The organism is Streptomyces albireticuli, assembly GCF_021228125.1.
Lineage (GTDB): Bacteria > Actinomycetota > Actinomycetes > Streptomycetales > Streptomycetaceae > Streptomyces > Streptomyces albireticuli.
In genome coordinates this window covers 285,198-341,431 of record NZ_JAJQQS010000005.1, presented here as the reverse complement: position 1 = coordinate 341,431, position 56,234 = coordinate 285,198, and the positions used below count along the sequence as shown (strand labels likewise).

At 72.6% G+C, this 56,234-nt stretch carries 49 protein-coding genes (2 of these 49 cut by a window edge); 20 read left to right on the top strand and 29 right to left on the bottom strand.

Annotation, left to right across the window (positions count from 1 at the left end):
* A protein-coding gene (locus LUZ64_RS12235) for a vWA domain-containing protein (RefSeq protein ID WP_232389891.1) crosses the window boundary here: on the top strand, window positions 1-1,178 show its 3' portion. The gene continues 187 nt to the left of window position 1, outside the view; 1,178 of the gene's 1,365 nt are visible here — the last part of the coding sequence; the start codon falls outside the window, past its left edge; the stop codon is at window positions 1,176-1,178.
* A gap of 147 nt (window positions 1,179-1,325) precedes the next feature.
* Here the strand turns inward: LUZ64_RS12235 and LUZ64_RS12230 are convergent, their stop codons facing one another.
* The 4 genes from LUZ64_RS12230 to LUZ64_RS12215 all read right to left on the bottom strand — a co-directional run bounded on the left by LUZ64_RS12230 (window position 1,326) and on the right by LUZ64_RS12215 (window position 5,435).
* Entirely contained in the window at window positions 1,326-2,360 is a 1,035-nt protein-coding gene (locus tag LUZ64_RS12230) for a sensor histidine kinase (protein ID WP_232389892.1), read from the bottom strand.
* Window positions 2,357-3,010, bottom strand: a complete 654-nt coding sequence (locus tag LUZ64_RS12225; RefSeq protein ID WP_095581964.1) for a response regulator transcription factor — start codon at window positions 3,008-3,010, stop codon at window positions 2,357-2,359. Before LUZ64_RS12225 ends, LUZ64_RS12230 begins: the two co-directional genes overlap by 4 nt.
* Window positions 3,011-3,456: 446 nt before the next feature.
* Window positions 3,457-4,683: an RICIN domain-containing protein gene (locus LUZ64_RS12220; protein ID WP_095585033.1), complete on the bottom strand. Its 1,227-nt coding sequence runs from the start codon at window positions 4,681-4,683 to the stop codon at window positions 3,457-3,459.
* A gap of 155 nt (window positions 4,684-4,838) precedes the next feature.
* The gene (locus LUZ64_RS12215) at window positions 4,839-5,435 is read right to left on the bottom strand and encodes a TetR/AcrR family transcriptional regulator (protein WP_095585032.1); all 597 of its coding nucleotides are present in this window, start codon (window positions 5,433-5,435) and stop codon (window positions 4,839-4,841) included.
* A gap of 49 nt (window positions 5,436-5,484) precedes the next feature.
* On the opposite strand from LUZ64_RS12215, the gene LUZ64_RS12210 reads away from it, so the two are divergent.
* The 5 genes from LUZ64_RS12210 to LUZ64_RS12190 all read left to right on the top strand — a co-directional run bounded on the left by LUZ64_RS12210 (window position 5,485) and on the right by LUZ64_RS12190 (window position 9,456).
* Window positions 5,485-6,498 (top strand): AF_0692 family protein, encoded by a 1,014-nt coding sequence (locus tag LUZ64_RS12210; protein ID WP_232389893.1) that lies wholly within the window; start codon window positions 5,485-5,487, stop codon window positions 6,496-6,498.
* A gap of 66 nt (window positions 6,499-6,564) precedes the next feature.
* Window positions 6,565-6,828: a hypothetical protein gene (locus LUZ64_RS12205; protein ID WP_232389935.1), complete on the top strand. Its 264-nt coding sequence runs from the start codon at window positions 6,565-6,567 to the stop codon at window positions 6,826-6,828.
* Window positions 6,816-7,085, top strand: coding sequence for a DUF7848 domain-containing protein (locus tag LUZ64_RS12200; protein WP_095578558.1), 270 nt, complete (start codon window positions 6,816-6,818; stop codon window positions 7,083-7,085). The genes LUZ64_RS12205 and LUZ64_RS12200 overlap by 13 nt, the downstream gene beginning before the upstream one ends.
* A gap of 132 nt (window positions 7,086-7,217) precedes the next feature.
* Window positions 7,218-8,936: a methionine--tRNA ligase gene (metG, locus tag LUZ64_RS12195; protein WP_095578557.1), complete on the top strand. Its 1,719-nt coding sequence runs from the start codon at window positions 7,218-7,220 to the stop codon at window positions 8,934-8,936.
* A gap of 151 nt (window positions 8,937-9,087) precedes the next feature.
* Complete coding sequence (locus tag LUZ64_RS12190) at window positions 9,088-9,456, top strand: response regulator (RefSeq protein WP_095578556.1); 369 nt, start codon at window positions 9,088-9,090, stop codon at window positions 9,454-9,456.
* A gap of 127 nt (window positions 9,457-9,583) precedes the next feature.
* On the opposite strand, the gene aspS is transcribed toward LUZ64_RS12190, so the two are convergent.
* Window positions 9,584-11,359 (bottom strand): aspartate--tRNA ligase, encoded by a 1,776-nt coding sequence (gene aspS / locus LUZ64_RS12185; protein ID WP_095578555.1) that lies wholly within the window; start codon window positions 11,357-11,359, stop codon window positions 9,584-9,586.
* A 176-nt stretch (window positions 11,360-11,535) separates the two neighbouring features.
* Here aspS and LUZ64_RS12180 point away from each other — a divergent pair, with 176 nt between their 5' ends.
* Window positions 11,536-13,740: an ATP-binding SpoIIE family protein phosphatase gene (locus LUZ64_RS12180; protein ID WP_095578554.1), complete on the top strand. Its 2,205-nt coding sequence runs from the start codon at window positions 11,536-11,538 to the stop codon at window positions 13,738-13,740.
* 58 nt (window positions 13,741-13,798) lie between these two features.
* Here LUZ64_RS12180 and LUZ64_RS12175 read toward each other — a convergent pair whose 3' ends face one another.
* Window positions 13,799-14,752, bottom strand: coding sequence for a pirin family protein (locus tag LUZ64_RS12175; protein ID WP_095578553.1), 954 nt, complete (start codon window positions 14,750-14,752; stop codon window positions 13,799-13,801).
* 148 nt (window positions 14,753-14,900) lie between these two features.
* Between LUZ64_RS12175 and LUZ64_RS12170 the strand changes: the two genes are divergently transcribed.
* On the top strand, window positions 14,901-15,854 hold the full coding sequence (locus LUZ64_RS12170) for a trypsin-like serine peptidase (protein WP_232389894.1): 954 nt from the start codon (window positions 14,901-14,903) through the stop codon (window positions 15,852-15,854).
* A gap of 23 nt (window positions 15,855-15,877) precedes the next feature.
* Here LUZ64_RS12170 and LUZ64_RS12165 read toward each other — a convergent pair whose 3' ends face one another.
* Complete coding sequence (locus tag LUZ64_RS12165) at window positions 15,878-16,330, bottom strand: SseB family protein (RefSeq protein ID WP_095578551.1); 453 nt, start codon at window positions 16,328-16,330, stop codon at window positions 15,878-15,880.
* A 129-nt stretch (window positions 16,331-16,459) separates the two neighbouring features.
* On the opposite strand from LUZ64_RS12165, the gene LUZ64_RS12160 reads away from it, so the two are divergent.
* The 4 genes from LUZ64_RS12160 (at window position 16,460) to LUZ64_RS12145 (ending at window position 20,909) form a co-directional block, all read left to right on the top strand.
* Entirely contained in the window at window positions 16,460-18,289 is a 1,830-nt protein-coding gene (locus LUZ64_RS12160; protein ID WP_095578550.1) for an acyl-CoA dehydrogenase, read from the top strand.
* A 108-nt stretch (window positions 18,290-18,397) separates the two neighbouring features.
* Window positions 18,398-19,684, top strand: a complete 1,287-nt coding sequence (locus LUZ64_RS12155; protein ID WP_095578549.1) for a M18 family aminopeptidase — start codon at window positions 18,398-18,400, stop codon at window positions 19,682-19,684.
* Window positions 19,685-19,923: 239 nt separating this feature from the next.
* Window positions 19,924-20,574: a DUF4232 domain-containing protein gene (locus tag LUZ64_RS12150; RefSeq protein WP_095578548.1), complete on the top strand. Its 651-nt coding sequence runs from the start codon at window positions 19,924-19,926 to the stop codon at window positions 20,572-20,574.
* 110 nt (window positions 20,575-20,684) lie between these two features.
* Entirely contained in the window at window positions 20,685-20,909 is a 225-nt protein-coding gene (locus tag LUZ64_RS12145) for a hypothetical protein (RefSeq protein WP_095578547.1), read from the top strand.
* Between the two features lie 66 nt (window positions 20,910-20,975).
* Here the strand turns inward: LUZ64_RS12145 and LUZ64_RS12140 are convergent, their stop codons facing one another.
* Together LUZ64_RS12140 and LUZ64_RS12135 are read right to left on the bottom strand one after the other, a co-directional pair.
* On the bottom strand, window positions 20,976-22,775 hold the full coding sequence (locus LUZ64_RS12140) for an NHL domain-containing thioredoxin family protein (protein ID WP_095578561.1): 1,800 nt from the start codon (window positions 22,773-22,775) through the stop codon (window positions 20,976-20,978).
* Between the two features lie 54 nt (window positions 22,776-22,829).
* Complete coding sequence (locus tag LUZ64_RS12135; protein WP_095578546.1) at window positions 22,830-23,612, bottom strand: carbon-nitrogen family hydrolase; 783 nt, start codon at window positions 23,610-23,612, stop codon at window positions 22,830-22,832.
* Between the two features lie 166 nt (window positions 23,613-23,778).
* Between LUZ64_RS12135 and LUZ64_RS12130 the strand changes: the two genes are divergently transcribed.
* Window positions 23,779-24,609, top strand: coding sequence for a maleylpyruvate isomerase family mycothiol-dependent enzyme (locus tag LUZ64_RS12130; protein ID WP_095578545.1), 831 nt, complete (start codon window positions 23,779-23,781; stop codon window positions 24,607-24,609).
* A 136-nt stretch (window positions 24,610-24,745) separates the two neighbouring features.
* Here LUZ64_RS12130 and LUZ64_RS12125 read toward each other — a convergent pair whose 3' ends face one another.
* The 6 genes from LUZ64_RS12125 to pdhA (LUZ64_RS12100) all read right to left on the bottom strand — a co-directional run bounded on the left by LUZ64_RS12125 (window position 24,746) and on the right by pdhA (LUZ64_RS12100) (window position 31,684).
* Window positions 24,746-26,050, bottom strand: coding sequence for an MFS transporter (locus tag LUZ64_RS12125; RefSeq protein ID WP_095578544.1), 1,305 nt, complete (start codon window positions 26,048-26,050; stop codon window positions 24,746-24,748).
* Window positions 26,047-26,721, bottom strand: coding sequence for a GntR family transcriptional regulator (locus LUZ64_RS12120; RefSeq protein ID WP_095578543.1), 675 nt, complete (start codon window positions 26,719-26,721; stop codon window positions 26,047-26,049). The genes LUZ64_RS12125 and LUZ64_RS12120 overlap by 4 nt, the downstream gene beginning before the upstream one ends.
* A gap of 155 nt (window positions 26,722-26,876) precedes the next feature.
* On the bottom strand, window positions 26,877-27,722 hold the full coding sequence (locus LUZ64_RS12115; RefSeq protein WP_095578542.1) for a helix-turn-helix transcriptional regulator: 846 nt from the start codon (window positions 27,720-27,722) through the stop codon (window positions 26,877-26,879).
* Window positions 27,723-27,995: 273 nt separating this feature from the next.
* Window positions 27,996-29,525: a dihydrolipoamide acetyltransferase family protein gene (locus LUZ64_RS12110; protein ID WP_095578541.1), complete on the bottom strand. Its 1,530-nt coding sequence runs from the start codon at window positions 29,523-29,525 to the stop codon at window positions 27,996-27,998.
* A gap of 22 nt (window positions 29,526-29,547) precedes the next feature.
* Window positions 29,548-30,528: an alpha-ketoacid dehydrogenase subunit beta gene (locus tag LUZ64_RS12105; protein ID WP_087927307.1), complete on the bottom strand. Its 981-nt coding sequence runs from the start codon at window positions 30,526-30,528 to the stop codon at window positions 29,548-29,550.
* 1 nt (window position 30,529) lies between these two features.
* Window positions 30,530-31,684 (bottom strand): pyruvate dehydrogenase (acetyl-transferring) E1 component subunit alpha, encoded by a 1,155-nt coding sequence (gene pdhA / locus LUZ64_RS12100; RefSeq protein WP_095578540.1) that lies wholly within the window; start codon window positions 31,682-31,684, stop codon window positions 30,530-30,532.
* A gap of 364 nt (window positions 31,685-32,048) precedes the next feature.
* On the opposite strand from pdhA (LUZ64_RS12100), the gene LUZ64_RS12095 reads away from it, so the two are divergent.
* From LUZ64_RS12095 to LUZ64_RS12085, 3 genes are all read left to right on the top strand, one after another.
* On the top strand, window positions 32,049-32,708 hold the full coding sequence (locus LUZ64_RS12095) for a response regulator (protein WP_095578539.1): 660 nt from the start codon (window positions 32,049-32,051) through the stop codon (window positions 32,706-32,708).
* A 256-nt stretch (window positions 32,709-32,964) separates the two neighbouring features.
* A complete protein-coding gene (locus LUZ64_RS12090) occupies window positions 32,965-33,426 on the top strand; it encodes a pyridoxamine 5'-phosphate oxidase family protein (protein ID WP_095578560.1) in 462 nt (153 codons plus the stop codon).
* Between the two features lie 156 nt (window positions 33,427-33,582).
* Window positions 33,583-34,680 carry a phosphotransferase gene (locus LUZ64_RS12085; protein WP_095578538.1) on the top strand — a complete coding sequence of 366 codons (1,098 nt, stop codon included), beginning with the start codon at window positions 33,583-33,585 and terminating at the stop codon, window positions 34,678-34,680.
* A gap of 112 nt (window positions 34,681-34,792) precedes the next feature.
* Here the strand turns inward: LUZ64_RS12085 and LUZ64_RS12080 are convergent, their stop codons facing one another.
* Entirely contained in the window at window positions 34,793-36,445 is a 1,653-nt protein-coding gene (locus tag LUZ64_RS12080; protein WP_095578537.1) for a protein kinase domain-containing protein, read from the bottom strand.
* A 301-nt stretch (window positions 36,446-36,746) separates the two neighbouring features.
* Here LUZ64_RS12080 and LUZ64_RS12075 point away from each other — a divergent pair, with 301 nt between their 5' ends.
* Entirely contained in the window at window positions 36,747-38,468 is a 1,722-nt protein-coding gene (locus tag LUZ64_RS12075) for a protein kinase domain-containing protein (protein WP_095578536.1), read from the top strand.
* A 121-nt stretch (window positions 38,469-38,589) separates the two neighbouring features.
* Here LUZ64_RS12075 and LUZ64_RS12070 read toward each other — a convergent pair whose 3' ends face one another.
* From LUZ64_RS12070 to LUZ64_RS12060, 3 genes are all read right to left on the bottom strand, one after another.
* Complete coding sequence (locus LUZ64_RS12070) at window positions 38,590-39,150, bottom strand: bacterial proteasome activator family protein (RefSeq protein WP_095578535.1); 561 nt, start codon at window positions 39,148-39,150, stop codon at window positions 38,590-38,592.
* 93 nt (window positions 39,151-39,243) lie between these two features.
* Window positions 39,244-39,840 carry a hypothetical protein gene (locus LUZ64_RS12065; protein WP_232389895.1) on the bottom strand — a complete coding sequence of 199 codons (597 nt, stop codon included), beginning with the start codon at window positions 39,838-39,840 and terminating at the stop codon, window positions 39,244-39,246.
* A gap of 153 nt (window positions 39,841-39,993) precedes the next feature.
* Window positions 39,994-40,971: an NAD(P)H-quinone oxidoreductase gene (locus tag LUZ64_RS12060; RefSeq protein ID WP_095585059.1), complete on the bottom strand. Its 978-nt coding sequence runs from the start codon at window positions 40,969-40,971 to the stop codon at window positions 39,994-39,996.
* A gap of 51 nt (window positions 40,972-41,022) precedes the next feature.
* Here LUZ64_RS12060 and LUZ64_RS12055 point away from each other — a divergent pair, with 51 nt between their 5' ends.
* Complete coding sequence (locus LUZ64_RS12055; RefSeq protein ID WP_232389896.1) at window positions 41,023-42,123, top strand: potassium channel family protein; 1,101 nt, start codon at window positions 41,023-41,025, stop codon at window positions 42,121-42,123.
* A 115-nt stretch (window positions 42,124-42,238) separates the two neighbouring features.
* On the opposite strand, the gene LUZ64_RS12050 is transcribed toward LUZ64_RS12055, so the two are convergent.
* The 5 genes from LUZ64_RS12050 to pdhA (LUZ64_RS12030) all read right to left on the bottom strand — a co-directional run bounded on the left by LUZ64_RS12050 (window position 42,239) and on the right by pdhA (LUZ64_RS12030) (window position 49,239).
* Window positions 42,239-43,576 carry a molybdopterin molybdotransferase MoeA gene (locus tag LUZ64_RS12050; RefSeq protein ID WP_372471961.1) on the bottom strand — a complete coding sequence of 446 codons (1,338 nt, stop codon included), beginning with the start codon at window positions 43,574-43,576 and terminating at the stop codon, window positions 42,239-42,241.
* 620 nt (window positions 43,577-44,196) lie between these two features.
* Window positions 44,197-45,087 carry an NTP transferase domain-containing protein gene (locus LUZ64_RS12045; RefSeq protein WP_095584676.1) on the bottom strand — a complete coding sequence of 297 codons (891 nt, stop codon included), beginning with the start codon at window positions 45,085-45,087 and terminating at the stop codon, window positions 44,197-44,199.
* A 383-nt stretch (window positions 45,088-45,470) separates the two neighbouring features.
* On the bottom strand, window positions 45,471-46,967 hold the full coding sequence (locus LUZ64_RS12040; RefSeq protein ID WP_095584677.1) for a dihydrolipoamide acetyltransferase family protein: 1,497 nt from the start codon (window positions 46,965-46,967) through the stop codon (window positions 45,471-45,473).
* Window positions 46,967-48,085: an alpha-ketoacid dehydrogenase subunit beta gene (locus LUZ64_RS12035; RefSeq protein WP_232389897.1), complete on the bottom strand. Its 1,119-nt coding sequence runs from the start codon at window positions 48,083-48,085 to the stop codon at window positions 46,967-46,969. The genes LUZ64_RS12040 and LUZ64_RS12035 overlap by 1 nt, the downstream gene beginning before the upstream one ends.
* Complete coding sequence (pdhA, locus tag LUZ64_RS12030; RefSeq protein WP_095584678.1) at window positions 48,082-49,239, bottom strand: pyruvate dehydrogenase (acetyl-transferring) E1 component subunit alpha; 1,158 nt, start codon at window positions 49,237-49,239, stop codon at window positions 48,082-48,084. Before pdhA (LUZ64_RS12030) ends, LUZ64_RS12035 begins: the two co-directional genes overlap by 4 nt.
* Window positions 49,240-49,421: 182 nt before the next feature.
* On the opposite strand from pdhA (LUZ64_RS12030), the gene LUZ64_RS12025 reads away from it, so the two are divergent.
* A complete protein-coding gene (locus LUZ64_RS12025; RefSeq protein ID WP_095584679.1) occupies window positions 49,422-49,952 on the top strand; it encodes an Lrp/AsnC family transcriptional regulator in 531 nt (176 codons plus the stop codon).
* A gap of 59 nt (window positions 49,953-50,011) precedes the next feature.
* Here the strand turns inward: LUZ64_RS12025 and LUZ64_RS12020 are convergent, their stop codons facing one another.
* Window positions 50,012-50,602, bottom strand: coding sequence for a TetR/AcrR family transcriptional regulator (locus tag LUZ64_RS12020; RefSeq protein WP_095584680.1), 591 nt, complete (start codon window positions 50,600-50,602; stop codon window positions 50,012-50,014).
* A gap of 2 nt (window positions 50,603-50,604) precedes the next feature.
* Entirely contained in the window at window positions 50,605-52,125 is a 1,521-nt protein-coding gene (locus LUZ64_RS12015) for a 3-hydroxyacyl-CoA dehydrogenase (RefSeq protein WP_095584681.1), read from the bottom strand.
* Window positions 52,126-52,302: 177 nt separating this feature from the next.
* On the opposite strand from LUZ64_RS12015, the gene paaN reads away from it, so the two are divergent.
* The gene (paaN, locus tag LUZ64_RS12010) at window positions 52,303-54,006 is read left to right on the top strand and encodes a phenylacetic acid degradation protein PaaN (protein WP_095584682.1); all 1,704 of its coding nucleotides are present in this window, start codon (window positions 52,303-52,305) and stop codon (window positions 54,004-54,006) included.
* Between the two features lie 12 nt (window positions 54,007-54,018).
* Here paaN and LUZ64_RS12005 read toward each other — a convergent pair whose 3' ends face one another.
* The 3 genes in view from LUZ64_RS12005 to LUZ64_RS11995 are tightly spaced (at most 4 nt apart) and all read right to left on the bottom strand, a layout consistent with a single transcriptional unit that may run on beyond the window.
* The gene (locus tag LUZ64_RS12005) at window positions 54,019-54,777 is read right to left on the bottom strand and encodes a TrmH family RNA methyltransferase (RefSeq protein WP_095584683.1); all 759 of its coding nucleotides are present in this window, start codon (window positions 54,775-54,777) and stop codon (window positions 54,019-54,021) included.
* 4 nt (window positions 54,778-54,781) lie between these two features.
* A complete protein-coding gene (locus LUZ64_RS12000; protein ID WP_095584684.1) occupies window positions 54,782-56,008 on the bottom strand; it encodes an HTTM domain-containing protein in 1,227 nt (408 codons plus the stop codon).
* Window positions 56,005-56,234: the final stretch of a DUF5819 family protein gene (locus tag LUZ64_RS11995; protein WP_095584685.1), read on the bottom strand. Its footprint extends 442 nt past the window's final position; 230 of the gene's 672 nt are visible here — the last part of the coding sequence; the start codon falls outside the window, past its right edge — the gene reads right to left on this strand; it ends in the stop codon at window positions 56,005-56,007. Before LUZ64_RS11995 ends, LUZ64_RS12000 begins: the two co-directional genes overlap by 4 nt.

Sequence of the window (56,234 nt, the reverse complement as noted above, 5' to 3'; positions counted from 1 at the left end):
CCGTACCGGCACCGGCCGCGGAGCCGGCGCCCACGGGCGGGCGGGACGAGCACGAGGCGACCGGGGAGGCCGCCACGGAGGCCCCCGGGGCGCCGGCCATCGCCCGGCCGCGCGCCTCCGCCGAGGGTTCCGTGCCGGAGCCCGCCGCCGAGCCGGCCGGGGCCTTCCGGGCGCCGGTGCCCGCGCAGCCCCGGCCGGCCGCCGAGGACACGATCCCCGACCCCGGCCCGCTCGGCCCCACCCCGGGCCCGGTGCCGCAGCCCGACCCGCTCCCCCAGCCGGAGCCCTCGCCGACCCCGATGCCGGCCCCCAAGCCCATCCCGGAGCCGGACCCGGTGCCCGCGCCGAACCCCGAGCCGCTGCCGGAGCCCGAGCCCACCCCACGCCCCGCACGACCCCGCCCCGAGCCCGGCCCCACCCCGGAGCCGTCGCCCGCGATGCCGCCGCGCGAGCAGGCACCGGCGGTGAGCCTGGAGAAGCTGGAGAAGACCGCCCCCGGGCTCGTCAGCCTCTACAAGGAGGCCAAGGTCTCCCTGGAGAAGCAGGGCCTCGTCGGGCAGCGGGCGGCCGTCTACCTCGTCCTCGACCGGTCGGGCTCGATGCGCGAGTACTACAAGAACGGCACCGTGCAGCACCTCGCCGAGCAGGTCCTGGGGCTGTCCGCGAACCTCGACGACGACGGCACCGTGCCCGTCGTCTTCTTCTCCACCGACGTCGACGGTGTCGCCGAGCTGAACCTCGACGACTACGCGGGCCGCATCGAGGAACTGCACTCCGGCATGGGTCACATGGGCCGGACCAACTACCACTGGGCGATGGAGGCGGTGATCGAGCACTACCGGAACTCGGGTGCCACCGACCCCGCGTTCGTCGTCTTCCAGACCGACGGCGGGCCTTACAGCAAGCCCGCGGCCGAACGCGCGCTGTGCCAGGCGGCGGAGCTGCCGATCTTCTGGCAGTTCGTCGGCTTCGGCGACCCGGAGGGCAAGGGCTTCGACTTCCTGCGGAAGCTGGACGACCTGCCGGTGCCGGAGAAGAGGGTCGTGGACAACGCGGGCTTCTTCCACGCGGGGCGGGACCCGCGGGCGCTCGGGGACGCGCGTCTGTACAAGGAGCTGATGGTGGAGTTCCCGGACTGGCTGGCGGAGGCCCGGGCGGCGGGGATCGTGCGCGACTGACCCGCCGGGTCGCGGGGCTCGGCCCCGGACCCCGGTCCTCAATCGCCGGACGGGCTGATTTCAGCCCGTCCGGCGATTGAGGACATCCGGGAAGGGGCGGGTAGGGGAAAAGGCCCCGCGCAGCGGCACCTCCCCGGCAACGCCCCGTCACGGCCCCGGCAACTCCACCGTCACCCGCAACCCACCCCCCACCGCCGGAACCGCCCGCACCACACCCCCGTGCGCCCGCGCGATCGACCGCACGATCGACAGACCCAGCCCCGCCCCCGCCCCACCCGTCCGCTCCCGGCCGCGCCCCCGGCGGAACGGTTCGAAGAGACCGTCCACGTCCGCCGCCGCGACGACCGGCCCGGTGTTGCGCACGGAGAGCCGGCCCGGTCCGACCCTGACCTCGACGGTGCCGCCCCGGTGGTTGTACTCGACGGCGTTGCGCAGCAGGTTGCCGGTCAGCTGGGCGAGCAGTACGCGGTCGCCGCGCAGCGGCGCCGGGGACGCCTCGACGCCGATCCGGACCTCCCCACGCTCCGCCCGGCCCGCGACGGCCGCGACCTCCTCCGCGACCACCTCGGCCAGGTCGAGCGGCTCGCGCCGCTCCAGCCCGCGCTCGCTGCGGGCCAGTGCCAGCAGTCCGTCGATGAGCCGCTCGGAACGGCGGTTCGCGGCGAGCAGGACCTCCTTCGTCCGGGCCAGCTCGGCCGGTGAGGGGTCGCCGTCCAGGCCCACCTGGACGGCCGCCCGCTGGGTGGCCAGCGGGGTCCGCAACTCGTGCGAGGCGTTGGAGACGAAACGGCGCTGGCTGTCGAACGCCGCGTGCACCGGCCGCAGCGCCCGGCCGGCGATCCACCAGCCGACGCCCACCGCGAGCAGCGCGGTGACCAGCAGCGCCACCCCGGACCAGAGGACCAGCTCACGGGAGGCGGCCGCGCTGACGTCACCTGAGACGCGGTGGACAGTGGAGACGGTGAGCTCCCGGGTCTCCGACGGCAGCGCCGGCCCCGTGGACTCCGCGCGCCGCACGGGCACCGCCAGCCGTGCGATGGTCCCCGCCCGCTCGCGCGTCCCCGCCCGCGAGAGGAGGTTGACGGTGAGCAGCAGCAGCCCGCCCAGAACGACGAAGACCGCGCCGAAGGCGACGGCGATCCGCGTCCGGGCCGTGGGGGCGAGCAGCCGGAGCGGGCTCACAGGACGTACCCGACACCCTGCACGGTACGGATCAGCGGCGGGTCGCCGAGCTTGCCGCGCAGCTTGCTCATGGCGACGCGCACCGCGCCCGTGAACGGGTCGGCGTGCGCGTCCCAGGCCCGCTCCAGGAGCTCCTCGGCGCTGACGACCCCGCCCTCGGCCTCCAGCAGGATCTGGAGCAGCGAGAACTCCTTGGGCGAGAGCTCCAGCGCCCGGCCGTCCCGCTCGGCCGTCCGCCGCACGGTGTCCAGCCGTACGCCGTCCCGCTCCAGGAGCGGCGGCGCGGGCCGCGCGCTGCGCCGCCGGAGCGCCCGTACGCGCGAGACCAGCTCGGGGAACTCGAAGGGCTTGGGCAGATAGTCGTCCGCCCCCAGGTCGAGGCCCATGACGCGGTCCTCCATGCTCCCGGCGGCGGTGAGCATCAGGATCCGGGTGCGGGATCCGGTGCCGACGAGGTGCCGGGCGACGTCGTCGCCGTGCACCCGGGGCAGGTCGCGGTCGAGGACGACGACGTCGTAGTCGTGCAGGGAGAGATAGGCGATCGCCGCGTCCCCGCTGTAGACGGTGTCCACGGCGAAGCCGGCCCGGCGCAGGCCGGTGGCCACGATCTCGGCCAGCGTCTCCTCGTCCTCGGCGACCAGTATCCGCATGACGTCGTCCCTCTCCTTCTCCTTCGGCGCACCCCCTTCCCAGGATGAGGGTGTACAGGAGGAGATGTTTCGCAAATGTCTCCTTATACGCGGGTTATGCGCGGGGCGTGCGAAGACCGCGCGAAAGCCGTGCGGCCGCCGTCGCGACGGCGGCGCTCACGGAGGGCGACGGTGACACTCACGGAGGACGGGGCGCCCGTGCCCGCCCCCCACGCCGCCCGCGCCCGGGAACGCCCCAGCGCGCCCCTTCCCGGCCGTGACGGAAGGCCGACCGACTGACTACGCTAGGTAGCCGTAGGATCACGCTTCGGATTCTGGAGTGACTTCCGGGCGCCGGGGCGCGAGACCACGGAGGGGGAGGGGAACCCGGGTGGCGGGAGTGGCGGGAGGGCACCTCCCGCCACCCGGGTACACACAGCGGCGCCACCGCCGCCAAGACACCGCCGCTACGACCAGAGACCCAGCAGGAAGGGATACGCGCCGAGGATCTTCGCCGGGCCCTGGACCACCTCACGGAAGGTGAAGACGAGGTACTGATCGCCCTTCGTGGCGAAGAAGTGCGTCTCGTCGCCGACGGCGGCCGAGGCGATCGTGTCCGGCGTCCGGAAGCCGGCGGGCACGTGCTCCAGGACGAGCTCGCGCACCTCACGCCCGTACCGCCCGCGCGGCAGGTCCACGGTCGCCGTGCCTTTCTCGCCGAACACCAGATAGCGCGAGCCGTCCGGCGCCGCGGCCACCGCCTTCAGCGGGCGGCCGGTGCCACCGAGCTCCTCCTCGGGGAAGTAGTGCCCGAGCGGCACGTCCCTGGAGCCCTTCTCGGAGAACTCGACCGCGAGATCGCCCTTCACCCCCAGATAGGGGTGGGCCGATCCCCTCGGCGTGGTGGTGACGAAGTCGAAGCCGTCGTGGAACTCCTTCGGCAGGTGCGGGAACCGCTCCACGATCTTCCGCGGCCCGCCCTCGATCCGGTTGCGCTGCGAGAACCGGACGACCTCGTCGCCCCGGAAGCCGTCGAAGCGCACGTACGGCGTCCGGTCGGCACCCGGCACCCACTTCGACACGGTGCCGAACACCCCGCCCCCGGCCTCCAAGGTCGTCTTGAAGATGCTGGTCACGGTGGAGAGCAGGCCGCCCGGGCCGGGCTCCACGAGCAGCCCGGCCAGCGCGTCGAAGGTCCTCTTCGCCCCGCGCGGCCCGACCGGCTCGAAGTGCCACTGCTGGGCCGCCCTGTCCGCGCCCGTGCGCTCGTGGCACTGGTCGATCACGACACCCTCGGCCGGTACGTCGCTCCGGGCGTTCAGCCACAGCCCGCTGTGGAGGTTCGAGAAGCGGTGCAGGTCCATGTTGGTGAGCAGCCAGGTCTGGCTCCGGTACGCCGGGCTGTTCTCCGCCAGGTGGCCCTGGACGACGGGCGCCCCGGGCTCCCTGCCGTAGCGGCGGGCCTGTAAGTACCGTCCGCTGTGCTGGTTCCGGATCCGGTAGGTGTCCTTGCCGCCCTGGCCGGGCTCCAGCCGCCACGCCTGGCCCGCCCGGAGCGGCCAGTCGTGGAGCTTCTCCTGGACGATCTCCGCCGGAGCGTCCCCGCCTGCGCCCCCGCCTGTGCCCTTCACGGTCAGATACAGCCCGGTCTTCTCGTTCCGGAGCAGATACGCGGCCTGGGTGTCGACGCTCATGGACCCTCCTGGAGCGGGGCTGCGGCGGAACACCGACTGTTCCGGCGGCTGCTCACCCTAGGAGCCGCCCCGGCACGGGTCGACCACGCCGACTCGGCCACGGCAGGACCGGATCCAGCCGTTCCGAATCGCCCCGGGCCAGGGCACGGGCCGGTTCAGCCCGCCGGACGGCCCACCAGCCCGGCGACGATCCGGCGCAGCTCGGCGGTCTGCGCCACGGGGTCGAAACCCTCCTCGCCGGCGGCCAGGTAGCAGGCGTCGGAGAGCCGCAGGATCCACCCGGCGAGGCGCTCGGGCGGGAACGCCGGCCGGCACCCGTCCGCCGCCGCCCGCTCCAGCAGCGTGGTGAGCGCGTCCCGGGTCAGAGCCTCGTCCGTCGCGACCATCACGGCGAACTCCTCGTCCCGGTTGGCCTGGAAGAGGGCCGCCGCCAGCAGCCCCGGGACGAGCGGGTCGGCGAGGTCGGTGAGCAGATGGTCCACCAGCAGGTCGAGGCCGTCCCCGGGCCGCGCGGCGGCCAGCGCCCGCTCGCGCGCCGCGGCGTTGCGCGGCAGGTCGTCGCTGAACAGCGCGTGGAACAGGGCGCGCTTGGTGGGGAAGTAGTGGAAGAGGGTGCCCGAGCCGATCCCCGCGCGACGGCAGACGCTCGCGGTGGAGGTGCCGTCCACGCCGTGGACGGCGAACTCCCGCGCCGCGGCCTGGAGGATCAGGGCCCGCTTACGGGCGTGCTGTTCGGGATCGACGGTACGCATGGGAAAAATATTAGAGCACGCACTCTAGAGTGCGTGCTCTAATAATGCGATGCAGACGCCTCCGACGCCCGCACGGGCCCGCCGCCGCTGGATACCGGTCCTCGGCCTGACGCTCCTGTCCCCGGTCGCCGCCGAGTACCTGATCGGCTACGGCGACACCATCGGCCGCCCGAAGGAGCTCCTGGCCGGACTGCTCGTCCTCGGCCCGCTCTACGGCACGGTCGCCGTGCTGATCCGGGAGGCCGTCCGGCGCACCGGGCGCGGCTGGCCCTCGATGCTGCTGCTCGGTCTCGCGTTCGGGCTGATCCAGGCCGGGATCATCGACCAGTCGCTGTTCAACGACGACTACCGCGACGTACCGGACTGGCAGGAGACGCTGCGCCCCACCTTCGTCCCGGGCCTCGGCATCAGCGCGGCCATGGCCCTCAACTTCCTCGTGGGCCACATGGTCTGGAGCTTCTGCGCGCCCGTCGCCGTCGTCGAGGCCTGCGTGCCCCGGCTGGCCGACCGCCCCTGGCTCGGCCGCACCGGCCTGATCGTCCTGCCGCTGCTCTACCTGGCGGCCGCCGCCCTCATCTACCAGGACCACCTGCGCACCGAGCACTTCACCGCCGCGCCCGCGCAGACCGCCGGCACCGCCGCCGTCGCGCTCGCCCTCGGCGCGGCCGCCTTCGCCCTCCCCCGCCGCCGCCCGGCCGAACGCCCCGCCGGCACCCGCGCCCCGGCCCCCTGGGTGGTGGCGTGCTGCGCCGCCGTCGCCCTGGCCGTCCACCAGAACGTGCCGCCGACATGGCCGGGCGCCGCCGCGGACGCCGCGCTGCTCACCGTGCTCGGCGCGCTGCTCCTGCGCTGGTCCGGACGCACGGGCTGGGGGCGAAAGCACGTACTGGCCGCGAGCGGTGCCGCACTGATGGTCAACGCCCTGCTGTCCTTCGTGGTCGAGCCGCTCGGCCACCCCTCCGTGGCGGCCAAATTCGCCACCAACGCCGCGATCACCCTGGGTGTCATGGCACTCCTGGGGTGGGCACACCGGTCCCTGCGGCGCCACGTGGCCACACCCTGAACAACGTCACCCTGCGTACCCGCACGGTCACCGATCAGGCCCCGTCTCAGTGGGCATCGTAAGAGTGTGAGCAAAGAAAACCCCCCCGCGCTCCCTACCCCCTCTCCCCCGCCGCCCGGCCCCCCGGGCCCGGTCAGCTACGCCGTCGACACCCGCACCGACCGGCTCGGGCAGGTCATGGACCGGCACGCCGGACGGCTCCAGCTCCGCCCTCCCCAAGGCGGCGTCGAGTGGGACTGCCCTCCCGAGTACGCCCGCCCCGCCTCCGAGGCGGAGACGCTACGCGCCCGCGTGGCCCGGCTGAACGCCGAGAGCAGGTGGGGGCTTTGACCGCGCGCACGGTGTTCCTGTTCGGCACCTGGACCCTCCAGCCCGACCAGGAGCCCGACGCGGAGCCGATCACATACGCCATGCAGTGCGCGGTCTGCGAGGAGAGTTCGGCCGTCGTCGAGGACCTGACGCACGCACAGGGCTGGACCTTCCGGCACGCGGGCCGGAACCCCTCGCACCACACCTACCGGGAGGTGATCACCAGGCCCTGGCGCGCGTGGATGGCCGAACCTCCCCCCACCGCGAGCCGCACCTGACCGCCGGATCCCCACCCGGCCGCGGACCACCGGGCGCCGGCGCCCTCTGCTGCCCAGCCGACAGCGCAGCACAGGGCCGGCGCTCGGATACGCTAAAGACCTCTGTACACCGCGACCAGGGAGCAGCCGGAAATGGCTCGACACCTCATCACCAGCGCCCTTCCGTACATCAACGGGATCAAGCACCTGGGCAACATGGTGGGGTCCATGCTCCCGGCGGACGTGTACGCCAGGTACCTCCGCCAGACCGGCCGCGAGACGCTGTACATCTGTGCCACCGACGAGCACGGCACCCCGGCCGAGCTGGGCGCCAAGGAGCTCGGCCTGCCCGTGGCCGAGTTCTGCGCCAAGCAGCACGACGCCCAGAAGGCGGTCTACGACGGCTTCGCGCTGTCCTTCGACTACTTCGGCCGCAGCTCCTCGCCGGAGAACCACGAGATCACCCAGCACTTCGCACGGCAGCTGCAGAAGAACGGGTTCATCGAGGAGCGCTCGATCCGCCAGGTCTACTCCCTGGCCGACGGCCGCTTCCTGCCCGACCGCTACATCGTCGGCACCTGCCCGCACTGCGGCTACGACAAGGCCCGCGGCGACCAGTGCGAGAACTGCACCCGCGTCCTCGACCCCACGGACCTGATCGACGCCCGCTCGGCCATCAGCGGCAGCAGCGAGCTGGAGGTCCGCGAGACCAAGCACCTCTTCCTCCTCCAGTCGAAGCTCCAGGGCGAGGTCGAGGCGTGGATCGACGAGCACGGCAAGGACTGGCCGGTGCTGGCCTCCTCGATCGCCCGCAAGTGGCTGACCGAGGGCCTGAACGACCGCGCCATCACCCGTGACCTGGACTGGGGCGTCCCCGTCCCGGCCGACACCTGGCCCGAGCTGGCGGCCGAGGGCAAGGTCTTCTACGTCTGGTTCGACGCCCCGATCGAGTACATCGGCGCGACGAAGGAGTGGGCGGCCCAGGACCCGGAGAACCGCGACTGGAAGTCCTGGTGGTACGAGGCGACGGACGTCCGCTACACCCAGTTCATGGGCAAGGACAACGTCCCGTTCCACACGGTGATGTTCCCCGCCACCCAGCTCGGCACCCGCGAGCCGTGGAAGAAGGTCGACTACGTCAAGGCCTTCAACTGGCTGAACTACTACGGCGGCAAGTTCTCCACGTCCCAGAAGCGCGGCGTCTTCACGCACGACGCCCTGGAGCTGCTGCCCGCCGACTACTGGCGCTACTTCATGATGGCCAACGCCCCCGAGTCGGACGACACCTCGTTCACCTGGGAGCTGTTCTCGGCCACCGTGAACAAGGACCTCGCCGACGTCCTGGGCAACTTCGTCAACCGCGTCCTGTCCTTCTCCAAGAAGCGCTTCGGCGAGGAGGTCCCGGCCGGCGCCGAGGCCGGTGAGGCCGAGGCCGCCCTGGGCCGGGAGATCGCCCAGCTGCTCCAGGAGTACGAGGAGCACATGGAGGCCATGCAGTTCCGCAAGGCGGCGCAGGCCCTGCGCGCCCTGTGGAGCGCGGGCAACTCCTACCTGGAGTCCAAGGCCCCCTGGCTGGAGATCAAGACCGACCCCGACGCCGCGGCCCTGACGCTGCGCACGGCGATGAACCTGATCCACCTGTACGCGGTGATCTCGGAGCCCTTCATCCCGCAGTCGGCGTCGGCCCTGCGCCTCGCGTTCGACCTCGCCGACGACACCCGCACATGGGTCACGGCGGACGAGGCGCGCTCCCTGACCTTCGTCCCGGCCGGTACGCCCTTCTCGGTCCCGCCGGTGCTCTTCGCGAAGATCACCGAGGAGGACCTGGAGTCCTACCGTGAGCGCTTCGGGGGCGGCGACGCCGCCGCGTAACGGCACGCCACAGCTCGACGAGGGCCCGGGACCTTTCGGTTCCGGGCCCTCGTTTATGCGCGTTGATCGATCGGCAATCGTTCGTTGAAGCCCGCCCGGCAGGCTGGAGCACGTTCGAGTCACGGGGGAAGACGGGGAACGAGGAAGAGCAGTGTTCGTAAAGCGCATCACCGTGAGCGTCCACGCCACCGACGAGCTCAGCCGGGCCCGCTTCGTACGCAGACTCCGGGAGCTGCCCGAGCTGCGCGTGGTGCGCGGGCCGGGGGACGTCGAGGTCCTGCTGATGGGGGCGGACGACGCCGCCGCGGCGGCCGAGCTGCGCCGGCGGGCCCGGGACGGCGGGGCGCCGGTGGTGCTGGTCGCGGACGAGCTCGGTGAGACGGAGCTGATGGCGGTGGCGGAGTACGGCGTGCGATCCGTGCTGTGGAACCGCCGGCTCACCCAGGGGCGGCTGGCGCGCGCCGTGCACGCCGCGGCGGGCTGCTGCCCCCGGCTGCCGCTGGTGACGGCGCTGATGTGACGGTCACGGGGCCGCCACGGGAGGCGCCCGGGCCGGCCGGGGACAGGCGCGACGACGGCCGCGCATACGCGAGGGCCCGGAACCACATCGGCGGTTCCGGGCCCTCGGGCGTACGCGCGTGCCGGCCTTACTGGGCGGGCTTGGCCTGCGGCGCCTTGCGGAGCGACAGGTGGAGCTCCTTCAGACGGGCCTCGTCGACCTCGCTCGGGGCGCCCATCAGCAGGTCCTGGGCGTTGCCGTTGAGCGGGAAGGCGATGGTCTCGCGGATGTTCGGCTCGTCGGCCAGCAGCATCACGATGCGGTCGACGCCCGGGGCGATGCCGCCGTGCGGCGGGGCGCCGAACTTGAAGGCGCGCAGCATGCCGCCGAACTCCTTCTCGACCTCCTCGTTGCTGTAACCGGCGATCTCGAAGGCGCGGTACATCACCTCGGGCTCGTGGTTGCGGATGGCGCCGGAGGAGAGCTCGGTGCCGTTGCAGACGATGTCGTACTGCCAGGCGAGGATGTCCAGCGGGTCCATCGTGTTCAGCGCCTCCAGGCCGCCCTGCGGCATGGAGAACGGGTTGTGCGAGAACTCGATCTGGCCGGTGTCCTCGTTCTTCTCGAACATCGGGAAGTCGACGATCCAGCAGAAGCGGAAGACGTTCTCCTCGAACTGGCCGGCGCGCTTGGCGGCCTCGACGCGCACGGCGCCCATGATCTTGGAGACCTCGTCGAACTCGCCCGCGCCGAAGAAGATCGCGTGGCCGGGCTCCAGGCCGAGGCGGTCGGCGAGGGCCTTGACGTTCTCCTCGGTGAGGAACTTGGCGATCGGGCCGGTCAGCGCCAGCTCCTCGCCCACGCGGACCCAGGCCAGGCCCTTCGCGCCCTGCTCGACCGCGTAGTCGCCGAGGCCGTCGAAGAACTTGCGCGGCTGGTCACCGGTGGCCGGGACGGCCAGGGCGCGGACGTGCTTGCCCGCGAACGCCTTGAACTCCGAGCCGGCGAAGACGTCGGAGACGTCGACGAGCTCCAGCTTGGCGCGCAGGTCCGGCTTGTCGGAGCCGTACTTCAGCATGGCCTCGCGGAACGGGATCCGCGGGAACGGCGAGGTGACGTGGCGGCCGTTGCCGAACTCCTCGAAGAGGTCGGTCATGACCTTCTCGATGACCTGGAAGACGTCCTCCTGCTCGACGAAGGACATCTCGACGTCGAGCTGGTAGAACTCGCCCGGCGAGCGGTCCGCGCGGGCGTCCTCGTCGCGGAAGCAGGGGGCGATCTGGAAGTAGCGGTCGAAGCCGGCGATCATCAGCAGCTGCTTGAACTGCTGCGGGGCCTGCGGCAGGGCGTAGAACTTGCCGGCGTGCAGACGGGACGGCACCAGGAAGTCGCGCGCGCCCTCGGGGGAGGTCGCGGACAGGATCGGGGTGGCCATCTCGTTGAAGCCGAGCGCCGTCATCTTCTGCCGCATCGACGCGATGACGGCGGAGCGCAGCATGATGTTGCGGTGCATGCGCTCGCGGCGCAGGTCGAGGAAGCGGTACTCCAGGCGCCGCTCCTCGTTGACGCCGTCGTCGGCGTTGATGGTGAAGGGGATCTGCTCGGCGGTGCCCAGCACCTCCACCTCGGTGACCTCGACCTCGATCTCGCCGGTGGAGAGGTCGGGGTTGACGTTGTCGGCGCCGCGGCCGGTGACCTTGCCGTCCACGCGGACGACGGTCTCCTTGGTGAGGTGGCTCAGGGCCTCGTTGGCGGGCGTGCCGGGGCGGGCGACCAGCTGGACCAGGCCGTGGTGGTCGCGGAGATCGATGAAGAGGATGCCGCCCAGGTCGCGCCGATTGTGCAGCCAGCCACTCAGTCGCACGTCGGTGTCGACGTCAGCCGCACGGAGCTCGCCGCAGGTGTGGGACCGGTACCGATGCATCGTTCATCCAAGTCGTGGTCGAGGGGTGTTCGAGATCGTGGGCCGAACTCGCTGATCGAGGCGTCTCGCGCTGGAGGAGCGCCGGGTTAGCGTCGCAGCAGCGCGTGTGCAAGCCTACCTACTGCCGCGGACGGCATCGGTGGTATCTACCCGGCATACCCGCATAAAGTGGGGCAATGCGCACCGAGGACGTACTTGCCGCCGTAGCGACGGGACTGTGGCACTGGGACAACGCCTCGCGCATCGCCACCTTCGACGCCGAGGCCGCACGGCTCCTGGGCCTCCCGGCGGAGCGCGTGGAGCTGACCGAGTCGGCCGCCCGCGCCCGGTTCCACGCCGTGGACTGGGTCGAGATCATGGGCATCATCAATCTGGCCGTCGCCGAGAACACCCTCGCCGAGGCCCGGCTGCGGGTCGTCGACGACGAGGGCCGGGTGCTGCGGACCGTGCGCAGCCGCTCCAGGCCGGTCCGGGGCGGGGCGGACTACCTGCTCGTCGGGACCGTAGAGGAGGTCCCGGCCGCGCAGCCCGGCACCTCCGCCGTCCGCACCCCCGTCACGGGCGACTGGCGCCGCAACAGAGAAGCGTTTCTGCTGGACGCGGGCCGGGCGCTCGCGGAGGCCCGCTCCACCTCCGAGGTGCTGCGGGTGGCCGCCGGCCTCTCCATGCCGGGCTTCGAGCCCTCCGCGCTGGCCGTCTTCGGCACCGAGGCCAACCGGGTGATCCTCATCGGGCACCACGGCTACGGCCCCGGTGACATGGACCCCTTCCTGGACATGCCGCTGGAGACCGCCTATCCCGCCGCCGAGGTCATCCGCACCGGCCGCGCGGTCTACATCCCCTCGCCCGAGGAGTACGAGCGCCGCTTCCCGGAGCTGTGGCCGCTGGTCGAGCGCTTCGGGCGGCGCTCCTGGGCCTTCCTGCCGCTGATCAACGCGGGGCAGACCATCGGCGCCTGGATGGCCGGGTTCGGCCTGCCCGTCTCCTTCACCCCCGACGAGCGCTCGGTGCTGACCACCGTGGCCCGGATGCTGGCCCAGGCGCTGAGCCGGGCGAGCGTGCACGAATCGGAGCGCGAGCTCTCCGTGGGGCTCCAGCGCTCGATGATGCCCACGGTGCAGCCGGACATCAGCGGGATGTCGGTGGCCGCGCGCTATGTGCCGACCGGCGGCGGCCTCCAGGTCGGCGGCGACTGGTACGACATGATCCCGCTGCCCTCCGGGAAGATCGCCCTGGTCATCGGGGACGTGCAGGGCCACGACGTACGGGCCGCCGGGCTGATGGGCCAGCTGCGGATCGCCCTGCGCGCGTACGCCTCCGAGGGCCATCACCCGGACGCGGTCCTCTCCCGGGCCTCCCGCTTCCTGGCCGGCGTCAACGGCACCGGGCCGGAGGACCTGGACCCGCGCTTCGCGACCTGTCTCTACATCGAGGTCTGCCCGTCCAGCGGGGTCCTGGTGATCGCCCGGGCGGGCCATCCCGACCCCGCGATCCGGCTGAGCGACGGCACCCTGCTCGTCCGGGCGACCGCGGGCGGCCTCCCCCTGGGCATCGACCCGGACACGGACTACCCCACCACCCGGCTCGTCCTGGAACCCGGCGAGACGATGCTCGTCTGCACGGACGGTCTGATCGAGACCGGCGGCCACGACCTGGAGACCGGCTGGACCCGGCTCCGGAAGGTCGTCGAGGGCTTCCCCCTGGACACCGACGGCGGGAACCTGGAGAAGCTGGCCGACGCCCTCGTCCAGGCCGTCCACGGCCCGCCCTCGCACTACACCACCGGGCCGCTCGTCGACCGCCGCGAGGACGACATCGCCCTCCTGCTGCTCTGCCGCCAGGTGGCCGCCTCCACGGCGGTGGGCGCCCCGGAGGCCCCGGCCCGCCCGGTCCGCCGCACGGCCCTGACCATCGCCCAGGCCGAGCCCGAGCGCATCGCGGAGGCACGGCAGCAGATACGCCACCTGATGTACGACTGGCCGGACGAGGACCAGGCCGACTCGGCGGTCCTGATGGTCTCCGAGATGGTCACCAACGTCCTCGTGCACACGGACGGCGACGCGCTGCTGGTCGCGGAGATATCCGGGGCGCCCGGCGAGCGCCGGGTGCGCGTCGACGTGGCCGACGCCAGCGACGAACTGCCGCACCGCCGGCACCCCGGCGAGATGGCCTCCTCGGGCCGGGGCCTGGTGCTGATGGAGCTGCTGGCCGGGGCCTGGGGGGTGGACCCACGGGGCGAGGGCAAGAACATCTGGTTCGAGATCTACGAGTCGGACGGCACCGCGCCCGTGCTCCCGGACGGCCCGGACGTCCCGGACTTCCCGGATATCCCGGACTTCCCGGACGCGGAAGCGCCCCCGGAGACCGGGCGGACCGCTTAGATCCGCCCGGCTTAGATCCGCCCGGCGCCGAGGGCGCCGTGGCGCGGGGAGCGCGGGCTCAGGCCGCGTCCGCCGGGATCGTCCCGAGCCGCCCGGCCTGGAAGTCCTCAAAGGCCTGCGCGAGCTCCGCCTGGGTGTTCATCACGAACGGCCCGTAGTGCGTCATCGGCTCCCGGATCGGCTGCCCGCCGAGGAGGACGACCTCGAAGTTCGGACTCCGGGACTCCTGCGTCCCGTCGGCCCGGAGGGTGAGCGCGTCGCCGTTGCCGAAGACCACCGTCTGCCCCGTACGGAAGGGCCGCTGTTCCGCGCCCGCGAAGCCGCGCCCGGCGAGCCCGTAGGCGAGGGCGTTGAACTCCGGCCGCCAGGGGAGCGTCAGCTCGGCGCCCGGGTTCAGCGAGATGTGCAGCATCGTGATGGGCGTGTGGGTGATGCCCGGGCCCTCGTGCCCGTCCAGGTCGCCCGCGATCAGCCGCAGCAGTGCGCCGCCGTCGCCGGAGGTGAGCAGCCGGACCTGCCCGCTGCCGATGTCCTGGTAGCGCGGGGCCATCATCTTGTCCCGCTTGGGCAGGTTCACCCACAGCTGGAGGCCGTGGAAGAGGCCGCCGGCCATCACCAGCTCCTCCGGCGGGGCCTCGATGTGCAGGAGGCCGGAGCCGGCGGTCATCCACTGGGTGTCGCCGTCGGTGATGGTGCCGCCGCCACCGTGCGAGTCCCGGTGGTTCATGATCCCGTCGATGATGTACGTGACGGTCTCGAAGCCGCGGTGCGGGTGCCACGGGGTGCCCTTCGGCTCGCCCGGTGCGTACTCCACCTCACCCATCTGGTCCATCATGATGAACGGGTCGAGGTACTTGTAGTTGATCCCCGCGAACGCCCTGCGAACGGGGAATCCCTCGCCCTCGAAGCCCGACGGGGCGGTGCCCACGTGCAGTACGGGGCGCTGCCTGCCGTCCGCCGGAGCGGTGACGCGCGGCAGGGTCAGCGGGTTCTCGACGGTCACGGCCGGCATGACAACCTCCTGGGTTCGTTACAGCCCTCAAGTTAGTTGAAGAGTGAACAACCTGCAAGGCCCTTCGCATTCCCGCAGCTCACGCGGCCGGTCGCAGGCGCGCCCCGGCGCCGCGCCCGGCCCGGGGCCGACCATGGACACTGGATCAATGCGCGTGAAAGCCGGCGGAAGCCTCCCGACAGGCCCGACAGCCCTCGCCGCCCTCGTCGCGGCGGTGCTCCTGGGCCTGGCCGCCGTCGCCTTCGTGGTGGCCGACCGGGGCGCGGCGACGGACGCCCCGCTGTCCGGCGGCGCCGCCTCCGGGCACTACACGGCACCCCGGGAGCTGGGCGACAAGGCCGCCGAGGCGATGCGGACGGTCGTGCGCGAGGGCGGCTCCCGGGCGCCCGGAGCGCCCGCGGACCGGGCGGCGCGGACCGCGTCGCCGCCGCCCTCGGACCCGCTGGAGGCGGCCCCCGCCGAGCCGTCCCCGGCCGTGGGCCCGCTGTTCTACACCGGGCAGGGCGAGCCGGGCCACGGCTGCACCGCGAGCGTCGTGCACAGCCCCCGGGGCGACCTGGTGATCACCGCCGCGCACTGCGTGTACCAGGGCGGCTTCCGCACGGATCTGGCCTTCGTACCGGGCTACCGGGACGGCGAGGCGCCGTACGGGGTGTGGGTGCCCACCTCCGTGGACATCTCTCCGGAATGGGCGGAGGACCGGGACCCGGACCACGACGTGGCGTTCCTGCGGGTACGCAGGGCCGGCGACGGCACCCCCGTGGAGAAGGTCACGGGCGCCGAGCGGATCCGCTTCTCACCCGACCCGGACCGGCCGACGCGGGTCATCGGCTACCCCGTGGGCGACGAGCGCCCGCTGGCCTGCCAGAACAGCACGGAGCGCTTCGGCCGCACCCAGCTCCGCTTCCCCTGCGAGGGCCTGCCCAACGGCACGAGCGGCGGCCCGTTCCTCACGGACGTCGACCCGGCGACGGGCCTGGGCACGCTCACCGGCGTGCTGGGCGGCCACGACGAGGGCGGCGACGAGCGGAACTCCTACAGCGCGTACTTCGGCGACCACGTGGCGAAGCTCTACGCCCGGGCGGCGGGCACCCGGGCCTGACGGCGCCCGCGCGACAGGCGGGTCTAGCCGTACATCCGCCGCATGGCGAAGTCGACCATCTGCTCGACGGCCTTGGCGTCGAACACCATGCGGTGGTCGCCCTCCATGTCCAGGACGAAGCCGTAGCCCGTCGGCAGCAGGTCGATGACCTCGGCGCCGGTGATCACGAAGTACTTGGACTCCTTGCCCGCGTACCGCCGCAGCTCCTTGAGCGACGTGAACATCGGGATCACCGGGTGCTGGGTGTTGTGCAGCGCGAGGAAGCCGGGGTTGTCACCGCGCGGGCAGTAGACCTTCGAGGTCGAGAGGATCACCTGGAAGTCCTCGGCGGACATCGAGCCCGTCGTGAAGGCCCGTACCGCGTCGGCGAGCGACGGCGGAGACGGCTCCGGGTAGAGCGGCTGCTCGCCGTAGCCGTTGGGCTGCTGCGGCGGCGCGTAACCCTGAGCGCCCGCGTTCTGGTCGTAGCCGTACATGGCCCCAAGCGTACTGAGTCACAGTTGGGTGATCAGGGGTTGCGTCTTATTACCGACGGGTAGCATCATGGAAATTACTGCCCGGTACGTATTTTGAGGTCTACCTCCCAGCCTTACGGAGCCGTTGTCATGGGCCACTACAAGTCGAATCTCCGCGACATCGAGTTCAACCTCTTCGAGGTGCTCGGCCGCGACAAGCTGTACGGCTCCGGCCCGTTCGCGGAGATGGACGTCGAGACCGCCAAGGACATCCTCTCGGAGATCACCCGGCTCTCCGAGAACGAGCTCGCGGAGTCCTACGCGGACACCGACCGCAACCCCCCGGTCTTCGACCCGGAGACCAACACCGCGCCGATCCCGGACACCTTCAAGAAGAGCTACCAGGCGTACATGGACGCCGAGTGGTGGCGCCTCGGCATCCCGGAGGAGATCGGCGGCACGACCGCCCCGCGCTCCCTCCTCTGGGGCTTCGCGGAGACGATCCTGGGCTCCAACCCGGCCGTCTGGATGTACTCCTCCGGCCCGGCGTTCGCCGGCGTGCTGCACGCCGAGGGCACCGAGCAGCAGAAGCACATCGCCAAGATCGCGGTGGAGAAGCAGTGGGGCTCCACCATGGTCCTGACCGAGCCGGACGCCGGTTCGGACGTCGGCGCCGGCCGCGCCAAGGCCGTCAAGCAGGAGGACGGCTCCTGGCACATCGAGGGCGTGAAGCGCTTCATCACCTCCGGTGAGCACGACATGGCGGAGAACATCCTCCACTACGTCCTCGCCCGCCCCGAGGGCCACGGCCCGGGCACCAAGGGCCTCTCCCTCTTCCTCGTCCCGAAGTTCGAGTTCGACTTCGAGACCGGCGAGCTGGGCGACCGCAACGGCGTCTACGCCACCAACGTCGAGCACAAGATGGGCCTCAAGGCGTCCAACACCTGTGAGATGACCTTCGGCGCCAACCACCCCGCCAAGGGCTGGCTCATCGGCGAGAAGCACGACGGCATCCGCCAGATGTTCATGATCATCGAGTTCGCGCGGATGATGGTCGGCACGAAGGCCATCGCCACCCTCTCCACCGGCTACCTCAACGCGCTGGAGTACGCCAAGGAGCGCGTGCAGGGCCCGGACCTGGCGAACTTCATGGACAAGACCGCGCCCAAGGTCACCATCACCCACCACCCCGACGTCCGCCGCTCGCTGATGACGCAGAAGGCGTACGCGGAGGGCATGCGCGCCCTCGTCCTGCACACCGCCGCCGTCCAGGACGACATCCTGGTCAAGGAGCACGCGGGCGAGGACACCAAGGCGCTGCACGGCCTCAACGACCTGCTGCTGCCGATCGTCAAGGGCTACGGCTCCGAGACCTCCTACGCGCAGCTCGCCCAGTCGCTCCAGACCTTCGGCGGCTCCGGGTACCTCCAGGAGTACCCGATCGAGCAGTACATCCGTGACGCGAAGATCGACACCCTCTACGAGGGCACGACCGCGATCCAGGGCCAGGACTTCTTCTTCCGGAAGATCGTCCGCGACCAGGGCGCGTCCCTGAACACCCTGGCCGAGGAGATCAAGAAGTTCCTCGCGTCCGAGGCCGGCGGCGAGGACCTGGCCGCCGCGCGTGGCTCGCTCGCCAAGGCCGCCGTGGACCTGGAGGCGATCGTCGGCAAGATGATCGCGGACCTCACCTCCACCGGCGAGGACGTCAAGAACATCTACAAGGTCGGCCTGAACACCACCCGCCTGCTGATGGTCTCCGGCGACGTCGTCGTCGGCTACCTGCTGCTGCGCGGCGCGGCCGTCGCCGCCGAGAAGCTCGCGGCCGGCGCCCCCGCCAAGGACAAGTCCTTCTACGAGGGCAAGATCGCCGCCGCGAAGTTCTTCGCCGCGAACATCCTGCCGGCCGTCTCCGTCGAGCGCGGTCTCGCCGAGGCCGTCGACAACTCCCTGATGGAGCTTGACGAGTCGGTGTTCTAACCGGCGTTCCGGTCAGGGTCCCGCTCGGGGTCCCCGAAGCACCGGACCAGGCAAAGGGCCTGCTCTTCCACCCGGAAGAGCAGGCCCTCTGTCCTTATCCTGAGTGCCATGAGCCCTGCGCACCGCTTCGACCGCGGCCACACCGACGACCTGATGACCTTCCTCGCCGCCAGCCCCTCGCCGTACCACGCGGTGGCCAACACCGCCGCACGGCTGGAGAAGGCGGGCTTCCGCCGGATCGCCGAGACCGACGCCTGGGACGCGTCGGCCGGCGGCAAGTACCTGACCCGCGGCGGCGCGATCATCGCCTGGTACGTCCCCGAGGGCGCCACCGCCGCCACGCCGTTCCGCATCATCGGTGCCCACACCGACTCGCCGAACCTGCGCGTCAAGCCGCTGCCCGACACCGGTGCCCACGGCTGGCGTCAGGTCGCCGTGGAGCTCTACGGCGGCACGCTGCTCAACACCTGGCTCGACCGCGACCTGGGCCTCTCCGGCCGCGTCACCCTGCGCGACGGCAGCGACCACCTGGTGAACGCCGACCGCCCGCTGCTGCGCGTGCCGCAGCTCGCCATCCACCTCGACCGCGGCGTCAACGAGGGCCTGAAGCTCGACAAGCAGCGCCACATGACCCCCATTTGGGGCCTGGGCACGCCGCGCGAGGGAGACCTGATCCGCTTCGTGGCGGAGGAGGCGGGTGTGGCCGCCGACGACATCACGGGCTGGGACCTCATGGTGCACAGCGTCGAGGCGCCCGCCTACCTCGGCCGCGACCGGGAGCTCCTCGCCGCCCCGCGCCTGGACAACCTGCTGTCCGTGCACGCCGGTACGGCCGCGCTGACGGCCGCCGTCGGCGGCGAGCTGTCGTACATCCCGGTGCTCGCCGCGTTCGACCACGAGGAGAACGGCAGCCAGTCGGACACCGGCGCGGAGGGCCCGCTCCTGGGCAATGTGCTGGAACGGTCGGTCTTCACCCGCGGCGGTACGTACGAGGACAAGGCGCGCGCCCTCGCCGGCACCATCTGCCTCTCCTCCGACATGGGCCACGCGGTGCACCCCAACTACGCCGAGCACCATGAGCCGGGGCACCACCCGCTGCCCAACGGCGGTCCCATCCTGAAGGTCAACGTCAATCAGCGGTACGCGACCGACGGCAGCGGGCGCGCGGTCTTCGCCGCCGCGTGCGAGCGGGCCGGTGTGCCGTGGCAGCACTTCGTCTCCCACAACGCCATGCCCTGCGGCACCACCATCGGTCCCATCACCGCCGCGCGGCACGGCATCGCCACCATCGACATCGGCCTCGCCTGCCTGTCCATGCACTCCGCCCGTGAGCTCTGCGGCGCGGACGACCCGTTCCTGCTGGCGGCGGCGCTGACCGCGTTCCTGGAGGGCTGAGTCCGGGCCGCCCTGGCCTGTTCCGGCCTGCCCGGACCCTTCCGGCCCGCCCGGGCCTCTTCCGGCCTGGCGGGCCCGTTCGGGCGGGCCGGACCCGGCGGACCGAACCGAAGGACTAACGTCACCGGAACGTTAGCCGTTCGGCGGCAAGGTGCGGAATGATCCCTGCCGTATTCCGTACCGCCCGTGCCACGGGTGCCGCCCGGTACCGCCAGTGACGTCCCATCGGGGGAACCAGCATGACTCGTACCCGCAGCCTCCGCCTCGCCGCCGCGGCGCTCACCGCCGCGGCGGCCCTCACCCTGACCGCCTGCGGAAGCGACGACGGTTCGGGGGCCAGGACCAGCGGCAAGGCCGAGACCTCCGACCTGGAGGAGACGGACCAGGGCGGACTTCAGGACGGGCGGAGCGGCGCGGACGGCCGGTACGGGCAGAACGAGGCGGCCAAGGTCGGCAAGGACGGCAAGGCCGCCTGCACCTCCGACACCGTCAAGGTGGAGGCCAGGGCCGTCCCGTCACCCGTGAACCACCTGCTCCTGGTGGCCACCAACACCTCCAAGGCCCCCTGCGTCGCCCACGGCTTCCCCTTCCTCCGCTTCGACGCCGACCAGGCCACGGCGGGCGTCGTCGAGGAGAGCAGGCCGCGGTCCGCCGTCACCCTGGCGCCCGGCAAGCCGGCCTACGCGGCCGTGCTCGCCGCCTCGGCCGACGGCTCGGGCGGCAACGCCCGCAAGGCCCGGAAGCTCGCCGTCTCCTTCCAGGGCGCCGACGGCGGCGGCAGCGTCGGCGGACAGATCCCGGTCGCCCTGCCCGGGGGCACGCTCGCCGTCGACGACTCCGCGCGCGTCACGTACTGGCAGGACGCACCGGCGCCCGCGCTCAAGTGGTGAGACCCGCCCGCTGATTGACCGTTCCGGTCGCGGGTACCCGCCGGGGAGCCGGCCGGCCGGAACGGCCGCGCCGGACCAGTGGGACACCGACGGGAACGGAGGCGGTCACCATGGGCATGGGCTGGTGCATCGGTCTGATCGGGATCGGCGCGATCCTCACCTTCGCCGTGGACTGGCGGCTGGAGGGAATGAACGTCCACCTGGTGGGCCTGATCCTGATGATCGTCGGGGTCATCGGCACCTCGGCGTACGTGAGCGTCTTCAAACGCCGCCGCACCCAGCCGCCGCCCCCGGCGGCGACGGTCGTCGAGGAGGACCACCGGTTCACCCGGTGACGCCCGCCCGTGCGGCGCGCGAGGACGTCCGGGAAGGGGCGGGGTGAGCCGCCCGCCCCTTCCGCGCTACGCGTCCAGGCCCGCCAGCACCAGCGGCAGGCGCTCCGCCCCGCCGGCGACCACCTGGACCGGGACTCCCCAGTCCTGCTGGTGCATGTGGCACGCGGGGTACTCGTTCGCCGGGTCGTCGTCGCAGGACGCCGCCATCGCCGACACGTGCAGCACGCCCGAGGTCACGCCGTCCGCCAGGACCAGGTCGCGGCCGAGGTCCGTGCCGGACCCCGCGCCCTCCGCGAGGAGCTCCGGCGGGGTGGAGCTGACCAGGAGGCGCGTCGACGGCCCGTAGCGGGTGTCGAGCTTCTGGCCCGCCGGGGCCTGGAAGACGACGTCGAGGCGGAGCCGGCCCGGCGCGATGTCGGTCGCGGCGCGCTGGGTGCGGTGGGCGACGGACTCGACCCGGACGGCCTCCTCGGGCAGGCGCAGCCGCGTGAGCCGGTGCCGGGCGGACTCGACGACGACGATGTCGTCGCCGTCCAGCACGGCGTCCGAGGGCTCGCGGAGGTCCGTCGCGAGGGTGGTCACCTCGCCGGTGGCCGGGTCGTAGCGGCGCAGGGCGTGGTTGTAGGTGTCGGAGACGGCCACCGAGCCGTCGGGGAGGGCCGTGACGCCCAGCGGGTGCTGGAAGAGCGCCTGCCCGGCCGCGCCGTCGCGGTGCCCGAAGTCGAAGAGGCCGGTGCCGACGGCGGTGCGGACGGCGAATCCCTCCCCGTCGCGCTCGACGTAGCGCAGCGCGCTGGTCTCGGAGTCGGCGATCCACAGCCGGTCCTCGGTCGCGGCCAGCCCGGAGGGCTGGGCGAACCACGCCTCGGCGGCCGGGCCGTCGACCAGGCCCTCGTTGGTGGTGCCGGCGGCGACCTCGACGGTGCCGGTCTCCGGGTCGTACGTCCACAGCTGGTGGACGCCCGCCATGGCGATCCAGAGGCGGCCGGCGAACCAGGCCACGTCCCAGGGGGAGGAGAGGTCGGTGTCGAGGGCGGGGCCGCTGGTGGGACGGCCCTGCATCCACTGGCGGCCGGTGCCGGCGAGGCTGGTGACGGCGCCGGTGGCCGGGTCGTAGGCGCGCAGGGCGTGATTGACGGTGTCGGCGACGGCGACCGTGCCGTCGGGGAGGACCGCGAGGCCCTGCGGCTCGCTGAAGGCGTCGGGGCCGAAGCCGCGCTCGCCGCTGCCGACGCGGCGGACGACGGTCTCGCCGTCGGCGGCGAGCTCCACGAGCTGGTGGCGGGTGGAGTCGGAGACGAGGAAGCCGCCGCCGGGCAGGGGCAGCACCTTGCCGGGGAAGCGCAGGTCGGTGGCCTCGGGCTCGGGCGCCACATAGGGGCCGTCGCCGCGGCGGAGGGTGCCCTTGGCCTCGTGGGTGGCCTCCAGCTCCGCGACGAGCGCGGCCAGGGCGTGGGCGTGGCCCTCGCCGGCGTGCTGGGCGACGATGTAGCCCTCGGGGTCGATGACGACGAGCGTGGGCCAGGCGCGTACGGCGTACTGCTTCCAGGTGGCGAGCTCGGGGTCGTCGAGGACGGGGTGGTGGACGCCGTAGCGCTCGACGGCGTCGACGACGGCCTGGTGTTCGGCCTCGTGGACGAACTTCGGGGAGTGCACACCGATGATCACGACGGTGTCGCGGTGCTTCTCCTCCAGTTCCCGGAGTTCGTCCAGGACATGCAGGCAGTTCACACAGCAGAACGTCCAGAAGTCCAGGATGACAATGCGTCCTCGCAGATCAGCGAGGGTGATCTCGGTGTCGCCGGTGTTCAGCCAACCGCCCTTGCCGATCAGTTCGGGGGCGCGGACACGTGCTCGAGAAGTCATGGTCCATTGGAACACCGGTACCCGCACACGCATTCCCGTGTCCACGACGTGGACCTATCGGCCCAGCACCCGGTCCTTCAGGGCCGGGAACTCCTCGCGGGTCTTCGCCACCTTCGCCGGGTCGAGGTCCACGGTGAGGACCTCCTCGTCCGGCCCGGCCTCGGCGAGGACCGCGCCCCAGGGGTCGACGACGAGGCTGTGCCCGGCCTGCGGCACGCCCGCGTGGGTGCCGGCGGTGCCGCACGCGAGGACGTAGGACTGGTTCTCGACGGCGCGCGCCCTGGCGAGCAGGGTCCAGTGCTCGCGGCGGCGCTCGGGCCAGCCGGCCGGGACGACGAGGGTCTGGGCCCCGGCGTCGACGAGGGCGCGGAAGAGCTCGGGGAAGCGGAGGTCGTAGCAGGTGGCCAGGCCCAGCGTGGTCTCCGGCAGCGGGACGGTGACGATCTCGGTGCCGGCGGACATCAGGACGGCCTCGCCCTGGTCGAAGCCGAAGCGGTGGATCTTGCGGTAGGTGCGGACGAGTTCGCCGGCCGGGGAGAGGACGAGCGAGGTGTTGAAGACCGGGCCGCCGGGCTCCGGGCGCTCGGCGATCGACCCGGCGTGCAGCCAGACCCCGGCGTCGCGCGCGGCCTCGGCCATGGCCCGGGCCGTGGGGCCGGCGACGGTCTCGGTGTCGCGGGTGAAGGACTCGTAGGCGAAGGCGCCGATGTGCCACAGCTCGGGCAGGACGACGAGGTCGCTCGTGCGCTGCTCACGGACGAGACGGGCGGCGCGGGCGCGGCGCGCGTCGGCCGGTTCGGCCGGGTCGACCGCCAGCTGGATCAGGGAAACGCGCACAGTACCCCCACTTTCAGCGTCCGAAACGACTGCATGGCTGCCCTCGCGCAGCGTAACTTAACTGCTGAGCACCCAGACAGATCCTGCCCCGACAGCTCATGCCCCGCAGCGACAAGTGACCTACGAGCAGCCCATCCGCGCACGCACGCAACGCCCGAGGGATCCCGTGACCGTCCACCCCAGTCTGCAACCCGCCGTCGATGCCTGGACCCATTCCGCCGAAGCGATCCTCGAGTTGGTGAGACCACTCGCCGAGGGCGACTGGAACCGGGCCACGGAGTGCCCCGGCTGGTCGGTGCGCGATGTGGTCTCGCACGTGATCGGCGTGGAGAGCGAGATGCTGGGCGAGCCTCGGCCGATCCACTCGCTGCCGCGCGATCTCTACCACGTGACCGACGAGTTCACGCGCTATATGGAGGTGCAGGTCGACGTGCGGCGCTGCCACACGGCGCTGGAGATGTCGTCGGAGCTGGACCTGATGATCATCAGGCGGGGCCGGCAGCTGCGGAACGAGACGCGCAGCCCGCAGACGCTGATCCGCTGGCCGCTGGGCACCAGCACGGAGACCACGCTGGAACGGACGTTGCGGTACCGGGTGTTCGACGTATGGACGCACGAGCAGGACCTGCGGCGCGCGCTGGGCGTGCCCGGGAACCTGGACTCGCCGGCCGCGGTGATCAGCCGTGACTTCCTGCTGGACGCGCTGCCGAAGGTCGTGGCGCGGGACGCCGGGGCGCCGCCGGGTGCGGCGGTGGTCTTCGACGTGCACGGCCCGCTGGAGTTCCTGCGGACCGTGCGGGTCGGCGAGCGGGGGCAGGCGAGGATCGACAGCCATGTGTCGCTGGGGCCGACGGTCACGCTGGCGCTGGACTGGGAGACGTACGCGCGGCTGGCGTGCGGGCGGGTGCGGCCGGAGCGGGCCGGGGACCGGATCAAGCGGGAGGGGGAGCCGGGGCTCGCGGAGGCGATCCTCCGCGAGTTCGCGGTGACGTCGTGAGGCGCTGACGTCGTGAGGTTCTGACGTCGTGAGGTTCTGACGTCGTGAGGCGCTGACGTCCTGAGGCGCTGACGTCCTGAGGCGCTGACGTCCTGAGGTGCTGATGCGGGCCCCTCCCGGCCCTTCCCCCCGCGGGTCACACCGGCACGTGCACGGTCTCCACCCTCGACGCGACGATCCGCTCCTCCTCGCGGCGTTGCGCGCGGGTGCGCAGCCGGAGGATCTGCGACAGCCCCAGGGCCTCCATGACGAACACCGAGGCGAAGGCGATCCGGTAGTCGTCGCCGGTGGCGTCGAGCAGCAGGCCCACGGCGAACAGCGTGACGATGCCGGCGACGAAGCCGCCCATGTTGACGATGCCGGAGGCGGTGCCCTGGCGCTCGGGCGGGTTCGCGGGGCGGGCGAAGTCGAAGCCGATCATCGAGGCCGGGCCGCAGGTGCCGAGCACGACGCAGAGGAGGACCAGCACCCACATCGGCGCGTGCGCGCCGGGCCAGAAGACGGCGACGGCCCACATCAGCGCGGTGACGGCGACGGTGCCGAGGGCGAGGGGCATCCGGGCGGCGTGGTGGCGGCCGATGATCTGCCCGTAGACGAGGCCGATGGCCATGTTGGCGAGCACGGCGACGGTGAGCAGCAGGCCCGCGGTGTCCCGGGAGAGGCCCTGCGCCTCGACGAGGAACGGCATGCCCCACAGGAGCATGAAGACCTGCATGGGGAACTGGGTGGTGAAGTGCACCCACATGCCGAGCCGGGTGCCGGGCTCCCGCCAGGCGCGGGCGATCTGGCGGCGGACGAAGCCGCGGCCGGAGTGGCCGACCGGGGCGGGCTCGTATCCCTCGGGGTGGTCCTTGAGGAAGGCGAGCATCAGGACGAGGACGACGGCTCCGGCGGCGGCGCTGCCGACGAAGGTCTGGGTCCAGCCCGCGCTGTGGAGGATCCGGGTGAGAAACACGGTGGAGACGAGGTTTCCGGCCATCCCGAAGAGGGCCGCGACCTGGGCGATCATCGGGCCGCGGCGGGCGGGGAACCAGCGGGCGCCGAGCCGCAGGACGCTGATGAACGTCATCGCGTCGCCGCAGCCGAGGAGGGCGCGGCTGGCGAGGGCGGTGCCGTAGGAGTGCGAGAGGCCGAAGGCGAGCTGTCCGGCGGTGAAGAGGACCGTGCCGAGCGCGAGGACCTTCCGGGTGCCCAGCCGGTCGATCATCAGGCCGACGGGTATCTGCATGCCCGCGTAGACGAGCAGCTGGAGTATGGAGAAGGTGGAGAGCGCGGAGGCGTTGATCTGGAAGCGCTCGGCGGCGTCGATGCCCGCGACGCCGAGGCTGGTGCGGAAGATGATGGCGACGAGGTAGACGGCGACGCCGATGCCCCAGACGGCCATGGCGCGGCGGCCGCCGGGCGGGTCGCCGGGGAGCGCGGCCGTTCCGTGGGCGCTCATCGGATGTCGCCCTGCGCGAGGTTGCGCACCCAGCCGATGTGCTGGTCGATGATCTCGACGGCCGCGTCGGCGTCCCCGGAGCGCAGGGCCTCCAGGATGCCGGCGTGCTCGGCGTGGTTCTTGGCGATGCGGTCGGGGTGGGCGTGCATGACGGCCACGCCCATCCGCAGCTGCCGGTCGCGGAGCTGGTCGTAGAGGCGGGAGAGGATCTGGTTGCCGATGCTGCTGACGATCTCGGCGTGGAAGGCCCGGTCGCTGACGGACACGGCGGCGAGGTCACCGGCGGCGGCCTGCCGGCGCATGTCGTCGAGGAGCTCCGCCAGGCGCGTGAGGAGCCGCTCGGAGGCGGGGACGGCCTTGGTGGCGGCGTACTTCTCCACCAGCAGCCGGGTCTCGACCACATCGGCGATCTCCTGCGCGGACACGGCGAGGACGAGCGCGCCCTTCTTCGGGTAGAGCTTGAGCAGCCCCTCCGCCTCCAGCTTCAGGAGCGCCTCCCGCACCGGTGTCCGGGACACCCCGACCGCCTCGGCCAGATCTCCTTCGGTGAGCAGCGTGCCGCCCTCGTAATGACGCTGGAGTACGGCTTCCTTGACATGCGTGTAGACGCGTTCGGCGGCGGGGGGCTGTTTGGTCTGGAGACCGGGCGCGGCGGGGGGAGCGGATGACATGCGCACAGCTTAGATACAACACGTATGCGTGAGGAGAGGGTGTCCACCATCCGGGACCGCGGGGTGCGGTCGGGTACGGGCGGGCGTGCGGACGGCGCGAGGGCGGCAGAGGTACGGGCGGACGTGCGGACGGTGGAGGAACGGGCGCCGGGACGTCAGCGCGGGCCGGACCACCCCTCCAGGGGTGTGATGAAGACGAACCGCAGGTCGGGGCGCTGTATGGGCAGCAGGACGTGCGTCGTCACCCGGGTCTCGACGTTGCCGTGGTACGGCAGGCGCAGCCGGAAGACGTGGCCGTCGCGGTGTTCGACGACGTCGTGCTCCTCGGCCCAGATGCGTCGGCAGTCCGCGTCGGCGTCAAGGATGTCGCGGACGAGGGTGCGCAGTTCGGTGTCGCCGGGGTCGCCGTTGGCGGCCACGCGGAGCATGGCGAGGTAGGCGCGGGCGCAGTTGTCCTCCCAGTCGAGCATCTGCTCGCGGGCCTCGGGGTCGAGGAGCGCCCAGCGCATGAGATTGGCGCCCGGGCGAAGGACCCAGGGAAACCATTCACCCATCAGGGAATTGGCGGCGACGACATTCCACGCCACGTCGGAGAGATAAGCGGGATAGGAGACCTGCTGCTCCAGCAGGGCCTTTACACCGTGCGGCAAGTCCTTGTGCTCCCGGGAGAGTTCACCGGGCGGGCGGCGGCCGCAGACCGCGAGGAAGAGGGTGAGTGTTTCCGCCTCGCTCAGCCGGAGCGCCTGGGCCACGCGGAGCAGAAAGCTCTCGGAGAAGTCCTGGCGGCGACCCGCCTCCAGGGTGCGGTACCAGCCCTCGCTGACCCCGGTCAGCCGCGCCACCTGGGCCTGGGAAAGGCGCCTGCCGGGACGGGGAACGGTGCCGCGCAGCTCGGGCACGGTACGGGCGTCGACGCGGGCCCGCCACGCCCGCAGGAGGCGGCTTATGGATTCGCCGTCCACGCGGCCGTCGCCGTCCAACGCGACCTCCCATTCCGACACTGCAAGTGTTGGTCAATCTTAAGTAAATTGCGCAGCACGGGCCATTCCACCTCCTGCCAGGGGCGGAATCCCGAGGCCGCTCCGTTTCAGGACGAAGGGCCCGGACGCAGGCTCTCTCCTCACTGGAGGGGGGTGAGGAGGGACGCGTCCGGGCCCTTTGTCTTTTCTTTTTCAACTTCCCGGCGGGCCGCGCAAAGGAACCGGGGGCATTTACTGACCGGTCGGCCGGTCAGTAAATGTGTTTCTCCCGTCGGTCCGGGTGATCGACCCCGGTCAGCCCCAGGTGATCAGCCGCTGCGGGTTCTCCAGCACCGCCGCCACATCGGCCAGCACCTTCGAGCCCAGCTCGCCGTCGACCAGGCGGTGGTCGAACGACAGCGCCAGCGTGGTCACCTGCCGCGGCTTGACCTTGCCCTTGTGGACCCACGGCTGGAGCTTGACCGCCCCGAAGGCCAGGATCGCGGACTCACCGGGGTTGAGGATCGGCGTACCGGTGTCGATGCCGAACACACCGACGTTGGTGATGGTGACTGTGCCGCCCGACATGTCCGCGGGGGACGTCCTGCCCTCGCGGGCCGTCGCGACCAGGTCGCCCAGCGCCCGCGACAGCTCCGGGAGCGTCTTGGCCTGCGCTTCCTTGATGTTGGGCACGATCAGACCGCGCGGCGTCGCCGCGGCGATGCCCAGGTTCACGTAGTCCTTGCGGACGATCTCCTGGTTCTCCTCGTCCCAGGCGGCGTTGACGTCCGGGTTCCGCTTGATCGCGACGAGCAGGGCCTTCGCGACCAGCAGCAGCGGGTTCACCCGGAGCCCGGCCATGTCCGGGTCGGTCTTGAGCTTCTGGACGAGCTTCATCGTGCGGGTGACGTCGACGGTGACGAACTCCGTGACGTGCGGCGCCGTGAAGGCACTGGCGACCATCGCCTGCGCGGTGGCCTTGCGGACGCCCTTGACGGGGATCCGGGTCTCCCGCGAGACGAGGGCACCCGCCCCGGACGCGGCCTCCGCGCCCGGCGCCGCCTCCGCCACGGCACCGGAGGCGAGGGGCGCCGGGGAAGCGGCCGTCGGCGCGGAAGCGGCCGCCAGGGCCGCGTGGACGTCCTCACGGGTCACCACACCGTCCGCGCCCGTCGGCGTGACCGTGGCGAGGTCCACGCCCAGGTCCTTGGCGAGCTTGCGGACCGGCGGCTTGGCCAGCGGCCGGCCGCCGGAGGCCGAGGCCAGGGCGAGACCGCCGAGCGCCGGCTCCGGCGCGACGGGAGTGACGGGAGTGATGGGAGCAGCCGGCGCGACCGGTGCCACTGGTGCGACCGGTGCCGTGTGCCCGTTCAGCTCGGCCTGCACGGCCGCCGCCACCGAGGACGCGGCCCCCGGCTGCGGCTTGCGCGCGCGGCGCTTGGTCGACGACGGGGCGGCGCCGTAGCCCACCAGCACGGCCTGGCGGCCGCCGGTCTCCGGCTCGGGCTCGGCGGCCGTGGCGGCCGCCCGCGCGGCGGCGGGGGCCGCCTCCGGGGCGGCACCGGCCGGCCCCGCGCCCGGGTTCGTGTCCACGGAGATGATCGCCGTGCCCACGTCCACGGTCGTGCCCTCGTCGAAGCGCAGCTCGTGCACCACGCCGTCGAACGGGATCGGCAGCTCCACGGCCGCCTTGGCGGTCTCGACCTCGCAGACCACCTGCCCGTCGGCGACGGTGTCCCCGACGGCCACGTACCACTTGAGGATCTCGGCCTCGGTGAGCCCCTCGCCCACGTCGGGCATCTTGAACTCGCGGAAGCGCTGGTCGTTGGCGGTGCTTGCAGTCATTGTCACGACTCTCCTCGTACCCCTAGTACGCCAGCGCGCGGTCGACGGCGTCGAGCACCCGGTCCAGGCCCGGGAGGTACTCGTCCTCCAGCCGGGACGGCGGGTAGGGCGCGTGATAGCCACCGACCCGCAGCACCGGGGCCTCCAGGTGGTAGAAGCAGCGCTCGGTGATCCGGGCGGCGATCTCCGCGCCCGTGCCCAGGAACACCGGGGCCTCGTGGACGACGACCAGCCGGCCGGTGCGCTCCACGGACGCCTGGATCGCGTCGAAGTCGACGGGCGACATCGAGCGGAGGTCCAGGACCTCCAGGGACTTGCCCTCCTCCTCGGCCGCCGCCGCGGCCTCCAGACAGGTCTTCACCATCGGCCCGTAGGCGACGAGGGTGAGGTCCGTGCCCTGGCGCACCGTGCGGGCGGCGTGCAGGGGCGCGGGGATCGCCGAGCGGTCGAGCTCGGACTTGTCGTGGTAGCGGCGCTTCGGCTCGAAGTAGATCACCGGGTCGTCGCTCTGGATCGCCTGCTGGAGCATCCAGTAGGCGTCCGAGGCGTTCGACGGTGAGACCACCTTCAGGCCCGCGACGTGCGCGAACAGCGCCTCGGGCGACTCGCTGTGGTGCTCGACGGCACCGATGGCACCGCCGTAGGGGATGCGGATGACGACCGGCAGCTTGATCTTGCCCAGCGCGCGGGCGTGCATCTTGGCCAGCTGGGTGACGATCTGGTCGTACGCGGGGAAGACGAAACCGTCGAACTGGATCTCCACCACCGGGCGGTAGCCGCGCAGGGCCAGCCCGATCGCCGTGCCGACGATGCCGGACTCGGCGAGCGGGGTGTCGATCACCCGGTCCTCGCCGAAGTCCTTCTGCAGGCCGTCGGTGACACGGAAGACGCCGCCGAGCTTGCCGACGTCCTCCCCCATCACCAGGACCTTGGGGTCGTTCTCCAGGGCGGTCCGCAGCGAGGCGTTGATCGCCTTGACGACGGAGAGCTTCTCGGCAGCCATCTCAGTTGCTCTCCTCTGCGAAGGACGCCTGGTACGCGGCGAACTGGGCGCGCTCTTCGTCCACGAGGGCGTGGCCGTCGGCGTAGATGTTCTCGAAGATCACCATGTTGTCGGGGTCCGGCATGGTCCGGACGGCGTCGCGCACCCGCTTGGCGAGCGCGTCGGCCTCGGTCTCCAGGGCGGCGAAGAACGCCTCGTCGGCGAGGCCCTCGCGGTCCAGGTAGGTGCGCAGCCGCAGGATCGGGTCCTTGGCCTCCCACAGCTCGCGCTCCTCGTCCCGGCGGTACTTCGTCGGGTCGTCGGAGGTGGTGTGGGCGCCCATGCGGTACGTGAACGCCTCGATGAGCATGGGGCCCTGGCCGGTGCGGGCGCGCTCCAGGGCGGCCTTGGTGACGGCCAGCACGGCGAGGACGTCGTTGCCGTCGACGCGGACGCCCGGGAAGCCGTAGCCCTGCGCGCGCTGGTAGAGCGGCACACGGGTCTGGCGCTCGGTGGGCTCGGAGATCGCCCACTGGTTGTTCTGGCAGAAGAACACGACCGGGGCGTTGTAGACCGCCGAGAACGTGAACGCCTCCGCCACGTCGCCCTGGCTGGACGCGCCGTCGCCGAAGTAGGCGATCACGGCGGAGTCGGCGCCGTCCTTGGCCACGCCCATGGCGTAGCCGGTGGCGTGCAGCGCCTGCGAGCCGATGACGATCGTGTAGAGGTGGAAGTTGTTCTCGTTCGGGTCCCAGCCACCGTGGTTGACGCCGCGGAACATGCCCAGCAGGTTGGTGGGGTCGACCCCGCGGCACCAGGCCACGCCGTGCTCGCGGTAGGTCGGGAAGACGTAGTCGTCGGCGCGGGTCGCCCGGCCGGAGCCGATCTGCGCGGCCTCCTGGCCGAGCAGCGAGGCCCACAGGCCCAGTTCGCCCTGGCGCTGAAGAGTGGTCGCCTCCGCGTCGAAGCGGCGGGTCAGCACCATGTCGCGGTACAGGCCACGCAGTTCTTCGGCGGTCAGGTCGATGGAGTAGTCGGGGTGCTCGACCCGCTCGCCCTCCGGTGTCAGCAGCTGTACGAGCTCGGGCTCGCCCGGCGCGGCGGCGCGGGTCTTGGCCCCGGCGCGCTTGCTGCTGCCACGGCGCGGCTTGCGCGCGGCAGTGCTGTCCACAGTCACGTGTGCTCCTCCGTCTGTCCGGCCCCCGGGGTCGCCGGCGGCCAGAGGGGGTTCCCCCGCCGTGAGGCAGGAGAAGGCTCGCTCGATCCCCGACGGCACACGGGGTGGGTGTGCCGAGGCCGGAAACCGGGCGTGACAGGCGCCCCGGCCAAAGGCCTGCAATAAGCACGTTACCCAGAAGGCCGCATTCCTGCGAAACCCTGCCTGACCTGCAATTTTGCTTGGATTTCCAAGTAAATCGAGAAAGCTGGGCAACGCTCCTGGTCACGTCCTTGTGAGCACAGCCCCTGCGGGCTGCCGGAACGACCGCACGTTATCCCGGAGAACAAGAGCAGGGGAAGAGTTGGTGTGTGAGACTGGCACTGTGCCCGAACAGCGAAAAATCACGGTATTTCTGCTCGACGACCACGAGGTCGTCCGGCGTGGCGTGCACGAGATGCTCTCCGTGGAGGAGGACATCGAGGTCGTCGGAGAGGCCGGTACGGCGGCGGACGCGCTGGTGCGCATTCCGGCGACCCGCCCCGACGTCGCGGTTCTGGATGTGCGCCTTCCGGATGGCAGCGGCGTCGAAGTTTGTAGGGAAATTCGTACTCAGGACGAGAACATCAAATGTTTGATGCTCACCTCCTTCGCCGATGACGAGGCGCTGTTCGACGCGATCATGGCGGGCGCGTCCGGTTACGTTCTGAAAGCGATCCGTGGCAATGAGCTCCTGTCCGCGGTGCGGGACGTCGCGGCCGGCAAGTCCCTGCTGGACCCCGTGGCGACCGCCCGGGTGCTGGAGCGGCTGCGCGACGGCAAGGACCCCAAGGGCGACGACCGGCTCGCCAACCTGACCGACCAGGAGCGGCGGATCCTCGACCTGATCGGCGAGGGCCTGACCAACCGGGCCATCGGCGAGCGGCTGCACCTCGCCGAGAAGACCATCAAGAACTACGTCTCCAGCCTGCTGTCCAAGCTCGGCATGGAGCGGCGCTCCCAGGCGGCCGCCTATGTGGCCCGCCTCCAGGCCGAGAAGCGCTGAGCCGGGCGGGAGACCGCCGCACGCCCGCGGGCCTCCGTAAGGACGCCGCGCCCCGACGCGGCGTCCTTACGGAGCGCCCTCGCATGGAACGCGCCCTCGCATGGAACGCGCCCCCGCACCACCGCCCGCGCCACCACCCGTTCCGCCGCCACAGTTCACCGTATCGAGTGGAAAATGGTGATTCGGGACCAACGTCCCGCCGCATAAGGGCGGGTGCCCCTATAGGCCCTGGCGCCCGGCGTGCACAGTGGTGACCATGCTCTCCGCGCCCACCGGGCTCTCCACCGGTCACCAGGACCGCGACCAGTACCGCGCGCTCGAACTGCTCGACCGCACCCCTTACGGCAGGGTCTCGGTGAGCATGCGCGCACTGCCCTTCGTCACCGTCGCCCGGCACATCGTCTCCGGCCGGCAGGTGCTGCTGCGCCTGCACGGCGGCTTCGGCTACGCCCAGGCGTGCGACGGCAACGTCGTCGCGTACGGCGCGGACAACCTCAGCGGGCGCCCCGAGGGCGACGAGTCCGTCTGGACCGTGCAATTCGTCGGCACCGCACGGCTCTTCACGCCCGGCCCCGCCGAACTCGACCGCTTCGGCCGGCCCCCGCGCACCGCGGACGACACGCCCTTCGATCCCGAATACCTGTGCATCGAACCGCAGTTCATCACCTTGCACCACCTCGAAGGCGTACCCGCACGACAGGTCGCGCACTCAGCGTGATCTAACATTTGGAGCGTGCCGCGCTCACTTGTCCCGCCCCCCGTCGTCTCTCCCGTCGGCGGAGTCCGGAGGGACGCCGGCCGCCCGCGACCCGGCCGGGCGAGACCTGACGGCACCCGCGGGGGGACCGGGGGCACCACCGGCATCACCAGCCCCGTGGGCGTCAACGGCCCCGGCGGGCCCGCGGGAACGGAAGCGCTCGACGGCACCACCCTGCACAGCCTTCTGCGCCTCTACGGGCAGGCCGGCGAACCGCTCGGGTGCGTACCGCTGACCGAGGGCCTCCTCAACCGCGGCTACCGCCTCACCACCACCCGGGGCCGCTTCTTCCTCAAGCACCACCTCGACGGCGACCAGGCCGCCATCGCCCGCCAGCACGCCGTCACCCTGCGGCTGGCCGCCCTCGGCCTGCCCGTCGCCCCGCCCGTGGCGGACGCCCAGGGCTCCACCGTCACCGTCCTCGACGGCCGCTGCTACGCCCTGCATCCGTGGGTCGAGGGCCGCCACCACGACGGCGGCGAGCTGACCCGCGCGCAGTCCCGCCGGCTCGGGGCGCTGCTGGGCCATGTGCACATGTGCCTGGAGGAGGTCTGCCGCGAGGAGAGCCCGGCCGCCGAGCACCCGCACGGGGCCCAGGAAGGCCCTGAGGGACCCTCTGGCGGCCTCGGGGACCCCTGGCAGGCCCAGGACGCCGCCGCGGACCCCCAGGACACGTACGCCCTCATCGAGGAGCTCCTGGGGCTCGTCCGGCGCCGGCCCCGCGACTCCTTCGACGAGCTGGCCGAACACCGGCTCGTCGAACGCCGCGCCCTGCTGGAACGGCACGCCCACCGCCGACCGGCCGCCGCGCCCGCCCGCGGCTGGGTGCACGGCGACTTCCACCCGCTCAACCTGCTCTACCGCGGCGGCGAGCCGGCCGCGATCGTCGACTGGGACCGGCTGGGCGTCCAGCCCCGCGCCGAGGAGGCCGTACGCGCCGCCGTGATCTTCTTCCTGCGCCCCGACGGCACGCTGGACCTCGCGAAGATACGGCCGTACGCGCGCGCCTACCGCCGGGCCTGCGGGGCGGACACGGCCGAACTGGCGGCGGCGGTGCACCGCGTGTGGTGGGAGCGGCTCAACGACTTCTGGATGCTGCGCTGGCGCTACCAGCTCGGCGACCACCGCGCCGACCCCGGCTTCCCCGCGTCGGCGGCGCTGTCCGTGTGGTGGACGCGCTCGTACGGCGCGGTGCGCGAGGCGTTCACGGACTGAGGGCGCCCGGGGCGCGCGGGGTTCGGCCGAAGCCGGCCGGGAACGAACGAGCCCGGTGGCGGATACCGGGAGGTAACCGCCACCGGGCTCATCGGCCGGGTGCGCGCGTCCGTCAGGGCGTGGTGCCGGTGCCCTGGCCGACGGTCGTGGTGCCGGGGCCGCCGACCTGGCCGGCCGAGGTGCCCGTGCTCGCGCTGCCGCCGTCCTGGCCGGCGTTGGTGTTGCCACCGGTCGGGGGCTTCTCGTCGCCCGACGGCTTCGTCGACGGCTCGCCCGAAGGGGTCGGCGGGGTCGACGGGTCGTTCGAGGGCTTCCCGGACGGCTTGGTCGAGTGGTGCGAACCGGTGTCGCCGTCCGGCTCCTGGCCACCGCCGGTGCTGGAGGTGTCGGACTCCCGCTCGCCCGTGGTGCCGCCCTCGGGCTGGCCGACGGGGGTGGGCTTCCGGGAGGTCTCCGGGCTGGGGGACGGGTTCGCGGACGAGGAGGAGCTGGTCGACGGCTTGGGCGACTTCGTGTCCTTGTCGTTGTCGGACTTGCCGCCCATCTTCATCGCGAAGGCCACGCCCGCCACGACCGCGATCAGCGCGACCACGGCGATCAGCACCATCTTGCCCTTGCCGCCGCCACCGCCCCGGCCGCCGCCGTAGCCGTCGAAGCCGCCGTTGTCACCGCCGCGCGACGGGATGATCGGCTGCTGCGAGGTGCTGCCGTGCACCGGGTGCGGCATGGCGGTGGTCCCGGCCATGCCACCGCCCATGCCGCCCATGCCCAGGGCCTGGGTGGCGGCGGTGGCGTGCGCGACCGGACCGGTGTCCCAGGAGCCCGAGTGGGCGCCCGCGTCGTGCAGCATCTGCAGCGCGTACTGGACCAGCCCGCGCATCTCCTCGGCGCTCTGGAACCGGTCGTCCGGGTCCTTGGCGAGGGAGCGCATGACCAGCCCGTCGAGCTCCGGCGGCACGCTGCCGAGGACCTGCGACGGCGCGACCGGGGTGTCCTGGACGTGCTGGTAGACGACCGACAGCGGGGTCTCGCCGGTGAACGGGGGACGCAGCGCCAGCAGTTCGTAGAGCAGGCAGCCGGTGGCGTAGAGATCCGAGCGCGCGTCGACCGTCTTGCCGAGCGCCTGCTCGGGCGAGAGGTACTGCGGCGTGCCCATGACCATGCCGGTCTGGGTCATGGTGGAGGCCGCGCCGTGCAGGGCGCGGGCGATGCCGAAGTCCATGACCTTGACCGCGCCGTTGTTCGTGATGATCACGTTGGCGGGCTTGATGTCACGGTGCACGATGCCGTGCTGGTGGCTGTAGGCCAGGGCCTCCAGCACCCCCGAGACGATGATCAGGGCCTGGTCGGGCGGCGGGGTCTCGGCGCCCAGCAACAGGTCGCGAATAGTGCGGCCTTCAACAAGCTCCATGACGATGTACGGCACGACGTTGCGGCCGACGGTGTCCTCGCCGGAGTCGTAGACCGCGACCACAGCGTGGTGGTTCAGCCCGGCCACCGACTGCGCCTCGCGGGTGAAGCGCGCCTTCGAGACCGGGTCCTCCGCGAGGTCGGCCCGGAGCAGCTTCACCGCGACCGTACGGCCGAGGCGCACGTCCTCGGCGGCGAACACCTCCGCCATGCCACCGCGGCCGAGCCTGTGGGTGAGGCGGTAGCGGCCGTCTCCGACCAGGCCGCCATTGCCCCACATTTCAGGCACATCGGGCATGCCGCCCCCGTTGGCGTCAGGGTCTGTCGGACCCTGGGCGCTCTGCGTCTGTGCCATCAGTCCTCGCCGTCGTGTCTGTCCGCTGCGCGTGGGAGGCGCGGCGCGGGGAAAACGGTCTTCCGCTAAGGCACGCTACAGGCTCCACGGCGCGCGCCGGTCCGGGATGGACGCGCTATCAAACCCGCACGCCCCTGAGCAAGGCAAATCTCGTGACGTGTTGTCGCGCATCCCGTCACGGAACGGGCACGCGGCTTGACGTGCCCGCCGCCTCGGGCAGACTTGGCCGAGATCCATCGGCGCAGCCGGCACCTGCCGGAACCGTACGCCGGGCAGTTCGCCGCGAGGGGGAAGTAGAACGATGAGCCAGGACGGCGCTCAGGGCCGCTACACGGGCCGGTCTGTCGGCGGCGGCCGCTACCAGCTGCGCGACCTGCTGGGCGAAGGCGGGATGGCCTCGGTCCACCTGGCGTACGACAGCGTTCTCGACCGCCAGGTCGCGATCAAGACACTGCACACGGAGCTGGGCCGCGAGGCGTCCTTCCGCGAGCGGTTCCGGCGCGAGGCCCAGGCCGTCGCCAAGCTCACACACACGAACATCGTCTCGGTCTTCGACACCGGCGAGGACGACCTCGACGGCTCGACCATGCCGTACATCGTCATGGAGTACGTCGAGGGCCAACCGCTGCGCTCGGTCCTCGACGCCGACGTCCGGCAGTTCGGCGCGATGCCGACCGAGAAGGCGCTCAAGATCACCGCCGATGTGCTGGCCGCGCTGGAGGTCAGCCATGAGATGGGGCTGGTCCACCGCGACATCAAGCCGGGCAACGTGATGATGACCAAGCGCGGCGTGGTCAAGGTCATGGACTTCGGCATCGCCCGCGCCATGCAGTCCGGCGTCACCTCGATGACCCAGACCGGCATGGTCGTCGGCACCCCCCAGTACCTCTCGCCGGAGCAGGCGCTCGGGCGTGGCGTCGACGCCCGCTCCGACCTGTACTCGGTCGGCATCATGCTCTTCGAGCTGCTGACCGGGCGACTGCCGTTCGACGCGGACTCCCCGCTGGCGATCGCGTACGCGCACGTCCAGGAGGAGCCCGTCGCTCCCTCCTCGATCAATCGTTCGATCCCGCCGGCCGTGGACGCCCTGGTGGCCCGCGCGCTGAAGAAGAACCCGAACGAGCGCTTCCCGAGCGCCGAGTCCATGCGCGACGAGTGCGCGCGGGTCGCGGGCACCGCGCAGTCCGGGGCCTCGCCGGTGATCGTGGCGGGCGGCCCGCCGGCGCGCAGCGGCGCGGGCGTGAGCTCGGCCGTCTTCCCGCCCGTCGACGCGCAGACCCCCGGGCCCGGCCCGCAGGCCGTCCAGACGCCGTACCAGCCCGCCCCGGGCCCGTACGCCTCCTACGGGCCCGCCACCCCGCCGCCGGGCGCTCCGGGCTACCCCACGCCCGTACAGCCGTTCCAGGCCGGCGGGCCGAACGGTCCCGGCACGCCCCCGCCGTACTCGATCAACCCCTCGCCCGCCGCGGCGCCGCAGGGCGGCTCCGGCGGCGGCAAGAGCAACAAGCCGGTCATCATCGGCTCGGGCGTCGTCGCCGTCCTCGCGGTCATCGGTGTGATCGCCGCGATCGCGCTCAACGGCAACTCCGGCAAGGGCGAGGAGGCGGACGGCAAGAACTCGCCGCCTCCCGTGACGGGCGCCCCGGCCGGCGGCACCGCCGGGGGCACGACGACGGGCGGCTCCACCGGCGGCACGGGCGGCACCACCGGCGGCACCCAGAGCAAGCACCGCGAGGGCGACCGGTCGAAGGCCATCGACAAGGAGAAGTGCACGAAGGCCTACGAGTACTACAACGACAAGTCGAAGAAGTCGGCGCCCAACTTCAGCTACTTCTACGTCGACTCGGTCAAGGCGTGCCTCCAGGCCGCGGGCTGGAAGTACCGCATCGACCAGCAGAACGAGAACACCTGGGGCAAGGGCACCGTGCTCAGCCAGACGCCCAAGGAGGGCGACGCGTTCGACCCGAAGTCGCCGAGCGACATGTTCGTGCTGACGGTGTCGACGGGCGACCCGGCGTCGTAAGGACGAGCGCGCCGTAAAGCCTTAAAGAGGTCTCGCGCCGTAAGGACGGTCGCATGTGTGCCCGGTACGTCAGGTGACGTACCGGGCACACATGTACGCGCGCTCTTACAGGCTCACAGGCTTACAGGTAAGGGCCGGAGCGGGCCCCGCCGTGCTGGTGGCCCTCTCCGTCGTCCTCGCCCAGGACGCCGGGCGGGAGGGCCCTGCGCATCTGCTCCAGCTGCGCGCGTGCCGCCATCTGCTGGGCGAAAAGCGTCGTCTGGATGCCGTGGAAGAGCCCTTCCAGCCAGCCGACCAACTGCGCCTGCGCGATGCGCAGTTCCGCCTCGGTGGGGATCGTCTCGTCGGTGAAGGGCAGGGAGAGGCGCTCCAGTTCCTCGACGAGCTCGGGCGCGAGACCGTCCTCCAGCTCGCGCACGGAGCTGTGGTGGATCTCCTTGAGCCGGACCCGGCTCGCCTCGTCCAGAGGCGCGGCGCGGACTTCCTCCAGCAACTGCTTGATCATGCTGCCGATGCGCATGACCTTCGCGGGCTGTTCGACCATCTCCGTCACGGGGACCTCGCGCGACTCGTCGTCACCTTCCCCGTCGCCGGGGTTGGTGCTGCCGAGAGCCATGCCGTCCGGGCCTACGACCAGGACGTGCGGGCTCTCCTGCGACCGTTCATTCCTCGGCATATCCATGCCGCCATTCTCTCGCACAGGTGATTTCCCCCTGGTGATGCCCCCGCACACGCCTGATCCACCGTGCGACGCGCCTTACCGCGCGCCCCCTGTTCACCTCGCGCGCCGCAACCGGAGGGCGAAGTAGCCGAGGCCCAGGCCGGTGAGGGTCATTCCGGTGCCCAGCGGCAGGACGCGCATGACCCGGTCGCCGTCCTCCAGGGCCTCGTCCTCGCCGGGCGCGGCCGCGGCGGGGCCGCCCTCGGCCCCGTCGTCACCGGTACCGGGGGGCCCTTCGCCGGGCGTGTCGCCACCGGGGGCCGACGCCGGTGCCCCGCCGGGGTCCGCGGGCGGCCACGCCTGACCGGGCGCGCGTCCGGCCTCGGGGTCGTCGGGAGGAGCGCCCGGCGAGGACGGCGGGAACGGCCGGGCGCCGGAGGGCGAGGGGGTCCCGGGCCCGGTCTCCAGCGGCCGGCCGGGGTGGGTGCGGCCCTCCCCCGCGTGACTCCCGGCGAGCCGGTCGTCGTCGCCCGGCGGGGGCTGGGACAGGGCCGGGGTGGGCGCGGACGCGGCCCGGGCGGGCGACGCGTCGTCCGGTCGTTGCGCGTGGTGGAAGGCGGGGGCGGCCAGCACGGCCGCCGCCGCCAGCGCCGGCCCGGCGAGGGACAGCGCCCGCCGGGCCGGGGATATCGCGCGCGGTCCACGGTCCACGCACCCCAGCCTCACCCGGCCGGTGCGGCACGGCACGCGCGCGCGGCCGACCGGGTGAACGCGGGGGGGGGGATACAGGGAGAGACCGGCGGGACCGAGGGAGGGACGACGGCCGGGGCCGAGGGGGGCGGCCGCGTGCGCCCGGCGGCGCCCTCAGGTCGTCAGCAGGATCTTCCCGACGTGGGAGCTCTCCTCCAGGATCCGGTGGGCCTGCGCCGCGTCCCGCATCGGCAGCGTGCGGTCGACCACCGCCCGTACCCGCCCGCCGGCGATCAGCGGCCAGACGTGCTCGCGCACGGCGGCGACGATCGCCGCCTTCTCCTGGAGCGGCCGGGCCCGCAGCGAGGTGGCCAGGACGGCGGCCCGCTTGGTGAGCAGCGTGCCGAGGTCCAGTTCGGCCTTACGGCCGCCCTGGAGGCCGATGACGACCAGCCGGCCGTTGACGGCGAGGGCGGCCACGTTCCGGGCGAGGTACTTCGCGCCCAGGATGTCGAGGATGACGTCGGCGCCGACGCCGCCCGTCACCTTGTCGAGCTCCTCGACGAAGTCCTGCCGCCGGTAGTCGATAAGGATGTCGGCACCGAGCTCGCGGCAGCGCTCCAGCTTCTCCTGGCTGCCCGCGGTGACCGCGACGCGCGCGCCGACCGCCTTGGCCAGCTGGACGGCCATGGTGCCGATGCCGCTGCCGCCGCCGTGGACGAGCAGGGTCTCGCCGGGGCGCAGGTGGGCGACCATGAAGACGTTGGACCACACGGTGGCGGTGACTTCGGGCAGCGCGGCGGCCGTGACGAGGTCCATGCCGTCCGGTACGGGCAGCAGCTGGCCGGCCGGGACGCAGACCTTCTCCGCGTAGCCGCCGCCCGCCAGCAGCGCGCACACCTCGTCGCCGACGGCCCAGCCGGCCACCCCGGGCCCGAGCGCGGCGATCCGTCCGGAGCACTCCAGCCCGGGGTAGGGGGACGCGCCGGGCGGCGGGTCGTAGAAACCCTGACGCTGCATCACGTCCGCGCGGTTGACGGCGCCGGCGACGACCTCGACCAGGACCTCGCCCTCGCCGGGCACGGGATCGGGCACCTCGGACCAGACCAGGGACTCCGGGCCGCCGGGTTCGTTGATGGTGATCGCATGCATGCCCGCGAGGCTACTCCCGGGTCCTTCCGCACATCACGGAACATGGAGCGCATGGCTACGGGCAAGATGACCAGAATCTCTCTCCTCCGGTCGCTGTGGCGACGCACCAGGAGCGAGGCCGAGGAGGACGCGGAGGCCGGGCGGGCCATCGTCATGCCGGTCCAGAACGTGGCGGCACCGCTGCGGCAGGTGCTGCGGCGGCTCGTCATGGCGCTGAGCGTGCTCGCCCTGACGACCCTGCTCGTCTACCTCGACCGCGAGGGGTACAACGACAACTCCGACGGCTCCGTCGACTTCCTCGATTCCGCGTACTACGCGACCGTCACCCTGTCGACCACCGGATACGGCGACATCACGCCCGTGAGCGACGGGGCCCGGCTGACGAATATCTTCTTGATCACGCCATTGCGCGTGTTGTTCCTGATCATTCTGGTCGGCACCACCCTGGAAGTGCTGACCGAACGGACGCGCCAGCAGGTGCGCATCCACCGCTGGAGGTCCCGCATGCGAGAGCACACCGTCGTCGTCGGCTACGGCACCAAGGGCCGGCACGCCATCGAGACGCTGGTCGGCCAGGGCAAGCCCAAGGACAAGATCGTCGTGGTGGACCCGCAGAAGAAGGTCGTCGACGCGGCCTCCAGCGACGGCCTGGTGGGCGTCCTGGGCGACGCCACCCGCTCCGAGACGCTGCTCCGCGCCGAGCTCCAGCGGGCCTCCCAGGTCGTGATCTGCACGGAGCGGGACGACACGGCCGCCCTGGTCACGCTGACCGCGCGACAGCTCAACAAGGCGGCCACGATCGTCGTGGCCGTGCGGGAGGACGAGAACGTGCCGCTGCTGCGGCAGAGCGGCGCGAACACGGTCGTGACGAGCTCGAGCTCGGCGGGCCGGCTGCTCGGCATGTCGATGATGAGCCCGAACGTCGGCACGGTGCTGGAGGACCTGCTGACGTACGGCAACGGCCTGGACGTCGTGGAGCGGCCCGTGACCAAGCGGGAGGCGGGCAACTCGCCGCGCGACTGCGCGGACCTCGTCGTCGCGGTCGTACGGGGTCACAGGCTGCTGCACTTCACGGACCCGGAGGCGGCGACGCTGCACCTCGCGGACCGGGTGATCACGATCAAGCAGGCGGCGGCGCCGGCGGCGGAGTGACGGAGGAGGGGGCGGCGGCCGGCCGCCGCCTCTCTCCTTACGGACGTACGGGCTTACGTGACGGGCGTACGGGCTTAGGTGACGGACGTACGGGCTTACCTGCCTACGGGTCGGCTCACGCCCCGGCCGCAGCCCAGGGCAGTTCGAGGATGCCGGCCCGGGCGCCCCGGGCCGCGCCGCCCGGCGGGATGACGGCGAGCGCGTCGGCGGCGGCGAGGCCGCGCAGCATGGCGGGCCCGTGGAAGCGGAGGGGCTCCGCGCTGTCGCTGTGCCGGCTGACGACGGGGACGAGCCGGGTGTCGTCGGGGTGGCCCTTGACGGCGTCCGTAAGGGCGGCCCGGTAGAGGGCGGGCGAAGGGCGCGCGGAGAGCGTACGGAGCAGGGGCTCGGCGAGCGTCAGCAGTCCGGCGACGGCGGCCAGGGGGTTGCCCGGCAGGCCGACGAGGTGCCGGCCGGGGGCGAGCCGGGCGAGCAGCATCGGGTGACCGGGCCGGACCGCGACACCGTCGACCAGGAGCTCGGCGTCGAGCCCGCGCAGGATGGCGTGGACGTAGTCGACGGGGCCCGCGGCGGTGCCGCCGGTGGTGACGACGACGTCGGCGGTGGAGCCGGCGAGGGCGGAGCGCAGGGCGTCCGTGTCGTCGCCGAGCCGACGGATCGCGGTCACCTCGGCGCCGAGGGCCGTGAGCCACGGTCCCAGCATGGGGCCGAGGGCGTCGCGGATCCGGCCTCCGTGGGGGAGGCCCTCACGCAGCAGTTCGTCACCGAGGACGAGCACCTCGGCGCGGGGGCGGCGCGTGACGTGGAGGCTGTCGTAGCCCGCGGCGGCGGCCAGGCCGAGCACGGCGGGCGTCACGACGGTGCCCTGGGGCAGGAGTTGGTCGCCGTGGCGGCACTCCTGGCCGCGGGGGCGGATGTCCTGGCCCTGGGAGAGGCGGCGGGTGGCGTGGAGTTCGGGGTGCGGGGCGTCCGGGCCGGTCACCTCGCCGTGCTCGCTGCGCAGGACCGCGGTGGTGCCGGGCGGGACGGGCGCGCCGGTCGCGATCCTTACGGCGTGTCCGTCGCGCAGCGGCGGCGCTCCGCCGTGGTCGGCGCCGGCGAGGACGCCCGGGCCTTCCTGGGCGGCGGGCAGCCGCCACGGGCCGGGTCCGGCGACCGCCCAGCCGTCCATGGCGGAGGTGTCGAAGGACGGCAGGTCGGTGAGGGCGACGAGCGGCACGGCGAGCACCTGCCCGAGCGCCTCGCCGAGCTCCTGGTCGGCGGGCGGCAGGGGCACGGTGGCACGGGCGGCGACGGCACGGGCGTCGGGCCAGGGGAGGGACGTCATGGGGGCGGACTCACGCGCGTCGTCGGCCGCGAAGAGGAACTCGTACTCGCGGGGAGTGGGAGTGGGGGCGGGGGTCGAGTCGGCGGGGGCCGCGGTGGGAACGGTGACCGGGGCGGGGGCGGGGATGGACCCGAAGCTGGTGGGGGGCTTGGAGCCGGGGACGGACTCGGAGGCAGGCACCGGCTCGGGGCCTGGGGCGGGCTTGGAGCCGAGGGCGGCTTCGAGGCCGGAGGCGGATCCGAGGCCGGGAGCCGGCTCGGGCTCGGGGACGGACCCAGGCCCGGAGACGGGCTCGGGGTCGAAAGGGAACCAGCCGTGGTCGAACGGCGTTTCACGACGGGACCTGCCGCCCCCGGCCGGGCGCGCCGAGCGGTCTTCCGCGAGCAGCGACAGCACGTCGGTGACGGCCGACGGTTCCTCCTCCGCCGCGCCCGCGCCATGTCCGCGCTCGTCCTCCGCCCGCTGCGGGGGAAGGCCGGCGCACGGCCCGGGGGCAGCGTCGCCGCGTGCCGTCCCACCGGTACCGGCGAGGTGCTCCTCCGCGGTACCGGCGAGGTGATCCTCCGCCCAGGGGGCGAACGGGTCGGCCATGAGCAGCGGGTCGGCCGGGGTCCCGGCCGGGCGGCCGGCACCGGCGGCCGTCGGCGCCCCGCCGCGCGGGCGGCCACGCGCGCGGCGGTCGTCCGCGAGCAGCGCAAGTGCCTCGTCCGCCGCGCGGTCGAGCGCGGAGGCGTCCTCCCGGGAGGTCATTCCGACTCTTCGGGCGCGTGCGGGGCCCCGGCGGCCTTGCCGCCGTCCGTGGCCGCGGCCTCGTCGGCCCAGCGCAGGGCGAGCGCGACCGCCTCCCGGGTCGCCTCCGTGACGGCCGCCTCTCCGCCGCCCCGCAGCGCGGCCGCGTAGCCGACGAGGAACGTCGTCAGGGGCGCCGCGGGACGGGCCACCCCGTGCGCGGCGTCCCGCGCGAGATCGAGGAGGACGGCGGTGTCGACGTCGAGTTCGATGCCGAGCTCGGCCTTGGCGGCGGTGATCCATTCTTCCAGCACGCCCCCATCGTCCCTGATGCGCGCGCGGGCCGTGGCGACGTCCTCCCAGGTGTCGCAGTCGAACGACGCCGTGGGGTGCGGGAGCCTGCCGAGCGACAGCTCGGCCGTGAGCAGGCGGAGCGGCAGCCCGGTGAGGGAGCCGTGCTCGGCGGCGAGCAGGGCGAGTTCCCGGCGGAGGGCCTCGCCTCGGTAGGCGGCGACCAGCGGCTGGTCCCGCCCGTCGGGGTCGGCGAGCAGCACCCCGTCCGTACCGGCCCCGGCGTCCGTGAGGGCGGCGAGGAGCGCCCGTACGGTGTCGGCCCGCAGGAACGGCAGGTCGGCGGAGAGTACGAGCGTCAGGGCGGCCTCCGTCCCCTTGAGACCGGCCGCGAGCGCGGCGAGCGGGCCGCCGCCCGGCGGCTGCTCACGGGCCCAGCGCACGGGCCGGGCGGTGGGGCGGCGCGGGCCCACCACGACGGTGTCGGCGGCGTCCGCGCACGCGCCGAGGACCCTGTCGAGCAGCGTGCGGCCGCCCACGCGCAGACCGGGCTTGTCGGCACCGCCCAGCCTGCGGGCGGCGCCCCCTGCGAGCACTACGGCGTCGAAGTCAGTCACCCGACGAGTATGGCCGCGCCCCTGTGCCGCGCACCGGCCGCCGGGAAGACTCGGTCCGCTGCCGCGCCGGCCGCGGACACCACGCCCACCAGGAGCGTCTCGAAGGACCTCTCCTGCCGGGCTCTTCCCGTCCGCCCGCGCGCCCGAGCGCGGACCACCGCACCGCAACGCGCCCCGCAGCGCGAAGGGCCCCACCCCGGGCCACACCCACTCGTCGCCCCCGGATAACCCCGGAGGCCGGCAGGCCCCTGCCCGGGCGGAACGGCTCCCCCGCCCGTACGGCGCTCGCCTGCACCCGGGAGGGGGCGGCGAGCAGGGGAACCTCCCCGCCCGCGTCCCCGCCTACGCCCCCGCCACCGCCACCGTCACCGCCACCGTCACCGTCACATGGACCGCAGCAGCACCGCGGGCCGCTCGACGCAATCGGCCACGTACCGCAGGAAGCCTCCCGCCGTACCGCCGTCGCAGACGCGGTGGTCGAAGGTGAAGGACAGCTGCACGACCTGCCGTACCGCCAACTCCCCTTCCCAAACCCACGGCTTCGGGGCTATCCGCCCGACCCCGAGCATCGCCGCCTCGGGGTGGTTGATGATCGGCGTGGAGCCGTCGACGCCGAACACCCCGTAGTTGTTCAGGGTGAACGTGCCGCCGGTCAGCTCGCCCGGGCTGAGGCTCCCCGTCCGCGCGGCCTCGGTAAGGCGGGCGATCTCCTCGGAGAGCTGGACGGCGTTGAGCGTGTGGGCGTCCCGGACGACGGGGACGACCAGGCCCCGGTCGGTCTGCGCGGCGAACCCGAGGTGCACCTCGGGCAGTCGCACGATCTCCCGGGCCTCCATGTCCACCGTGGCGTTGAGCTCCGGGTGGCGGGCGAGTGCCGCCGTGGTGATCCGGGCCAGCACGGCGAGCAGCGAGACCTTGGGCCCTCCGGCGGCGTTCATCGCCCGGCGGGCGGCCAGCAGCTCCGTGGCGTCCGCGTCCACCCAGCAGGTCGCGTCCGGGATCTCCCGGCGGCTCCTGCTGAGCTTCTCGGCGACGGCGCCGCGCACCCCGCGCAGGGGAACCCGCTGGGCGCCGCTCTCCGGCGGCGCGGAGGCCGGCCGAGCCGCCACCTCGGCGGTGGCCGCCGCCCGCCCGGGGAGCGGGAGAGGCAAGGCCGTGGCGCGCTCGACGTCCGCCCGGGTGATCAGGCCGTCCGGTCCGCTGCCGCGCACCTGCGTGAGGTCGAGCCCACGCTCCCTGGCGAGCCGCCGGACGAGAGGCGATATCACCGCCCGGGTACCCGTACCGGCTGCCTCGGGGGACCCGACGGCCGCCCCGGCCCTGACGGACCCGACAGGCTCGACAGTTCCAACAGACCTGACAGGCCCTACGGAACCGCTGGAACCGCTGGAACCGGAGTCGCCGGCGCGAGCAGTGTCACCAGCACCCGCAACCCCACGCACCTCACCCTGGCCGGACGCGTCCGCCCCACCCCGCCGGGCATTCCCCCCGGGCACCGCCCGGACCCGTCGGCGCCGCGCGGCCGGGGGCTGTGTGCCGTAACCGACCAGGACGTTCCCGGAACCCTCGCCCTCGGGGGAAGCGGGGGCCCCGGAGTCTTCACCGGCACCTACCGGGCCGGACCCGGCGGCCGGTTCGCCGACCGCCACCGTCAGCAGCGGCGCGCCCACCGGCAGCTCCGTGCCCTCCTCGCCGAAGCGGGCCGTCACCACGCCCCCGTAGGGGCAGGGGACCTCGACCATGGCCTTGGCCGTCTCGACCTCGACCACCGGCTGGTCGACGGCGACGACGTCACCGACCTGCACGAGCCAGCGGACGATCTCCGCCTCGGTGAGCCCTTCGCCGAGGTCCGGCAGCGTGAATTCCCGCACCACCGCCATCAGCGCACCCCACCCTCGAATTCGTCGAAGCCCTTGACGGCGTCCTTGACGTCCTTGACGTCATTCACGCCCGCCGGACCGCCGGAGCCGCCCGACGGGGCCGTCCACTCCGATTCCCACTGCAAGCGGGCGACGGCGTCCAGCACCCGGTCGACACCGGGCAGGTGGTGCTGCTCCAGCATCGGCGGCGGGTAGGGGATGTCGAAACCGGTGACGCGCAGCACCGGGGCCTCCAGGTGGTGGAAGCAGCGCTCCGTGACCCGGGCCGCTATCTCCCCGCCCGGACCGCCGAACCCGGTGGCCTCATGGACGACGACGGCCCGGCCGGTCCGTCTTACGGACGCGCAGACCGTCTCCTCGTCAAAGGGCACCAGCGAGCGCAGGTCGATCACTTCCAGATCCCAGCCCTCGGACCGGGCGGCCTCCGCGGCCTCCATGCAGACGGGCACGGACGGACCGTAGGTGATCAGCGTGGCGGACGTGCCCCGGCGGCGGACGGCCGCCCGGCCGATGCCCGGCACCTCCTCGGGCCGGGCCGGGTCCCAGTCGGCCTTGGACCAGTAGAGCCGCTTGGGCTCCAGGAAGACCACGGGGTCGTCGGAGGCGATCGCGGCCCGCAGCAGCCCGTAGGCGTCCGCGACGGTCGCGGGGGCCACCACATGGAGGCCGGGGGTGGCCATGTAGTAGATCTCGGAGGAGTCGCTGTGGTGCTCGACGCCGCCGATGCCACCGCCGTAGGGCACCCGCACGGTGATCGGCATGGGCATCGCGCCCCGCGTGCGGTTCCGCATCCGGGCGACATGGCTGACGAGCTGCTCGAAAGCGGGGTAGGCGAAGGCGTCGAACTGCATCTCGACCACGGGCCGCAGCCCGTACATGGCCATGCCGACGGCCGCGCCGAGGATGCCCGCCTCGGCCAGCGGTGTGTCCGTGCAGCGGTCCTCGCCGAACTCCTTGGCCAGACCGTCCGTGACGCGGAAGACGCCGCCCAGGGCGCCGACGTCCTCACCGAGGACGTGGACGGACGGATCGTCCGCCATGGCGTCGCGCAGCGCCCGGCCCAGGGCCTGGGCCATCGTGGCGGGCTTCCGGCCGGTGGTGACAGCCGCGGTGGTCATCGCTGCGCCCCTTCCTGAGGGCCCGGGGTGGTGTCCCCGGCGGCGTCGAGCTCGGCGCGCAACATGGCGGCCTGCTCGCGCAGTTGGTCGGTCCGCTCGGCGTAGACATGGGTGAAGAGGTCCATGGGGTCGAGCGCGGGGTCCTGGTTCATCCGCTCGCGGAGGTCTGCGGCCATCGCCTCGGCGGCGTCCCGCTCCCGCTGTACGCCGTCCTCGTCCAGCAGCTTCCGCCCGGTCAGCTCCCGCTCCAGGAGGTCGACCGGGTCGTGCGCGCGCCACGTCTCGACCTCGGCGTCGGTGCGGTAGCGGGTGGCGTCGTCGGCGTTCGTATGCGCGTCGATGCGGTAGGTGACGGCCTCGACGAGGGTGGGGCCGGCGCCGGCGCGGGCCCGCCGCACGGCCTCGGTGAGCACCTGGTGGACGGCGGCCACGTCATTGCCGTCGACCAGCCGGCCCGGCATGCCGTAGCCGACGGCCTTGTGGGCGAGGGAAGGGGCGGCGGTCTGTTTGGCGAGCGGTACGGAGATGGCGAAGCCGTTGTTCTGCACGAGGAAGACGACCGGGGCCTGCCAGACCGCGGCGAAGTTGAGGGCCTCGTGGAAGTCGCCCTCACTGGTGCCGCCGTCGCCGACCATGGCGAGCGCCACCACATCGTCACCCTTGAGCCGTGCGGCGTGCGCGAGGCCCACGGCGTGCGGGAGTTGGGTGGCGAGAGGGGTGCAGAGGGGTGCGACGCGGTGCTCGTGGGGGTCGTATCCGGTGTGCCAGTCGCCGCGCAGCAGGGTCAGGGCCTGTACGGGGTCCAGGCCGCGGGCGACGGCCGCGAGGGTGTCGCGGTAGCTGGGGAAGAGCCAGTCGCGGTCCTCCAGCGCGAGGGCGGCGGCGACCTCGCACGCCTCCTGGCCGGTGGAGGAGGGGTAGACGGCGAGGCGGCCCTGCCGGGTGAGTGCCGTGGCCTGGGTGTTGTACCGGCGCCCGCGGACGAGCTGCCCGTACATCCGCCTCAGGAGCCCGGTGTCGAGCCCGGCGGCCGCGTCGGTGCCCAGCAGGCGGTACGGCTCCGCGTCGGGCAGCAGCGGCGCGGGGTCCGTGCGGGGCCGCCAGGCAGGGGGCGGGGTGGGCCGGTACGAGCCGGGCTGCTCCAGAACCGTCATGACGAGCACCTCCTTTTGGGACGGGCTTGACCGGGCACGAGGCACATGGCGGCCGCGCTCCCTCCCTACCGATTGTTCGGTCGTCGGCACTTTTTGGCTACAGGCGGCCCGAGCCTGTGGACAAACGGTTCTCCACAGCCTGAGATATGGACAGGGCGTCCATGAGGGGGAGGCGGGGCGGCATGCCGGACGAACAGATGGCCTTCGCGGGCGACAGGCCGCCCGCGCGGCCGCTGGACGAGATCGACCGCGCGATCCTGCGCATGCTCCGGTCCGACGGCCGTGCGTCGATACGGTCCGTGGCCGAGCGGGTGCACGTCTCGCGCGCCAACGCCTACGCGCGGATCAACCGCCTGATCGACGACGGGGTGATCCGGGGGTTCAGTACCCGCATCGACCAGGAGCGGGCGGGCCAGACGGCTTCGGCGTACATCACCTTGAAGATCGTGCAGAACTCCTGGCGGTCGGTCCGCGAGAAGCTCCGGGCGCTGCCCGGCGCCGCGCACATCGCCCTGGTGAGCGGGGACTTCGACGTGCTGCTGCTGGTGCACGCCAAGGACAACCGCGCCCTGCGCGAGCTGGTGCTGACCCGGATCCAGGCCATGGAGGAGGTGCTCAGCACCCGCACGCTGCTGGTCTTCGAGGAGACGGACCTCCAGGAGGGTGGGGCGGGCGGTTCCGCGGGGCCGCAGGTCGCGCCCGGGGACCGCTGAGGCCCCCGGGACGGGCGTCCCGGGGGCCTCAAGGCAGTACGTCAGGTGACGACCGCCGGCTAGTGGTACGTACGCAGCCCCGCGAAGGCCGTGCGGACCACCGCGTCGGCCACCTCGTCGCTCGTCGAGCCGCCGCGGCCCGGCCGGTACCACTCGACCACGGAATTGATCATGCCGAAGAGGAGCCGGGTGGCCAGCCGGACGTCCACGTCCTCCCGGAGGTCGCCGTCGGCCGCCGCCTGCTTGAGCAGCTCGGCGACCCGGTGGTCGAACTCGCGGCGGCGTTCCATGGCCCAGCGCTCGGTGTCCGTGTTGCCCCGGACGCGCAGCAGCAGCGTCACATAGGGCAGCTCGGCCATCAGCACCTCCACGGTGCGCCGGGTGACGTGCTCCAGGCGGTCGACGGACCGGCCCTCGACGGCCCGGGGCTCGTCCAGGACGGCGAAGAGCTCGTCCAGCGCGCGGCTTATCGCGAGCCGCAGCAGCTCCTCCTTGCCCTTCACATGGTGATAGATGGAGGACTTGGAGATTCCGGCCGCCCGGGAGAGGTGCTCCATGGACGTGCCGTCATAGCCCCGCTCGTTGAACACCTGGACGGCGACCGCGAGCAGCGATTCGGGCGTGTAGGTGTCGCGCTTGGCCATGGTCATGATTACAGCACCTGCCGTTCGATGTCCGCACGGCGCCTGAGCGCCCAGGACGGCGCGTAGCGGCCACCAGGGCTCTGGTGGTGCATGGTGTCCAGAAGGTCCCACAGCCAGTGTGCGCCGAGCCGCTCGGTCCACTCGAACGGGCCGCCCGGGTAGTTCACTCCCAGCCGCATGGCGGTGTCGATGTCCTCGGGGCTCGCGACCCCGCGGGCGGCGGCGTCGACGGCGAAGTCGACGATCATGGCGACGGTGCGGGCGACGATCATGCCGGGGACGTCGGCGACGACGCTGACCCGCTTGCCGAGCGCCTGGAACAGGCCGACCGCCTCCCGCGTCTGCTCGGGGGTGATGCGGTGCGAGGGCGCGAGGGCGATCCGGGTCGCGGCCCGGTAGTCGAGCGCGAGGTCGAAGCGGATGAACGGTTCGTCCGGGTAGGTCGTGGCGGGGTATCCGTCGGTCAGTGCCAGGCAGGCGCCGCCGGGCAGCCGGATGAAGCCCTCGGACATGCCCGGGGTGCGGTCGCGGGTGACCTTGATGCCCGCTTCCTCGATCATCTCGCGGAGGACGGCGGCCGGACCCGCCGGCTTCGCGTGGACGGCCACCTCCCCGGGCGGGGGCGCGGGCTCCTCGGTGCGCGGGACGGGCCGCTCCGCGCCGTCCGCGTAGTCGTACCAGCCGCGGCCCGACTTGCGGCCGAGCAGCCCCGCCTCCACCAGGCGCCGCTGGGCGAGCGAGGGCCTGAACTTCGGGTCCTGGAAGAAGGAGTCGTAGACCGAACGGGTGACGGCTTCGTTCACGTCCTGGCCGATGAGGTCGGTCAGTTCGAACGGGCCCATGGCGAAACCGCCGCTCTCGCGCAGTACGGCGTCGAGGGTGGCGGGGTCGGCGACGCGCTCCTCCAGGAGGCGGAATGCCTCGGCGTAGAAGGGGCGGGCGACGCGGTTGACGATGAAGCCGGGGGTGTCCGCCGAGCGCACCGGTGTCTTGCCCCAGGCGGCCACGGTGGCCTGGGCGCGGTCGGCGGCCGCCGGGTCGGTCGCGTGGCCCTGGACGACCTCCACGAGCGGCAGCAGCGGCGCGGGGTTGAAGAAGTGCAGGCCGACGAAGCGGCCGGGCAGGCGCAGGGCTCCCGCGACGGCGGTGACCGACAGGGAGGACGTGTTGGTGGCGAGCAGACAGTCGTCCGGGACGACCGATTCCAGCTCCACGAACAGCTTCTGCTTGGCGTCGAGTTGCTCCAGAATCGCCTCGATGACGAGTGCGGAGTCGGCGAGTTCGGCCGTACTGGTGGCCGGGTGCAGGCGCGCGCGGGCCGCGTCGCGGCCGGCGGCGTCGAGCCTGCCCTTCTCCACGAGGCGGTCGAGGCGCGCGCCGATGGCCCGGGCGGCCTCGGCGGCGCGGCCCTCCGCGGCGTCGTACAGGCGTACGGGGTGTCCGGCCACGAGGGCGACCTGGGCGATTCCCTGGCCCATGGTGCCGGTTCCGACGACGGCGACGGTGCGTCCCAGCTCGATAGCGGTCATGCCGGTGATCCTCCCCGATGAGTTGTCCACAGGTTCGCCGGGCCCCCTTGTCCCGACCGATCGTTCGGTTACTGTATCTACCGGGGGGTGCTCGTGGGCCCCCGCAGTGTCGCCCGATCCCTGTTCCCGAAGACTGTCGCCTCATCCGAGCCCAGCTCGACAAGGAGTTGGTCAGCCGTGACCGCCGGACTCACCACCGCCCAGTTGATCGAGAAGCACCGCCCCACCCTCGACCAGGCACTGGAAGCGATCCGTTCGCGCGCCTACTGGTCCCCCTTCCCCGAGCACCCGAAGGCCTATGGGGCGGAGGGCGCCGTGCCCGGCAGCCTGAGCGCGGCCGAGGGACAGGCCGCCTTCGAGGCGCTGCGCGGTCACCGCTTCGAGCTGGACCAGCCCGGCGCGGACGGCTGGGCGGGCTCCGAAGTCTCGCCCTACGGGCCGGAGCTGGGCATCGAGTATCCGCACGCCGACCCCGAGGCCCTGCTGCCGGCCCTGCGCGCGGCTATGCCGCGGTGGCGCGAGGCGGGCCCGGAGGCACGGGCCGCGGTCTGTCTGGAGATCCTGACCAGGATCAACGCCCGCACGCACGAATTCGCCCACGCCGTCATGCACACCAGCGGCCAGGCGTTCATGATGGCCTTCCAGGCCGGCGGCCCGCACGCCCAGGACCGCGGCCTGGAGGCCGTCACCTACGCCTACGCCGAGCAGGTGCGCACCCCTGCCGCGGCGGAGTGGTCCAAGCCGCAGGGCAAGCGCGATCCCCTGGAGCTGCGCAAGGAGTTCACGGCCGTGCCGCGCGGCGTCTCGCTCCTCATCGGCTGCAACACCTTCCCCACGTGGAACGGCTACCCCGGCCTTTTCGCCTCCCTCGCCACCGGAAACGCCGTGCTGGTCAAGCCGCACCCGCGCGCCGTGCTGCCGCTCGCGCTCACGGTCCGGATCGCCCGCGAGGTGCTCGGCGAGGCGGGCTTCTCCCCCGACCTGGTGGCACTGGCCGCCGAGCGGGACGGCGAGGGCATCGCCAAGTCGCTGGCCGTGCGCCCGGAGATCCGCATCGTCGACTACACCGGTTCCACCGCCTTCGGCGACTGGCTGGAGGCCAACGCCCGTCAGGCGCAGGTCTTCACCGAGAAGGCCGGCGTCAACACGGTCGTCATCGACTCCACCGACGACTACAAGGGCATGCTGGGCAACCTCGCCTTCTCGCTGTCCCTCTACAGCGGCCAGATGTGCACCACCCCGCAGAACTTCCTCGTCCCGCGCGGGGGCATCGCCACCGACGCCGGCCCCAAGTCCTTCGACGAGGTGGTGGCCGATCTGGCGGCCGCGGTCGAGGGTCTGCTGGGCGACGACGCCCGGGCCAACGCCCTGCTGGGCGCCATCGTCAACCCCCGGGTCAAGGAGCGGATCGACGCCGCGGCCCAGCTCGGCGAGGTCGCCCTGGCCTCCCGGGCGGTCGCCAACCCCGACTTCCCCGGTGCCACGGTCCGTACGCCGGTGATCGTGAAGCTGGACGGCGCCAAGCCCGACGCCGAGGCGGCCTATCTCTCCGAGTGCTTCGGGCCGGTGTCCTTCGCCGTCGCCGTCGACTCGGCGGCGGACGCCGTGGAGCTGCTGCGCCGCACGGTGCGGGAGCAGGGCGCCATGACCGTCGGCGCGTACACCACGTCGCCGGAGGTCGAGCGGCTGATCGAGGAGGCGTGCCTGGAGGAGTGCGCCCAGCTCTCCCTGAACCTCACCGGCGGGGTGTACGTCAACCAGACGGCCGCCTTCTCGGACTTCCACGGCTCGGGCGGCAACCCCTCGGCCAACGCCGCGCTGTGCGACGGCGCGTTCGTCGCCACCCGCTTCCGCACGGTCGAGGTGCGCCGCCAGGCGTAGGCCGGACCGGGGTCAGACCGGGGCCGGTCCGCCCCAGTGGAAGAGCGCCATGGCGACGCTCGTGGCGAGGTTGTAGCTCGACACCTGGGGCCGCATGGGAAGGGCGACCAGCCGGGTCGCCCTCTCCCGCAGCTCGGGCGAGATCCCGTGCCGCTCGGAGCCGAAGGCGATCAGCGCGTCGTCGGGGAGGGTGACGGACCGGATGTCGTCGCCCTCCGGGTCGAGCACGTACAGCGGGCCGGGCGGCAGTTCGGGCAGCGGCAGCCGCTCGACGGCCGTGGCGTAGTGCAGGCCGGCGCCCGCCCGTACGGCGTTCGGGTGCCAGGGGTCGAGGTCGCCGGTGGTGACCACGCCCGTGGCGCCGAAGCCCGCGGCCAGCCGGATCACGGCGCCGACGTTGCCGAGGTTGCGGGGGTTGTCCAGGACGACGACCGGGGCGCGCCGGGGTGCCCGCGAGAGGGTGTCGAGGTTGGCCCGGCGGGCGGGTCTGGCCGCCAGCGCGGCCACCCCGGTGGGGTGGACCCGGGGCAGCAGCTCCTTCAGGGCCCGTGCCGGGATCTCGACCAGCCGCTCGTCGAGCGTCCCGGTGAGGTCGTCGGCGAGCTGTCCGGCGAGGGTCAGCACCGCCTTCTTGTCGGCGGCCACCGCCAGGCGCACGTCCGCGCCGAAGCGCAGGGCGTGCTTCAGGGCGTGGAAGCCGTCGAGCAGTACGGCGTCGGGGGCGGCCTCGCCCCACTGCCGCACGGCGGCCACGGCTTCGTCCTCGGTCATGCCCTCAGCCTACGAGAGTGCGCGAGGCGGTCTCGCCCTCCCGCTGCGGTGGCAGCGCCTTCCGCCGGGCGGGGAGCAGCCTGTCCCGGGCCCGCCCGGTGAGGGCGCCCAGGCGGCGCAGGAAGCCGGTGGGCAGGAAGACCGCGTCGGCCACGATCATCGCGAGCGAGAAGAAGGGCAGGCCCAGGGTGACGGCGATGCCCATGTGCTCGGCCATCATCAGCGCGAGCAGCACGTTCTTGACCCGCCGGTTGAGCAGGGTGAAGGGGAAGGCGACCTGCACGGCGACCGTGCCGTAGCTGAGCAGCAGCACCAGGAGGCCGTTGCCGGCGAGGGCGTGCGAGAGCTCGGGCCAGGGTGAGAAGTAGTCGAGGTGCAGCGGGTAGTAGAGCGCGGTGCCGTCCTGCCAGCGCGAGCCCTGGATCTTGTACCAGCCGGCGGTGGCGTAGATCAGGCAGACCTCCACCATGATCACCAGCAGGGCGGCGTTGTGCGCCAGGTGGGCGAAGGCGTCGAGGACGGTGCGGGGCTCGCCGGGTGCGTAGCGGCACACGGCCCACCAGACGCCGTGGGCGAGCCACAGGCCCCACAGGGCGGTCGCCCAGCCGAGGCCGGGGAGCGGGCCGTCGGTGGTCCAGGACAGCCCCGTGCCGCCGAAGATCTGCGCGGCGATCAGGGCGAGTCCGCAGAGCGCCCACAGCACGATGCCGGTGAGGTCCGGGCCCGCGGCCGGGTCCTGGCCGCGCCGCCGGGCGCGGCGGGCGTCGAGGGACCACACCAGGCCGCAGCGGGTGAGGACGGTGTACAGGGCCATCAGGTGGATGACGTTGTCGCCGCCGTCCCCGAGGAAGACGCTGCGGTTCTGGAGGGACAGCACTCCGATCATGGAGAGCACCGACATGGTCCGGGTCCGCCAGCCGAGCATCAGCAGCGCGCTGGAGACCACGGCCCCGGCGTAGACGCACTCGAACCAGAACGCGCTGTCGGACCACATCAGGACGGTGAAGGCGTGGTTGTCGGCGATCAGCCTGCGGGCCATCTCCCAGCTCCAGGGCCCGTCGGGCCCGTAGAGCTCATGGCGGTTGGGCCACTCGCGGAGCAGGAAGCAGAGCCAGGTGAAGGAGAGCCCGATCCGGATGACGGCCGTCTGGTAGCGGCCGAGGGAGGAGCCGGTGACGCGGTCGACGCCGCGGGTGAGCGCGGCGAGGGGTGCTGCCTTGGAGAAGCTCACCGGTTCGCCTCCGGGAGGTCGGCGGTCGCGACCGGCCACCAGGCCAGGGTCCGGTAGGACGGGTCACCGCCGCCCTTCTCGTCGCTCCAGGGCGGTGGCGCGACGACCGTCGTCACGGCCCGCACCTGGACGCGCTGGACCGGGCGGCCCTCCTGGCCGCTCAGCCGGGCCACGGCGATCCGGCGTATGTACTCCTCGGACAGGCTGCCCCGGAGCCCGTTGGGGC

What these genes read in the sequence shown, in the direction of transcription:
- LUZ64_RS12225 (WP_095581964.1), bottom strand. Translation starts at nt 3,010, where the DNA reads ATGCGGATACTGGTCGCCGAGGACGAGGAGACGCTGGCCGAGATCGTG.
- LUZ64_RS12220 (WP_095585033.1), bottom strand. Translation starts at nt 4,683, where the DNA reads ATGAGCGTCGACACCCAGGCCGCGTATCTGCTCCGGAACGAGAAGACC.
- LUZ64_RS12215 (WP_095585032.1), bottom strand. Translation starts at nt 5,435, where the DNA reads ATGCGTACCGTCGATCCCGAACAGCACGCCCGTAAGCGGGCCCTGATC.
- LUZ64_RS12210 (WP_232389893.1), top strand. Translation starts at nt 5,485, where the DNA reads ATGCAGACGCCTCCGACGCCCGCACGGGCCCGCCGCCGCTGGATACCG.
- metG (WP_095578557.1), top strand. Translation starts at nt 7,218, where the DNA reads ATGGCTCGACACCTCATCACCAGCGCCCTTCCGTACATCAACGGGATC.
- aspS (WP_095578555.1), bottom strand. Translation starts at nt 11,359, where the DNA reads ATGCATCGGTACCGGTCCCACACCTGCGGCGAGCTCCGTGCGGCTGAC.
- LUZ64_RS12180 (WP_095578554.1), top strand. Translation starts at nt 11,536, where the DNA reads ATGCGCACCGAGGACGTACTTGCCGCCGTAGCGACGGGACTGTGGCAC.
- LUZ64_RS12175 (WP_095578553.1), bottom strand. Translation starts at nt 14,752, where the DNA reads ATGCCGGCCGTGACCGTCGAGAACCCGCTGACCCTGCCGCGCGTCACC.
- LUZ64_RS12170 (WP_232389894.1), top strand. Translation starts at nt 14,901, where the DNA reads ATGCGCGTGAAAGCCGGCGGAAGCCTCCCGACAGGCCCGACAGCCCTC.
- LUZ64_RS12165 (WP_095578551.1), bottom strand. Translation starts at nt 16,330, where the DNA reads ATGTACGGCTACGACCAGAACGCGGGCGCTCAGGGTTACGCGCCGCCG.
- LUZ64_RS12160 (WP_095578550.1), top strand. Translation starts at nt 16,460, where the DNA reads ATGGGCCACTACAAGTCGAATCTCCGCGACATCGAGTTCAACCTCTTC.
- LUZ64_RS12155 (WP_095578549.1), top strand. Translation starts at nt 18,398, where the DNA reads ATGAGCCCTGCGCACCGCTTCGACCGCGGCCACACCGACGACCTGATG.
- LUZ64_RS12150 (WP_095578548.1), top strand. Translation starts at nt 19,924, where the DNA reads ATGACTCGTACCCGCAGCCTCCGCCTCGCCGCCGCGGCGCTCACCGCC.
- LUZ64_RS12145 (WP_095578547.1), top strand. Translation starts at nt 20,685, where the DNA reads ATGGGCATGGGCTGGTGCATCGGTCTGATCGGGATCGGCGCGATCCTC.
- LUZ64_RS12140 (WP_095578561.1), bottom strand. Translation starts at nt 22,775, where the DNA reads ATGACTTCTCGAGCACGTGTCCGCGCCCCCGAACTGATCGGCAAGGGC.
- LUZ64_RS12125 (WP_095578544.1), bottom strand. Translation starts at nt 26,050, where the DNA reads ATGAGCGCCCACGGAACGGCCGCGCTCCCCGGCGACCCGCCCGGCGGC.
- LUZ64_RS12120 (WP_095578543.1), bottom strand. Translation starts at nt 26,721, where the DNA reads ATGTCATCCGCTCCCCCCGCCGCGCCCGGTCTCCAGACCAAACAGCCC.
- LUZ64_RS12110 (WP_095578541.1), bottom strand. Translation starts at nt 29,525, where the DNA reads ATGACTGCAAGCACCGCCAACGACCAGCGCTTCCGCGAGTTCAAGATG.
- LUZ64_RS12105 (WP_087927307.1), bottom strand. Translation starts at nt 30,528, where the DNA reads ATGGCTGCCGAGAAGCTCTCCGTCGTCAAGGCGATCAACGCCTCGCTG.
- LUZ64_RS12090 (WP_095578560.1), top strand. Translation starts at nt 32,965, where the DNA reads ATGCTCTCCGCGCCCACCGGGCTCTCCACCGGTCACCAGGACCGCGAC.
- LUZ64_RS12080 (WP_095578537.1), bottom strand. Translation starts at nt 36,445, where the DNA reads ATGGCACAGACGCAGAGCGCCCAGGGTCCGACAGACCCTGACGCCAAC.
- LUZ64_RS12075 (WP_095578536.1), top strand. Translation starts at nt 36,747, where the DNA reads ATGAGCCAGGACGGCGCTCAGGGCCGCTACACGGGCCGGTCTGTCGGC.
- LUZ64_RS12070 (WP_095578535.1), bottom strand. Translation starts at nt 39,150, where the DNA reads ATGGATATGCCGAGGAATGAACGGTCGCAGGAGAGCCCGCACGTCCTG.
- LUZ64_RS12060 (WP_095585059.1), bottom strand. Translation starts at nt 40,971, where the DNA reads ATGCATGCGATCACCATCAACGAACCCGGCGGCCCGGAGTCCCTGGTC.
- LUZ64_RS12055 (WP_232389896.1), top strand. Translation starts at nt 41,023, where the DNA reads ATGGCTACGGGCAAGATGACCAGAATCTCTCTCCTCCGGTCGCTGTGG.
- LUZ64_RS12040 (WP_095584677.1), bottom strand. Translation starts at nt 46,967, where the DNA reads ATGGCGGTGGTGCGGGAATTCACGCTGCCGGACCTCGGCGAAGGGCTC.
- LUZ64_RS12035 (WP_232389897.1), bottom strand. Translation starts at nt 48,085, where the DNA reads ATGACCACCGCGGCTGTCACCACCGGCCGGAAGCCCGCCACGATGGCC.
- pdhA (WP_095584678.1), bottom strand. Translation starts at nt 49,239, where the DNA reads ATGACGGTTCTGGAGCAGCCCGGCTCGTACCGGCCCACCCCGCCCCCT.
- LUZ64_RS12025 (WP_095584679.1), top strand. Translation starts at nt 49,422, where the DNA reads ATGCCGGACGAACAGATGGCCTTCGCGGGCGACAGGCCGCCCGCGCGG.
- LUZ64_RS12020 (WP_095584680.1), bottom strand. Translation starts at nt 50,602, where the DNA reads ATGACCATGGCCAAGCGCGACACCTACACGCCCGAATCGCTGCTCGCG.
- LUZ64_RS12015 (WP_095584681.1), bottom strand. Translation starts at nt 52,125, where the DNA reads ATGACCGCTATCGAGCTGGGACGCACCGTCGCCGTCGTCGGAACCGGC.
- LUZ64_RS12005 (WP_095584683.1), bottom strand. Translation starts at nt 54,777, where the DNA reads ATGACCGAGGACGAAGCCGTGGCCGCCGTGCGGCAGTGGGGCGAGGCC.